This is a genomic window from Micromonospora sp. NPDC049107 (assembly GCF_040648595.1).
GTDB lineage: Bacteria > Actinomycetota > Actinomycetes > Mycobacteriales > Micromonosporaceae > Micromonospora.
The window spans coordinates 457,995-514,448 of sequence record NZ_JBEZEC010000003.1 but is presented as its reverse complement, the minus strand read 5'-3'; the positions used below and the strand labels follow the sequence as shown (position 1 = coordinate 514,448).

49 protein-coding genes and 2 pseudogenes (1 of these 51 cut by a window edge) are annotated in these 56,454 nt (G+C 72.5%); 24 read left to right on the top strand and 27 right to left on the bottom strand.

Translation table 11 applies throughout. The features are described from left to right. On the top strand, positions 1 to 692 hold the 3' portion of the coding sequence (locus tag AB0B55_RS10600) for an amino acid ABC transporter permease (RefSeq protein ID WP_357120191.1). Its footprint begins 82 nt before the window's first position; the window shows 692 of its 774 coding nt (coding positions 83-774); its start codon lies off the left edge, out of view; it ends in the stop codon at positions 690 to 692. Beyond that, a complete protein-coding gene (locus AB0B55_RS10595; RefSeq protein ID WP_357120194.1) occupies positions 689 to 1,423 on the top strand; it encodes an amino acid ABC transporter ATP-binding protein in 735 nt (244 codons plus the stop codon). Before AB0B55_RS10600 ends, AB0B55_RS10595 begins: the two co-directional genes overlap by 4 nt. Before the next feature lie 9 nt (positions 1,424 to 1,432). Here the strand turns inward: AB0B55_RS10595 and AB0B55_RS10590 are convergent, their stop codons facing one another. From AB0B55_RS10590 to AB0B55_RS10580, 3 genes are all read right to left on the bottom strand, one after another. Then, the gene (locus AB0B55_RS10590) at positions 1,433 to 2,728 is read right to left on the bottom strand and encodes a hypothetical protein (RefSeq protein WP_357171532.1); all 1,296 of its coding nucleotides are present in this window, start codon (positions 2,726 to 2,728) and stop codon (positions 1,433 to 1,435) included. Positions 2,729 to 2,860: 132 nt separating this feature from the next. Continuing rightward, positions 2,861 to 4,435 carry a Na+/H+ antiporter gene (locus AB0B55_RS10585; RefSeq protein ID WP_357120200.1) on the bottom strand — a complete coding sequence of 525 codons (1,575 nt, stop codon included), beginning with the start codon at positions 4,433 to 4,435 and terminating at the stop codon, positions 2,861 to 2,863. A gap of 115 nt (positions 4,436 to 4,550) precedes the next feature. Beyond that, positions 4,551 to 7,964, bottom strand: a complete 3,414-nt coding sequence (locus AB0B55_RS10580) for a BTAD domain-containing putative transcriptional regulator (protein WP_357171531.1) — start codon at positions 7,962 to 7,964, stop codon at positions 4,551 to 4,553. Positions 7,965 to 8,089: 125 nt separating this feature from the next. Here AB0B55_RS10580 and AB0B55_RS10575 point away from each other — a divergent pair, with 125 nt between their 5' ends. The 3 genes from AB0B55_RS10575 (at position 8,090) to AB0B55_RS10565 (ending at position 10,075) form a co-directional block, all read left to right on the top strand. Next, complete coding sequence (locus tag AB0B55_RS10575) at positions 8,090 to 8,980, top strand: alpha/beta hydrolase (RefSeq protein ID WP_357171530.1); 891 nt, start codon at positions 8,090 to 8,092, stop codon at positions 8,978 to 8,980. 259 nt (positions 8,981 to 9,239) lie between these two features. Further along, on the top strand, positions 9,240 to 9,689 hold the full coding sequence (locus AB0B55_RS10570; RefSeq protein WP_357120209.1) for a hypothetical protein: 450 nt from the start codon (positions 9,240 to 9,242) through the stop codon (positions 9,687 to 9,689). After that, positions 9,686 to 10,075 (top strand): hypothetical protein, encoded by a 390-nt coding sequence (locus AB0B55_RS10565; RefSeq protein WP_357120212.1) that lies wholly within the window; start codon positions 9,686 to 9,688, stop codon positions 10,073 to 10,075. The genes AB0B55_RS10570 and AB0B55_RS10565 overlap by 4 nt, the downstream gene beginning before the upstream one ends. 12 nt (positions 10,076 to 10,087) lie before the next feature. Here the strand turns inward: AB0B55_RS10565 and AB0B55_RS10560 are convergent, their stop codons facing one another. The 3 genes from AB0B55_RS10560 to AB0B55_RS10550 form a co-directional block, all read right to left on the bottom strand. Further along, positions 10,088 to 12,211 carry a hypothetical protein gene (locus tag AB0B55_RS10560; RefSeq protein ID WP_357171529.1) on the bottom strand — a complete coding sequence of 708 codons (2,124 nt, stop codon included), beginning with the start codon at positions 12,209 to 12,211 and terminating at the stop codon, positions 10,088 to 10,090. A gap of 49 nt (positions 12,212 to 12,260) precedes the next feature. Continuing rightward, positions 12,261 to 13,463 (bottom strand): low temperature requirement protein A, encoded by a 1,203-nt coding sequence (locus AB0B55_RS10555; RefSeq protein ID WP_357120217.1) that lies wholly within the window; start codon positions 13,461 to 13,463, stop codon positions 12,261 to 12,263. Between the two features lie 74 nt (positions 13,464 to 13,537). Continuing rightward, positions 13,538 to 14,458: an SDR family NAD(P)-dependent oxidoreductase gene (locus AB0B55_RS10550; protein ID WP_357120220.1), complete on the bottom strand. Its 921-nt coding sequence runs from the start codon at positions 14,456 to 14,458 to the stop codon at positions 13,538 to 13,540. Between the two features lie 138 nt (positions 14,459 to 14,596). Here AB0B55_RS10550 and AB0B55_RS10545 point away from each other — a divergent pair, with 138 nt between their 5' ends. Continuing rightward, positions 14,597 to 15,418, top strand: a complete 822-nt coding sequence (locus AB0B55_RS10545; RefSeq protein ID WP_357171591.1) for a helix-turn-helix transcriptional regulator — start codon at positions 14,597 to 14,599, stop codon at positions 15,416 to 15,418. Between the two features lie 67 nt (positions 15,419 to 15,485). Here the strand turns inward: AB0B55_RS10545 and AB0B55_RS10540 are convergent, their stop codons facing one another. From AB0B55_RS10540 to AB0B55_RS10530, 3 genes are all read right to left on the bottom strand, one after another. Beyond that, positions 15,486 to 16,250: a TetR/AcrR family transcriptional regulator gene (locus AB0B55_RS10540; protein ID WP_357171528.1), complete on the bottom strand. Its 765-nt coding sequence runs from the start codon at positions 16,248 to 16,250 to the stop codon at positions 15,486 to 15,488. Positions 16,251 to 16,341: 91 nt separating this feature from the next. Then, complete coding sequence (locus AB0B55_RS10535) at positions 16,342 to 17,976, bottom strand: MFS transporter (protein ID WP_357120225.1); 1,635 nt, start codon at positions 17,974 to 17,976, stop codon at positions 16,342 to 16,344. Further along, complete coding sequence (locus AB0B55_RS10530) at positions 17,970 to 18,665, bottom strand: SDR family NAD(P)-dependent oxidoreductase (protein WP_357120228.1); 696 nt, start codon at positions 18,663 to 18,665, stop codon at positions 17,970 to 17,972. The genes AB0B55_RS10535 and AB0B55_RS10530 overlap by 7 nt, the downstream gene beginning before the upstream one ends. Before the next feature lie 152 nt (positions 18,666 to 18,817). Here AB0B55_RS10530 and AB0B55_RS10525 point away from each other — a divergent pair, with 152 nt between their 5' ends. The 3 genes from AB0B55_RS10525 to AB0B55_RS10515 all read left to right on the top strand — a co-directional run bounded on the left by AB0B55_RS10525 (position 18,818) and on the right by AB0B55_RS10515 (position 21,913). Further along, entirely contained in the window at positions 18,818 to 20,113 is a 1,296-nt protein-coding gene (locus AB0B55_RS10525) for a histidine kinase (protein WP_357171527.1), read from the top strand. Beyond that, on the top strand, positions 20,101 to 20,766 hold the full coding sequence (locus AB0B55_RS10520) for a response regulator transcription factor (RefSeq protein WP_357171526.1): 666 nt from the start codon (positions 20,101 to 20,103) through the stop codon (positions 20,764 to 20,766). Before AB0B55_RS10525 ends, AB0B55_RS10520 begins: the two co-directional genes overlap by 13 nt. An 85-nt stretch (positions 20,767 to 20,851) precedes the next feature. Continuing rightward, the gene (locus tag AB0B55_RS10515) at positions 20,852 to 21,913 is read left to right on the top strand and encodes a Gfo/Idh/MocA family oxidoreductase (RefSeq protein WP_357171525.1); all 1,062 of its coding nucleotides are present in this window, start codon (positions 20,852 to 20,854) and stop codon (positions 21,911 to 21,913) included. A 36-nt stretch (positions 21,914 to 21,949) separates the two neighbouring features. Here the strand turns inward: AB0B55_RS10515 and AB0B55_RS10510 are convergent, their stop codons facing one another. Both AB0B55_RS10510 and AB0B55_RS10505 read right to left on the bottom strand, forming a co-directional pair. Then, positions 21,950 to 22,159: a hypothetical protein gene (locus AB0B55_RS10510; RefSeq protein WP_357120240.1), complete on the bottom strand. Its 210-nt coding sequence runs from the start codon at positions 22,157 to 22,159 to the stop codon at positions 21,950 to 21,952. Between the two features lie 259 nt (positions 22,160 to 22,418). Then, positions 22,419 to 22,649 carry a winged helix-turn-helix domain-containing protein gene (locus tag AB0B55_RS10505; protein ID WP_357120243.1) on the bottom strand — a complete coding sequence of 77 codons (231 nt, stop codon included), beginning with the start codon at positions 22,647 to 22,649 and terminating at the stop codon, positions 22,419 to 22,421. 226 nt (positions 22,650 to 22,875) lie between these two features. On the opposite strand from AB0B55_RS10505, the gene AB0B55_RS10500 reads away from it, so the two are divergent. Then, the gene (locus AB0B55_RS10500) at positions 22,876 to 23,079 is read left to right on the top strand and encodes a hypothetical protein (protein WP_357171524.1); all 204 of its coding nucleotides are present in this window, start codon (positions 22,876 to 22,878) and stop codon (positions 23,077 to 23,079) included. Positions 23,080 to 23,164: 85 nt separating this feature from the next. Here the strand turns inward: AB0B55_RS10500 and AB0B55_RS10495 are convergent, their stop codons facing one another. Both AB0B55_RS10495 and AB0B55_RS10490 read right to left on the bottom strand, forming a co-directional pair. Further along, the gene (locus AB0B55_RS10495; RefSeq protein ID WP_355050387.1) at positions 23,165 to 23,386 is read right to left on the bottom strand and encodes a hypothetical protein; all 222 of its coding nucleotides are present in this window, start codon (positions 23,384 to 23,386) and stop codon (positions 23,165 to 23,167) included. Between the two features lie 156 nt (positions 23,387 to 23,542). Further along, on the bottom strand, positions 23,543 to 24,613 hold the full coding sequence (locus AB0B55_RS10490; RefSeq protein ID WP_357120251.1) for a hypothetical protein: 1,071 nt from the start codon (positions 24,611 to 24,613) through the stop codon (positions 23,543 to 23,545). A 4-nt stretch (positions 24,614 to 24,617) separates the two neighbouring features. On the opposite strand from AB0B55_RS10490, the gene AB0B55_RS10485 reads away from it, so the two are divergent. Beyond that, positions 24,618 to 25,604, top strand: coding sequence for a hypothetical protein (locus tag AB0B55_RS10485; protein WP_357171523.1), 987 nt, complete (start codon positions 24,618 to 24,620; stop codon positions 25,602 to 25,604). 11 nt (positions 25,605 to 25,615) lie between these two features. Here the strand turns inward: AB0B55_RS10485 and AB0B55_RS10480 are convergent, their stop codons facing one another. Both AB0B55_RS10480 and AB0B55_RS10475 read right to left on the bottom strand, forming a co-directional pair. Then, the gene (locus tag AB0B55_RS10480) at positions 25,616 to 28,282 is read right to left on the bottom strand and encodes a LuxR C-terminal-related transcriptional regulator (RefSeq protein ID WP_357171522.1); all 2,667 of its coding nucleotides are present in this window, start codon (positions 28,280 to 28,282) and stop codon (positions 25,616 to 25,618) included. A gap of 86 nt (positions 28,283 to 28,368) precedes the next feature. Then, the gene (locus tag AB0B55_RS10475) at positions 28,369 to 29,460 is read right to left on the bottom strand and encodes an NYN domain-containing protein (RefSeq protein ID WP_357120262.1); all 1,092 of its coding nucleotides are present in this window, start codon (positions 29,458 to 29,460) and stop codon (positions 28,369 to 28,371) included. A 221-nt stretch (positions 29,461 to 29,681) separates the two neighbouring features. Between AB0B55_RS10475 and AB0B55_RS10470 the strand changes: the two genes are divergently transcribed. Next, a complete protein-coding gene (locus AB0B55_RS10470) occupies positions 29,682 to 31,721 on the top strand; it encodes a glycosyl hydrolase family 28-related protein (protein WP_357171521.1) in 2,040 nt (679 codons plus the stop codon). A 41-nt stretch (positions 31,722 to 31,762) separates the two neighbouring features. Here AB0B55_RS10470 and AB0B55_RS10465 read toward each other — a convergent pair whose 3' ends face one another. Genes AB0B55_RS10465 through AB0B55_RS10450 form a run of 4 tightly spaced genes read right to left on the bottom strand, consistent with a single transcriptional unit; the run spans position 31,763 to position 35,741 of the window. Then, the gene (locus tag AB0B55_RS10465) at positions 31,763 to 32,392 is read right to left on the bottom strand and encodes a hypothetical protein (protein ID WP_357171520.1); all 630 of its coding nucleotides are present in this window, start codon (positions 32,390 to 32,392) and stop codon (positions 31,763 to 31,765) included. Positions 32,393 to 32,407: 15 nt separating this feature from the next. After that, entirely contained in the window at positions 32,408 to 33,499 is a 1,092-nt protein-coding gene (locus AB0B55_RS10460; RefSeq protein ID WP_357171519.1) for a cellulose binding domain-containing protein, read from the bottom strand. 48 nt (positions 33,500 to 33,547) lie between these two features. Then, entirely contained in the window at positions 33,548 to 34,594 is a 1,047-nt protein-coding gene (locus AB0B55_RS10455) for a nitronate monooxygenase (RefSeq protein WP_357171518.1), read from the bottom strand. Between the two features lie 34 nt (positions 34,595 to 34,628). Then, the gene (locus AB0B55_RS10450; RefSeq protein WP_357171517.1) at positions 34,629 to 35,741 is read right to left on the bottom strand and encodes a hypothetical protein; all 1,113 of its coding nucleotides are present in this window, start codon (positions 35,739 to 35,741) and stop codon (positions 34,629 to 34,631) included. Positions 35,742 to 36,018: 277 nt separating this feature from the next. Here AB0B55_RS10450 and AB0B55_RS10445 point away from each other — a divergent pair, with 277 nt between their 5' ends. The 7 genes and pseudogenes from AB0B55_RS10445 to AB0B55_RS10415 all read left to right on the top strand — a co-directional run bounded on the left by AB0B55_RS10445 (position 36,019) and on the right by AB0B55_RS10415 (position 43,690). Next, the gene (locus tag AB0B55_RS10445; protein ID WP_357120799.1) at positions 36,019 to 36,486 is read left to right on the top strand and encodes a hypothetical protein; all 468 of its coding nucleotides are present in this window, start codon (positions 36,019 to 36,021) and stop codon (positions 36,484 to 36,486) included. Then, positions 36,486 to 37,877, top strand: coding sequence for a hypothetical protein (locus AB0B55_RS10440; protein ID WP_357171516.1), 1,392 nt, complete (start codon positions 36,486 to 36,488; stop codon positions 37,875 to 37,877). Before AB0B55_RS10445 ends, AB0B55_RS10440 begins: the two co-directional genes overlap by 1 nt. After that, positions 37,874 to 38,110 (top strand): annotated as a pseudogene (locus AB0B55_RS10435) (VWA containing CoxE family protein); the annotation flags it as partial. The gene AB0B55_RS10440 and the pseudogene AB0B55_RS10435, both read left to right, overlap by 4 nt. A 231-nt stretch (positions 38,111 to 38,341) precedes the next feature. Beyond that, positions 38,342 to 39,403 (top strand): annotated as a pseudogene (locus AB0B55_RS10430) (VWA domain-containing protein); the annotation flags it as partial. Between the two features lie 14 nt (positions 39,404 to 39,417). After that, positions 39,418 to 40,530 (top strand): AAA family ATPase, encoded by a 1,113-nt coding sequence (locus tag AB0B55_RS10425; protein ID WP_357171515.1) that lies wholly within the window; start codon positions 39,418 to 39,420, stop codon positions 40,528 to 40,530. Beyond that, a complete protein-coding gene (locus tag AB0B55_RS10420) occupies positions 40,527 to 43,352 on the top strand; it encodes a hypothetical protein (RefSeq protein ID WP_357171514.1) in 2,826 nt (941 codons plus the stop codon). The genes AB0B55_RS10425 and AB0B55_RS10420 overlap by 4 nt, the downstream gene beginning before the upstream one ends. Before the next feature lie 65 nt (positions 43,353 to 43,417). After that, the gene (locus AB0B55_RS10415; RefSeq protein ID WP_357120288.1) at positions 43,418 to 43,690 is read left to right on the top strand and encodes a hypothetical protein; all 273 of its coding nucleotides are present in this window, start codon (positions 43,418 to 43,420) and stop codon (positions 43,688 to 43,690) included. A gap of 397 nt (positions 43,691 to 44,087) precedes the next feature. Here AB0B55_RS10415 and AB0B55_RS10410 read toward each other — a convergent pair whose 3' ends face one another. Continuing rightward, positions 44,088 to 44,348: a hypothetical protein gene (locus tag AB0B55_RS10410; protein WP_357171513.1), complete on the bottom strand. Its 261-nt coding sequence runs from the start codon at positions 44,346 to 44,348 to the stop codon at positions 44,088 to 44,090. Positions 44,349 to 44,519: 171 nt separating this feature from the next. Here AB0B55_RS10410 and AB0B55_RS10405 point away from each other — a divergent pair, with 171 nt between their 5' ends. Next, complete coding sequence (locus tag AB0B55_RS10405) at positions 44,520 to 44,729, top strand: hypothetical protein (protein ID WP_357171512.1); 210 nt, start codon at positions 44,520 to 44,522, stop codon at positions 44,727 to 44,729. 35 nt (positions 44,730 to 44,764) lie between these two features. Here the strand turns inward: AB0B55_RS10405 and AB0B55_RS10400 are convergent, their stop codons facing one another. Beyond that, positions 44,765 to 46,033: an Nramp family divalent metal transporter gene (locus AB0B55_RS10400; protein WP_357171511.1), complete on the bottom strand. Its 1,269-nt coding sequence runs from the start codon at positions 46,031 to 46,033 to the stop codon at positions 44,765 to 44,767. A 179-nt stretch (positions 46,034 to 46,212) separates the two neighbouring features. On the opposite strand from AB0B55_RS10400, the gene AB0B55_RS10395 reads away from it, so the two are divergent. The 3 genes from AB0B55_RS10395 to AB0B55_RS10385 are packed head-to-tail and all read left to right on the top strand — an operon-like array spanning position 46,213 to position 48,517. After that, entirely contained in the window at positions 46,213 to 46,620 is a 408-nt protein-coding gene (locus AB0B55_RS10395; protein WP_355050404.1) for a GntR family transcriptional regulator, read from the top strand. Positions 46,621 to 46,640: 20 nt separating this feature from the next. Then, on the top strand, positions 46,641 to 47,531 hold the full coding sequence (locus tag AB0B55_RS10390) for an ABC transporter ATP-binding protein (RefSeq protein WP_357120301.1): 891 nt from the start codon (positions 46,641 to 46,643) through the stop codon (positions 47,529 to 47,531). Then, positions 47,528 to 48,517, top strand: a complete 990-nt coding sequence (locus AB0B55_RS10385) for a transporter (RefSeq protein ID WP_357171510.1) — start codon at positions 47,528 to 47,530, stop codon at positions 48,515 to 48,517. The genes AB0B55_RS10390 and AB0B55_RS10385 overlap by 4 nt, the downstream gene beginning before the upstream one ends. A gap of 57 nt (positions 48,518 to 48,574) precedes the next feature. Here the strand turns inward: AB0B55_RS10385 and AB0B55_RS10380 are convergent, their stop codons facing one another. Together AB0B55_RS10380 and AB0B55_RS10375 are read right to left on the bottom strand one after the other, a co-directional pair. After that, positions 48,575 to 49,402, bottom strand: coding sequence for an ABC transporter permease (locus AB0B55_RS10380; RefSeq protein ID WP_357120307.1), 828 nt, complete (start codon positions 49,400 to 49,402; stop codon positions 48,575 to 48,577). Continuing rightward, a complete protein-coding gene (locus AB0B55_RS10375) occupies positions 49,399 to 50,364 on the bottom strand; it encodes an ATP-binding cassette domain-containing protein (protein WP_357120310.1) in 966 nt (321 codons plus the stop codon). Before AB0B55_RS10375 ends, AB0B55_RS10380 begins: the two co-directional genes overlap by 4 nt. A gap of 92 nt (positions 50,365 to 50,456) precedes the next feature. On the opposite strand from AB0B55_RS10375, the gene AB0B55_RS10370 reads away from it, so the two are divergent. Continuing rightward, the gene (locus AB0B55_RS10370) at positions 50,457 to 50,795 is read left to right on the top strand and encodes a hypothetical protein (protein WP_357120313.1); all 339 of its coding nucleotides are present in this window, start codon (positions 50,457 to 50,459) and stop codon (positions 50,793 to 50,795) included. Here the strand turns inward: AB0B55_RS10370 and AB0B55_RS10365 are convergent. The 4 genes from AB0B55_RS10365 to mmsA all read right to left on the bottom strand — a co-directional run bounded on the left by AB0B55_RS10365 (position 50,792) and on the right by mmsA (position 56,167). Further along, the gene (locus tag AB0B55_RS10365; RefSeq protein ID WP_357171590.1) at positions 50,792 to 51,997 is read right to left on the bottom strand and encodes an ROK family transcriptional regulator; all 1,206 of its coding nucleotides are present in this window, start codon (positions 51,995 to 51,997) and stop codon (positions 50,792 to 50,794) included. The two genes, AB0B55_RS10370 and AB0B55_RS10365, sit on opposite strands and share 4 nt — an antisense overlap. Positions 51,998 to 52,166: 169 nt before the next feature. Continuing rightward, positions 52,167 to 53,273 carry a sugar-binding protein gene (locus tag AB0B55_RS10360; RefSeq protein ID WP_357120316.1) on the bottom strand — a complete coding sequence of 369 codons (1,107 nt, stop codon included), beginning with the start codon at positions 53,271 to 53,273 and terminating at the stop codon, positions 52,167 to 52,169. Between the two features lie 51 nt (positions 53,274 to 53,324). Then, on the bottom strand, positions 53,325 to 54,623 hold the full coding sequence (gene mmsB / locus AB0B55_RS10355; RefSeq protein ID WP_357120319.1) for a multiple monosaccharide ABC transporter permease: 1,299 nt from the start codon (positions 54,621 to 54,623) through the stop codon (positions 53,325 to 53,327). Further along, positions 54,620 to 56,167 carry a multiple monosaccharide ABC transporter ATP-binding protein gene (mmsA, locus tag AB0B55_RS10350; protein WP_357120323.1) on the bottom strand — a complete coding sequence of 516 codons (1,548 nt, stop codon included), beginning with the start codon at positions 56,165 to 56,167 and terminating at the stop codon, positions 54,620 to 54,622. Before mmsA ends, mmsB begins: the two co-directional genes overlap by 4 nt. Positions 56,168 to 56,454 lie beyond the last annotated feature (287 nt).

Sequence of the window (56,454 nt, the reverse complement as noted above, 5' to 3'; positions counted from 1 at the left end):
GGCTGCCCAACACGCTGATCCTGGCGGTCTCCGCCGCCCTGCTCGGCACGGTGCTGGGTCTGCTGCTGGCCGTGGCCGGCATCTCCCGCAGTCGGTGGCTACGCTGGCCGGCGCGCGTCTACACGGACGTGTTCCGAGGGCTGCCGGCCGCGGCGACGATCCTGCTGATCGGCGTCGGGTTGGCGCCGCTGGGCATGCGGGTCTGGGGACCGGAACCGTACCCGCTGGGCATCCTCGCGCTGTCGCTGATCGCCGCCGCGTACATCGGGGAGATCTTCCGCTCCGGCATCCAGTCGGTGGAGGCCGCCCAACTTGAGGGCGCCCGGGCGCTCGGCTTCTCCTGGGCCGACGCGATGCGGCTGGTGATCATCCCGCAGGGCATCCGGCGGGTGCTGCCCGCCTGGGTCAACCAGCTCATCGCGCTGATCAAGGACTCCAGTCTGGTGTACTTCCTCGGCCTGGTGGCCAGCCAGCGCGAGCTGTTCCGGATCGGGCAGGACTACGCGGCCACCACCGGGAACGAATCCGCGCTGCTGCTGGCGGGCCTGTTCTACCTGGCGTTGACCGTCCCGCTGACCCACCTCGTCAACTGGATCGACCGGCGGCTGCGCCACGGCCGCCCGGCCACCGCGCCGGACGACGAGGACGACGACACGGCGCTGCCCGCCACGACGCAGGGAGACCGGCGATGACCACGACCTCGGTGAGCGTGCAGGCGCGCGACGTCCACCTGGCCTTCGGGCCGAACCGCGTGCTGCGCGGCGTCGACCTGACCGTGCCCCGCGGCGCGACGGCCTGCGTGATCGGACCGTCCGGTTCGGGCAAGTCCACCCTGCTGCGTACGCTCAACCGCCTCATCGAACCCGACCGCGGCGACGTGCTGCTGGACGGACGCAGCGTGCTGCGGGACGACCCGGACGCGCTACGCCAGCGGGTCGGCATGGTGTTCCAGCAGTTCAACCTCTTTCCGCACCTGAGCGTGCTGCGCAACGTCACGCTGGCGCTGCGCCGACTGCGCAAGCTCGGCCAGGACGAGGCGGTCCAGGTCGCCCGCGCGCAGTTGGAGCTGGTGGGGCTCGCCGGCAAGGCCGACGCCCGGCCCGCGCAGCTCTCCGGCGGTCAGCAGCAGCGGGTGGCGATCGCCCGGGCGCTGGCGCTGCGACCCGAGGTGATGCTCTTCGACGAGGCCACCTCGGCGCTCGACCCGGAGCTGGTCAAGGGGGTCCTCGGGGTGATGGCCGACCTGTCCGCCGCCGGAATGACCATGGTGGTGGTCACCCACGAGATGGGCTTCGCCCGGCAGGTCGCCGACACCGTGGCCTTCATGGACCGGGGCGTGGTGCTGGAGGCCGGCCCGCCGGAGCGGATCTTCGAGGGGGCCGAGCATCCCCGGCTGCGAAGCTTCCTCGCCCAGGTGCTCTGAGGAGACCGCTCAGCCAGCCTGGTGGCGCAGGTGCGCGGCGAACGCCTGCAGGTCGCCGAGCAGTTCCAGGATGGCGTTGCGGTAGGCCACCGACGCCCACAGGTGCAGCTCCTCGTCGTCCAGCCCGCCGAACGCGAGCGACAACGCCTTGCGGCGACGTCGGTCGAGCACCTTGTGCGGGCGCGCGAGCAGGTCACCCTCGCGCCGCAACGCCTGGAGGTAGGCGGCCACCGCCTCCTGGTAGTGCCGCCCGGCGACCCGTTCCAGCAGGGTGAACTCGAAGACGTTCAACGCCGCCTCGGAATCCCAGTACGCGCTGTCGCGCACCGGCGCGCTCGCCACGTGCCGGCCCATGGCGTGCCGGGCCTCGTAGAGCAGCAGCACACCCCGGCCGGTAGTGCTCAGCGGCCGGCGCGGCGTCGGCAGCCGCAGCGTCCGCACCGGCGCGGCGGCGGTCAGGTCCACCGCACCTGCGTACGTCGGCAGGCGCTGCGTCGTCGACGCCGGCTCGGGCAGCAGGCAGGCCAGCTCCTGGTAGGGCACCGGGCCGCCGGAGGGCAGGGCGCGTACGGTCGCCTCGTGCAGCTCGCCGAGCGGCCGGTCGTCCGGGGGGCGCCCCGGCGGCAGCGTGAGCACGAGGCCGTTGGCGCCGGGCACGGGCACAGCCAGCACGCAGGAGTTACGCAGGAACGCCCAGGTCGCCGCCGCTTCGCGGATACCACTCGCAACGGCCTGCGCGTCCGCCCGCCAGTCCTGGGCGATCCGTAGCCGCCGCGCCAGGTCGGCGGTGGCCGCGCCGTCGTGCGGATACAGCTCCCGTACGGCCCGGGGCAGCGACCCGGGGCGCAGCGCCAACGGGTCACCGGTGGGCGCGGGCACGGCGTGCCTCGGGCAGTCGGCGTCGGAGTGCGGGTCACCGTCGACCGCGTGGCAGTCGCCCAGCCAGCTCGCCCCGGGTGGTCCTGGCGGACGGGCGAACGCCAGGTGGGGCAACCGTCCGGTACGCAGGACCGTCTCGTACTGCGGCCGGGCGCGACCGGCCCGCAGCCCGTCCAGCGGCAGCACGGGGGCGAGGGTCACCACGGCGGCGAGGACGACGCAGTGCGGGCAGGCGTCGCGGACGCGGTAGCGCCGGAGGTGGTCCACGCCGGGCTGTTCCCACTGGACGCCGACGACGGCACCCTCCTGCGCCATCAGGTAGAGAAACTGGGTGGCGACACGCTCGCGGGTGACCGAGGCCAGCTCGTCGAGGAACTGCCGCTCGGTGACCACCCGCGGCTCGGCCGCGCTCGCCCCGCTGGTCATGGACACCCCCACCCGGACCGAACGCATCGACGATCGCCGAATGGCTTTCACCGTACCCGCCGACGAGCGGCCCGAATGCCCCGTACCCGGCCGAGCCCATGTCACCAATCCGTCACGGGATACCGCCGCTGGTCACTCGTTCGGGTTGCGGCCCAGCAGTCGGATCTCCTCGTTGTCCAACGCCGACTGGAGCTCCTGGAGCACCAGGTCGTCGATCTCCCGGTTGTCGCGCAGCCGCGTCAGCTCCCGTCGCTTGTGGGCGAGGACGCCGAGACGCAGCCGGAGCTCCAGCTTGCGCTCCTGAGCGGTCCGACCACCGGTCTCGTTGAGGTCGGCCAGGTGTCGCTGGTACTCGGCGCGCAGCCGGCGTACGGCCTCCTCCTCGGCCCCCACCTTCTCGGCGACTCCGGGCAGGGCGTCCAGGCCGGCCTGGGTGGCACGGCGGCGGGCGTGTCGGGTCTCGTCGACGCGCTCGGGGTCGCCGGACAGGCCCGCCCAGCGCACCACCAGCGGCAGCGTGGTGCCCTGCACCAGCATGATCAGGACGATCACCAGCGCCGTGACGAAGATGATCAGATCCCGCTCGACCACCGGACGACCGGAGACCGTCATCGTCGGCACGGCCAGCGCGGCGGCGAGCGACACGGCGCCCCGGAAACCGGACCAGCCCGCGACCGTGCCGACCCGCCAACTCGGTGTCGTGCGCTCCTGCTCCGCCATCCGAAGACGCCGCAGCCGCACCGACTGCGACGTCAGGTAGACGAAGCCCAACCGAGTGAGCACCACGGCGAGCGTCACCGCGAGCACGATCAGCACGGCCCTCGGGGGCGAGGTGCTGACGATGCCGCGCACGGCGCGGGGAATCTGGGTGCCGAGCAGCACGAACAGGCCGCCGTTGATCAGGAAGGTGGACAGGTCCCAGAACGCGTACGCCAGCACCCGGGAGCGGGCGCGGATGACCCGTGGGCCGGCGTACGCGAGCACCAGACCGGCGACCACGACGGCCAGCACACCACTGGCGTGCACCGCGCTGGCGAGCAGGAAGGCGGCGAACGGCGTCAGGACGCTCAGCGCGCCCTCGCGCAGCGGATCGTCGAGCCGCTTGCGGATCAACACCACGATGACGCCCACCAGCAGACCGGCGACCACCCCGCCGAGGCTGGCCCCGACGAACTCCTCGCCGATGCCCAGCGCCCCCGGTTCCCCGCGCTGGGTGAGCAGGCCCACGGTCACCGCGAAGATCACCAGGGCGGTTCCGTCGTTGATCAGGCTCTCGGCGTGCAGGGTGGTGAGGAGCTTGCGGGGCAGCCGCTTGGCCAGACCGGTGACCGCGGCGGCATCGGTCGGCGCGAGGACCGCGCCGAGCACCCAGGCGGCGGCGGGGTTCACGCCGAACGCCTGGGCGGTCAGGGAGACGGTGATCATGGTGAGGACCACGAGCACGACGGCGAGCAGCCCGATCACCGGCAGGTTGGCCCGGATCTCCCGCAGGCTGATGGTCAGGCTCTCCCGGTAGAGGATCGCCGGCAGGAAGATCAGCAGTACCAGGTCCGGTTCCAGGACCAGGTCGGACAGCGGCGGCGCGAGCCCGAGCAGCACTCCGAACGCGATGAGCAGCACCGGCGGCGCGACCCGGTAGCGGCCGCCGAGGGTGGTGCCGATCAGGACGGTGACGCCCAGCACCACGATCAGCACGAGCCCCTGCACGGCGTACCCCCTAGATCCCCGATTGGCGGCGCAGGCCGGTGGTTCCATCTGACCGCACACCGGTTGCCGGTTCCACCGGAACCGGCAAGTCGCCGGCTGCCGAGCGCGGCAGTGCTCAGGTCGGGTCGACTGCGCGGACGCGCGCGGTGAGCAGGCGGGCGGTGCGGCGGTGCGTGCCGGCCTCCTCGTCGTGGCCGAGCGCGGCGGCGAGATCGGCCAGGTGCCCGGCGACCGGTCCGGCGGTGAGCACGCCGCTGCCGGCGGCCAGTTCGGCGGCGGCCGGCCGGAGCGCGGCGGCGGCGCGCTCGATGGCGGGCCGGTCGTCCAGGGCGAGCGCAGCCCGGGCGACGAGGCACAGTCGCACCTCGCGCAGCAGGTCGTGTGGCCCGTCCGGGACGGCCCGCAACGCCGACACGGCGGCGCCGCGGTCACCGGAGTGGGCGAGCAGCAGCGGTCGGACCCACGGCTCGTGCGGGCCCCAGTCCAGCCCCGCCCAGTCCTCGTCGCCGAGACCGTCCACCGGCCGCCCGTCGGCGGGTACCAACCGATCATCCGCCGGGTAGTCGACGGCGTCGGCCAGGCGCAGGCCGAGCAGCGCGAGCGGCAGCAGCCCCTGGGCCAGGCCCGGCATGCCGTCGGTCGGCAGCCGCTCGGCGGCGCTCCGGTACGCGGTCACCGCCGCGCCCCGGTCACCGACCCACGCCCGACGCAGCGCGGCGTACCAGCCGGTGAAGACACCGACGAGCGGCAGCTCGTACCGCTGCGCCAGGCGGTCGGCGGCGCGCGCGTGCTCGTCCGCGCCGGTCCGGTCGGCCCGCGCGCAGCACGCCTGGAGCAGGATGAGGTGGCCCAGCACCTCGAAGGTCACCAGGTGCCGCCGGGCGGCGAGGTCGACCAGCTCGGCGCCGATCCGGGCCCGGACATCGGCCAGCCCGACGCGGTCGAAGGCGTGCATGAAGCGCGCGTTCAGCGCGAAGGCCAGCAGCCCGGGGTCGTCGAGGGTCCGGGCGATCCGTTCGGCCTCGACGGCGGCGCGGCGGCCACGGTCATCGGTGACGCCCCGCAGTTCCAGCGCGAGGGTGCTCAGCAGCCGACTGCGGTGCGCCGATCCGGACGGGCCGAGGCCGGTCAGGGCGTGCTCGGCGGCGCGGACGATCCGCTCGGAGAGCGGGTCGTCGTCGTTGCGGGTCCAGATGGCGGGCACGTCGAAACCGGCCAGCACCTGGGCGGTCAGTCGGGCGTCACCGAGCGCCTCGGCGTCGGCGATCGCCTCGGCACGGTGACGCCGCGCCTCGGCCAGCCGACCCGTCACCGCCAGCGAGCGCCCGAGGCCGAGCAGAGCCGTCAGCCGTTCGCGCCGCTCGGTCCCCCCGGCCCGGTCGTACGCCTCGACGACCTGCGCCCACAGCCGGGTGGCCTCGTGCGGGTTGCCGCCACGTTCGGCCCGTTCGGCGGCGGTACGGGCGTAGTCGGCGGCCCGGCGGACGGCCGTCGGCCCCCCGGCGGACAGCAGGTGGTGGGCGAGCGTGGCGGGGTCGACGGGCTGGTGCCGCTGCAACGCCTCGGCCACGGCGGCGTGCCAGGCGGCGCGGCGCGGCGCGGACAGGTCGGCGTAGAGCGTGTCGCGGACCAGGATGTGGGTGAACCGTAGCCGCCCGTCGGACGCCTGCTCGGTCAGGAAGCCGGCCTGCAACGCGCGGTCGACGGCGTCCAGCAGCACCGCCGGGTCGTCGGTCAACGCGCCGAGCACGGCGGGGTCGACGTCCCGGCCGAGCACCGCCGCCTGCCGCAGCACGGTACGGGTTGGTGGGGGCAGCTGCGCGAGGCGGTGCCGGATGACGTCGCGCACCCCGGGCGGTACCGCCTCCAGCGCCGCGCCGCCCGCAACGGCGTAGAGCTGGACCAGCTCCCGGACGAAGAACGGGTTACCCGCGCTGCGGCGGTGGATCAGCGCGACGGCGGGCGGGGTCAGTTCCGTGCCGGCGACGGCGCGGGCCAGTTCGCCGGTGGCTTCCAGGGACAGGCCTGCGAGGTACTCCCGCACGGGTTCGAGCCCGGCGGCGCGGGCCAGGGCGGCGGTCAACCCCCCGGTGATCTCGGTGGCCCGGTACGTGCCCAGGACCAGCACCGGGCCGGTGGCGGGTTGCGGCCCGGCGAGCAGTGCGGTGAGCAGGTCCAACGTGTCACCGTCGGCCCGGTGCAGGTCGTCCAGGACCAGCAGCAGCGGGCCCCGGTCGGCAGCGGCGGAGAGCACCGACGCCACCGCGCGGTGTCGGCGGAACCGGGCCACGGCGGGATCATCGACGCTGTCGGCGTCCGCCGCCCCGCCGTCGGACGACACACCGCCCGCAGACGACGACACGCCGCCCGGCGCGGACGACACGCCGCCCGGAGTGGACGACACGCCGCCCGGAGTGGACGGCTCGTCCGAGCCGGTGAGCGCTTCGACGATCTGGGTCCACGGCCAGGCGGCCGGGGCGCCCTCGTACTCGGGGCTGCGGCCCCACGCCGTGGTCCAGCCCTCGGCGGCCAACTCTCGCGTCAGCGCCTCGGCCAGGGCCGTCTTGCCGGCGCCCGGGTCGCCGCTGAGCAGAGCGAGCGTGGGCCGCCCGGAACGGGTGGCGGCCTCGGCGGCACGCCGCAGCCGCTTCCGCTCCGCGTCCCGCCCGACGAACGGCCGTGGTGACGCCGATCCGCCGTCGGGGACGGCTCCGGCCCGGTCCGCAACGGCCACCGTGGGGGTGACGATGAGGTGTGGAGCCTGCGCGAGGATGTCGGCCTCCAGCCGGCGCAACTCGGGGCCCGGGTCCACCCCCAGCTCCGCCACCAGGACGGCGCGGGCCTCGCGCAGGGCGGCCAGCGCCTCGCCCTGTCGGCCGGCGCGGTACCGGGCCAGGGCGAGCAGCCGCCAGGCGTCCTCGCGCAGCGGATGGGCGGCGAGGTGGCCGGGCAGGTCGGCGGCGGCCTCGTCCGGCCGACCGAGCGCGAGCAGCGCCTCGGCCCGCCGTTCCACGGCGAGCATCCGCAGCTCGTCCAGCCGGTTGACCTCCGCCACGGCCCAGCCCTCGCCCACGCAGTCCGCGTACGCGGGCCCACGCCACAGCCCGAGCGCCGCGTCCAGCGCCGCGAGGGCCGGCGCGGGCAGCTCCGCCGTCAGGAACCGACCGGCCTCGCCGACCGCCGCCTCGAAACGGTCGGCGTCCACCGCGTCCGGGGTGGTCCGCAGCGCGTACCCCGAGGGCTCGGTGACCAGGAGGCCAGATGGCTGCCGGGGCGGCCGGTCGGGCTCCAACGCCCGGCGGAGGTCGGCGACGAACGTCCGGATCGCGCCCACCGCGCGCTCCGGCGGAACCTCCCACAGGTCGTCGACGAGACGTTCCACCGGCACCACCCGGCCACCGGCGATGAGCAACCGGGCCAGCACCAGGCGCTGCCGGTGCCCCCGCAGCGGAACCGGGCCGGTCCCGGCGACGGCGGTCACCGGCCCGAGCACGCCGAACGTCACCGGTGCCGTCGGCTGCCTGGTCATGGCCTCAATCTAGCCCGCACTGATCCGACACTGACCGTCCGCTGATCACCCCCGGGCAGGCTCGATGACGTACGCCGACGACGGGCATCCCCCCGCGCCGGACCGCTCACCAGGAAGGCTCACCCGTGCAGCCGAGGATCAACGGATTCGACTACCAGCGCGTCACCGTCGCCGACGGCGTGACGCTCAGCGCCGCCGTGGGCGGCTCCGGGCCACCGATCGTGCTGTTGCACGGCTTCCCGCAGACCCACCTCATGTGGCGGCACGTCGCGGCCGACCTCGCCGCCGACCACACCGTCATCTGCCCGGACCTGCGCGGCTACGGCGAGAGCGACAAGCCCGTGGACGGCGACGGCACCGCGTACTCGAAGCGGACCATGGCCGCCGACGTCGTGGCGCTGGCCCACGCGCTCGGCCATGACCGCTTCGCCCTGGCCGGGCACGACCGGGGCGCTCTCGTGGCGTTCCGCGCCGGCCTCGACCACCCGGCGGCGATCAGCCGGCTCACCCTGCTCGACGTGCTACCCACCCTGGACATGTGGGATGTGCTGCACGGGGTCGACGCCTCCGTCGCCTTCCACCTCTACCTGATGGCGCAGCCGCCCGGCCTGCCCGAGAAGCTGATCGCTGGCAGCCCGGACGCGTTCTTCGGCCACTTCCTCGACGTCTGGACCCGGGACCCGGACGCGCTGCCGGCCGACGTACGCGCCGAATACCTGCGCGCGTCGCGCGAGGCGGTGACCTCGATCGTCGCCGACTACCGGGCGTCCGCGGCGATCGACGTCGCGCACGACGAGGCCGACCGGGCGGGCGGCAACCGGCTGCGGATGCCGGTGACCGTGCTTCAGCAGGACTGGGGGGCCGCTCTCGGCTACGACGCGGCAGCCGTGTGGCGGGCCTGGGCGCCGGACCTCTCGCACCAGACCGTCACCTGCGGGCACTTCATGGCCGAGGAGGCGCCGGCCGTCGTGGTGGGGGCGCTACGCGGCCACGGGGAGTTGGATATCCGACACTGAATGTAACGAGCGGTCGAGGGGTGGCCGGGTTGCCGCAGACCGCCCGGCCACCCACCCCCGAATGCTCTGACCTGCGGAAATACGACGTTACACCAGGTGGACGCAAACCGGTCGGCGGTGATACACAGGCAGATATCGGCGACCAACGACGGCACGTCGGTCATCTCCTCGACCATCGTCTCTCCACCACCGCCGGTCCCGGACCAAGCCGCCCTCTCTGGTGGCCGGCAGGCGGCAGGGTCTTCGCCAGGGAGTTGCCGTGAGGTATCTGCGTAGCCGGTTCCACCAGCAGCCGTACGAGGTCGCTGTCCTGGGCATGGCGCCCGTCTGCGGCCTCCTCATGGTGCTCCTCGACGTGCGGCCGGCCTCCGTCCAGACGTCCATGCCCACGCCGCTGCAGGTCGCCTGGGAGATCGGTCTGATCACGGCGGGTGTCTGTGGGCTGCTGGGCCTGTCGTGGCCGGGCCGGCTCTCCACCGGGCTCGGCATGGAACTCGCGGCGATCCTGGTGCTCGGCACGATCACCGGCATGTACGCAGTGGCCCTGGTCGCCCTCTGGAGCCAGCAGTCCCTGGTCGCCTCGTCGTTCATCGTCGCGGTGACGGTCGGATCGCTGTGGCGGGCCTGGCAACTCGCCGTCGACCTACGCCGTCTCGTCCGTGCATGTGAATGTGTGAGCTACGAAGAACTACAGGGAAGTGCACCATGAACACCTCCCCCGCGCCAACCGCGCCGCACTGGGTGCAGGTGGCGCTCAGCGTGCTCGGCATCCTCGGCGGCTCGACCGGCCTGGCCGCGATCGCCACCGTGCTGGTCCAGCGAGGCAAGTTCAAAGCCGATGCCGCCGACACCCTCACCGAGGCCGCCCTCACCCTGGTGCAGCCGCTCCAGACCCGGATCACCGAACTGGAGGGCGAGGCGCTGCACGCCCGCACCGAGCTGGGGACGCTGCGCGAGCAGGTCAACCAGTTGCAGTTCGTCGTCCGCGTGCTGAACCGCACGTTGGACCGGTGGCGGGCGGCGATCCGCGCGCCGGACGCCACGCTGCGCCGGGTGCGCGCGGTGGTGGCGGAGTCCGACCGGATCCCCGAGTGACGCGCGCACTGTTCACTCCGCGTCGGCGCCGCGGAGCCGGCCGACGAGGTCACGTACGACCGCCCGGAACGCCGGGTCGGACTCGCCCGGGTGGTGCCCGCGCAGCGGCGGAGGCCGGCGCTCGCCGGGTGCCGGCAGCAGGCCGTCCGGATCCCGCAGCCGCCGGTCGACGCGACCGGCGGGGTCGGTGGGGTCCGGCGAAGGATCGCCGGGTCGGTGCGCGGCGAAGATCCAGCCGCCGACCGGATCGGTGTCCCGCCACAGGTTGACCCACCGCCATCCGACCCGCTCCCCCACCTGACGCAGCGTCCTGTCGTCGAGGTAGGCGGGGAAGAGCCGGGCGTAGAGGCGGTCCAGTGGGGAGCCGTAGGTCAGCAGCGCGACCCGTCGCCGCGCGGCCGGCGGCAGCCGCAGCACCGCGAGCGCCAGCAGCGCCGAACCGTGACTGTGCCCGCACAGCAGCACTCCGGCGTGCCGCTCGGCCAGGTGGCCGATCCGGTCGGCCGACTCCGGTACCGCCCGGTCGGCGTAGCTCGGCGGCGCGAACGGGTGGGCGGCCCGGGGCCAGAAGGTGCCCAGGTCCCACAGGATCCCGACGTGCCGGCGGAACCACGCCGTCCGGTACGCGAACAGGCCGCCGGACAGCAGCGCCAGAGCCACTGCGGCGACGAGGTAGGTGCCTCCCGCCAGGCCCATCCCGACCACACCGGCCGGTAGGCCGAGAACCCGCCACGCCAGCTCGTCCGGTTCGCGTCCGAACTGCCCGAGCAGACTCGTGGCCAGCCCGATCAGGGCGAGCAACGCGTAGGTGCCGGCCAGCAGGCCCAGCCACTCGGTGAACCGCGCACGGGCCACGGCCTTGGTGACCTGTCGCAACCGCACGGTCGCCCCCGGCGGCGGCGCGGGAAAGTCGCGGGTGGTGATCGTCGCCGCCGAGCGGCGGCGACGCCGACGCGACAGGAGGGTCAGCACCACACCCAACAGCACTGCCGCGTCGACGTGCAGGAAGAAGGCCAGCACCGTCCAGCGGTACGGCAACGGCGGCCCGCCGTCACCGCGATATCCGCCGAGCAGCACCCCGCTCTGGTAGACCAGGCCGGAGGCGAGAGCGCCAGCCAGGCCGACCGCGATGGCCGCGATAACCGCGGCGCCCGCGCCTCCCGGCAGCGCCCGGCGACCGCGAGCGCGACCCCGTCGCCCCAACACCAGTGCACTGAGCAACACCAGCAAGGCCATCTGGCCGAACAGCGTGCCGCCCGCGATCCCGCCGTAGCCGGGGAGTCCGCCCGACGCCGGCCAGCCCCGCCCGTCGCCCACGACGACGACGAGGGTCGCCACGGTCAGGGCGGCCGCCGCCACGGCGGTGGCGCGGGCGGTCACGGTCGCCGTCCGCGCGGTCGCGGCCCGGTCGATCAGGCCGGGGACGGCGAGCAGACCGACGCAGGCCACCAGGACCGCCGCGGTGGACGCCAGCAACAGGTTCGTCCCGACCGTCGCGCCGCCGGCCCGCCGGGCCGTGAGCAGCAGCAGATCGAGTACGCCGAGCGCGGCGGCGACGTGGATCGCCCGCAACCGCTCCACCAGCGGCTCCACGGCCCAGAGCGGGCTGCCGGACAGTCGGCGACGGCGGGTCCCGAGCAGTCGCAGCAGCCCCACGGCGGCGATCGGCAGCAACGCCAACACCGCCAGCCGCTGCCCGACGTGTCGGTCGTCCAGCCCGAACAGCGTGTCGAAGGGCGCCCGGCAGGGTGTCGCGCCGAGACAACGCCAGGCGAGCAGGTCGAGGGCGACCCCGGCGATGGACACCACGTACACCAGGGTGAGGTTGAGCGCGAGGAGCCGGCTGAGGACGGTGACTCCGGCGGCGCGCTCGCCGGTGGGTCGCATCCACGCCGCCGCGTTACTGAGCATGAACGGCAGCAGCAGGACCATGGAGATCGTCCGGGCCACCGTGTCCGAGGGCAGATCACCCCAGCGGTACGCCTCGAGCGTCAACCCGTCGGGGGCGTCGCGGCCCGGCCCATCCGGCCGGTAGAAGCCGCCACGATCGTCGCCCGCGACCTGGCGGGCCGACGCCGAGCCCAGAACGACCGAGGGTTCCGCCCCCGACACGCCGTGCACGCGCAACTCCACCACGTCGGCGGATCGTGGTGGGGCATCCCGTCGCGGTGCTGACATCGGCGGGTTACCCGGGCCGCCGGGGATCGGGCCTGCCGTCCCGCCTGCTGCTGGCGGCGGAGCGCCGGAGGCCGGGCGTCCCGTCGATCAGGACGATCAGCACCAGCACCCCGGCGACGACGGCGCTGTTGGCGACGTGCGGAAGCCGCTGGGTCGCGAACCCGAACCCGATGATCGCCGGCACGCCCACCAGGCGTGCCCAGGGCCGGCTGCCGTCGACCGCCCACGCGAGCAGGATCCGGGCGGTCAGGAACAGCGCCGGGCCGACGATGCCGAGGGCCAGTTGCGCCGTCTCCTCGGTGCGGGGGTTCTCGATCGTCATCTCCATGGCCACCGAGGTGGCCAGGACGCCGGCGATCATGAGCAGGTGCAGGTAGCCGGCGAGCAGCGCCAGCTTGCTGCCGGGCGGACCGGCCGCCATGATGCTCGCGCCCAGCCGCGAGCCGGCCGGCACCAGGTAGAGCCGGGCGAGGGCCACCGCGGTGACGAACGCCAGGGCGAAGGCCAGCGTGCTCTCGACGTGCAGGCCGGCGTCGCTGTAGGCGATGCCGGCGAACAGGATCAGCTCGCCCAACGCGATGATGAAGATCTGCTGGTACCGCTCGGAGAGGTGCTCACCGTTGACCTGGAGGTCCGGCCACGAGCTGCGCCCGAGCCACGGAAACGGCCAACGCAGCCGGGCCAGGGAGTACTCCAGCACCAGGGCGAGGGTCCAGAGCACCTCCCGGGCCGGCGCGACGGCCGCGCCCACCAACCACATCGCACCGGAGATCGCGAACCAGATCGCCACCCGCAGGCTCCGCAGTTGCAGCGGGTGCCCGCGCAGCGCCGGGATCAGCAGGGCGCCCCGGCCGACGTGGATCGCCACGTAGGCGCTGGCGAACAGCGCGGCGTGCGAGCCGAACGCGGTGGGCACGGCCGCGGCCATCAGCAGGCCGCCGAACATCACCCAGAGCAGGAGTACGACGATCAGCGGCGCCCGGGGGTCGAACCAGTCCGCCGACCACGCGGTCACGAACCACACCCACCAGATCGCCGCCAGCATCACCATGACCTGGAAGCCACCGTTGACGCTGGGGTCGTCGACCACCGCCCGGGACAGCCGGGTCAACGCGAAGATGAAGGCCAGGTCGAAGAAGAGCTCCAGGAACGAGGTCCGCCGGGGGTCCTCCCGCTTCTGGAGCAGCCGCCCGGGAAGCCCGTTCGCCATCGCCCCCCTTCCCGGACGTCACCCGCCGACCCAGTCGTACCATCCGCAGGGCCCCGCTCGGGCGGGTTCCGGGGTCAGCGGGCGATCAGGTCCGCCGCCACGTTCCAGAGGCGCTCGGCGTTGCCCGGGTCGAGGGCGTACGCCGCCACACCGGTGTAGTCGGCGGGTCGCTCGGTCCGGACCGGGGCCTCGGCGCAGTCCTCGAAGTAGCGACCGCCGACGCCGTCGAGCAGCGGGGACGCGGCGAGCAGCACCGAGGTGGCGGCACCCTGCTGCGGGGTCTTCTGCCGCTCCTTCGGGGTACGCAGCCCGCCGGTGTGCTTCTGCAGCCCGGTCGCGATCGCGCCCGGGTTCAAGGCGTTGGCGTGGATGCCCTCGGCGGCCCAGCGACGGTCGGCCTCGACGGCGAGCAGGGCCTCGGCGCTCTTGGACTGCCCGTACGCCAGGAGCGGGTCGTACGGCCGGAACGCGAAGTGCAGGTCGTCGAAGATCACCGGGGAGAAGAGGTTGCCGCTGGAGCTGACCGACACGACCCGGGCGCCACCGGCGGCGGCGAGGGCGTCGTGCAGGCCGACGGTCAGCGCGTAGTGCCCCACGAAGTTGGTGGCGAACTGCATCTCCCAGCCCTCGGTGGTGCGCTCCAACTCGGGCAGCGCCATGATCCCGGCATTGTTGATCAGAATGTGCAGCGGCCCCTCCCAGCCGGCGACGAACCGGCGTACCGAGTCCTGGTTGGCCACATCCAGCTCGCGGACCGTGACCCGGTCCGCGCCGACGCTGGCCGCGATGTTCCTTGCGGCCTCCTCGCCGGCCGGGACGCGACGCACCGCGAGCACCACCTCGGCGCCGGCGGCGGCCAGGGAGCGGGCGGTCTCGATGCCGATGCCGGCCGCGCCGCCGGTGATGACGGCCCGCTTGCCGGTCAGGTCAACTCCGGCCAGCACCTCGTCGGCGGTCGAGGCGAAACCGAACGGCGTCGTGATGAGCTTGGTCATCTTTGTCCCATCTCTCTCGGAATCCGTATGCGACCCACTGTCACCCGGCCGGACGGCGATATCCGGGTTACCGGTTTTCCTGGTAGTGGCAGGACCAGGCTGGGCGGCGGCGGGCGCTCCTACGATGGGCTGGTGAGCATGGCCGGCCCGCTGGGCGAGTACCTGCGTGCCCGGCGCGAGCTGGTCGGGCCGGGTGACGTCGGTCTGCCGGCACATGGTCGCCGACGGGTGCCGGGGCTGCGACGCGAGGAGGTGGCCCTGCTCGCCGGCATCAGCGCCGACTACTACCTGCGGTTGGAGCAGGGCCGGGACCGCAACCCGTCGGCCCAGGTGCTCGAAGCGCTGGCCCGGGCGCTGCTGTTGGACACGGAGGCCACCGCGCACCTGCGCCGCCTCGGTGGGCACGCCCCGCCCGAGCGCCCGGCACGACGCCCGGAGCGGGTACCGGTGGGCATCCGGCAGTTGGTGGGTTCCTGGGCGCAAACGCCGGCCTTCGTGCACGGCCGACACCTGGACGTCCTCTTCGCCAACCCGATGGCGACCGCGCTGACACCGATCTACCGGGTCGGGGTGAACCTGCTGCGCGAGGTCTTCCTGGGCCCGCGCGTGCCGGCGCTCTACCCGGCCCCGGAGGCGGTCGCCGCCAGCGCGGTGGCGGGCCTGCGCGCGCAGGTGGGAGCGGAGGTGGACGATCCACGGCTCACCGAGCTGGTCGACGAGTTGACGGCCGGCAGCGAGTTGTTCCGGCGGCTGTGGGCGCGCCACGACGTCACCGCCCGCGCGGGCGGCGGGTTGCGCGTGTTCCGCCATCCGCAGGTGGGCGAGTTGGAGCTGCGCTACGAGAAGCTGACGATCAGCGGCACGACCCAGTCGCTGGTCGTCTACCACGCCGAGCCGGGCAGCCCGTCCGCCCGCTCCCTCGCCCGGCTCGGCAACGCCGTCCCCGCGCTGGACGGCTAGGGCCTGTTTCATAAGAACTGGTCGGCCTGCGGCGGGCCCGGGCTCGACCGCCCTTATGAAACAGGCCCTAGTCGGCCGCCCGCTCGGCGACCACCACCGAGATGCCGTCGAGGACGCGTTGCAGGCCGAACTCGAAGGCGTACTCCGGGCCGTAGGCGGCGCCGTGCTGCTGGCCGGCCGCCGTGCCGACCCGCGACGCGGTCGGGTAGCTGTCGGGGTTCAGGAACGTTTCCAGCCAGGGCGCGTGCGACTGCCACCACTGGCCGTCGGTCATGCCGGTCTCCCGTTCCAGGTCGACCACCTCGGAGGCGGCGCGCGCGGAACTCTTCACGTGCCCGAGCACGAGGGTGAGCACGGCGTCCATCTCGACGTCGGAGAGCCCGATGTCGGCGACCGCGCCGAGTTCGTGGTCGTACTTGGCCACCAGGTGCGGCCCGAGCACCGGGCGGGTGGTCTCGGCCCGCACCATCCACCGGTGCCGCTGGTAGAGCGCCAGGTTGTCCCGGGCGATCCGTTCCAGCCGGGCCCGCCAGTCCCCCTCGGCGGCGGAACGCGGCATCTCGCCGTACGCGGTGTCGATCATGACGTCGACGAGTTCGGCCTTGCCCGGCACGTATGTGTAGACCGACATGGTGCCCACCCCCAGCGCCTCGGCGACCCGACGCATGGTCACCGCGTCGAGCCCCTCGGCGTCGGCGATGTCGATGGCGGCCCGGACGATCCGGTCGACGGTGAGCCCCTGCCCGGCGCCGCGGCTGGTCGGTTCCCGGGTGCGCCAGAGGATCGCCAGGCTGCGGGCCGGGTCCGCGGTCGGCTTGCGCTCAGTCGCCATGGTCCGGCCATCCTAACAACGCGGGCGTACGCGGTACGGTGCCGGCGCGGTCCACAGGTGGCGGCCCGTCGGCACCGACGGGTACGACGCGTCAAACCTCTTCGCGGGCGTCGGACAGCCGCGGTCCGGCGGCGGCCGGCACGAGGTGGCGTACCTGCGGGATGCCATCGGTCAGCTCCCGGGCCCGCGCCTCGGCCTCGCGGTCCGCGCCGGTCAACCGACCGCCGTGCTGGCGCAGGTGCTCGTCCCACGACGGCACCAGGTACACCTCGACGAACCGGCCGGTCGTCTCGGCCGGCCGGAACAGCCCCCAGCGCATCGCGCCGGTGCGCTGCCGGGCTGCGCGTACCACGTTCATCGCCGCGAGGAACGGTCCCTCCCGCTCCGGCCGGACGGTGTACCGCACCGTCACCAGCACCGGCCCCACCCACGGGTCCGGCTCGTGTTCCAGGTGCAGTTGCGGCCAGTAGGCCGCCGGTTCCCGGTTCACCGACCGCAGGTCCGGCAGCGGCCAGATCCGGCTGGTCACCGTTCCGACGAACATCAACGCCGCCGCCGTGAGGTAGGCGGGGAGCAGCCCGCCCATCTCGGCCACCAGACCCCACAGCAGCGCGCCCACGGCCTGCCCGCCGGCGAAACACACCTGGTAGACGGCCAGGCCCCGGGCCCGTACCCAGCTGGGCAGGAAGAGCTGCATCTCGGCGTTGATGTTGGCCAGCACCGTCACCCAGGCCATCCCCGCCGGCAGCAGGGCCACGAGCACCAGTGGCACCACCCGCACGGTGCCAACGACCGCCAGCGCGGCGGTGAACAGCGCGCCGGAGATGAGCAGGAGCTGGTTGGCCGAAAGCCGGGTACGGATCAGGGCCAGCAGCACGCCGCCCGCGATGGCGCCCACCCCGAGCGCGCCCAGGAGCAGCCCGTACCCGCCGGAACCCAGCCCGAGCCGCCGGGCCGCCACCAGCGGCAGCAGCGCCCACAGCGCGCTGGCCGGGATCACGAAGACCAACGCGCGGCGCAGCAGCCGGCGCACGGTCGGCGAGTGGCGTACGTAGCGGCTCCCGGCGCGCAGCGCGGCGGTGAACCGCTCGGGCACCTCGACGGCGCGGGCGTTGCCGGGCCGCCAGCGCCACAGCGCGTACGCGAAGATGGCGAACGCCAGCGCGTTCAGCCCGAACACCGGGGCGACGCCGGTCCGGGAGATCAGCACGCCGGCCACCGCCGGTCCCACCGCCCGCGCCACGTTCACACTGATCGAGCCCAGCGCGGACGCCGAGCGCAGTTGTTCCTGCGGCACCAACTCCGGGATCACCGCCGACCAGGCCGGCAGGGTGAGCGCCTGCCCGACGCCGAACGCGAAGGTCAGGGTGAGCAGCAGGGCCGGTGGCATCCGATCGGTCAGGGTGAGCAGGGCCAACGCCACCGCCACCGCGACCAGGAACAGCTGTACGGCGATCAGCAGGTGGCGGCGGTCGAAACTGTCGGCCAGCACACCGGCGGGCAGCGCCAGCAGCAGCACCGGCAGGAGGCTGGCGGTCTGCACCAGGGCGACCAGCGTGGCGGCGTTGGCGTGGTGGATCAGCAGCCACTGCGCGCCGACGGTCTGCATCCAGGTGCCGACGTTGGCGGCGAGCAGGGCCAGCCACAGGTTGCGGTAGACGGCGCCGCGCAGGGGCGCCCACGCGGAGGCCGGACGGTCCCCCGCCCCGGGCCCCGCCGTCACCACCGTCCGTCCGCGCGGAGCACGCGCTCACCGGAGACGTAGAGGTCGTCGGGTCGCAGCAGCAGCAGTCGGACGACCTCGGTGGCGACCTGCTCGGGCAGGGCGTAGATCTCGTCGAGGAACTCGGCCCCGACGCGCTCCTGGAGGCGGGTCGGCATCGGCCCGGGATGCAACTGCATCACCTTGACCCGGTTGCTGTGCTGGGCCTCGGCCAGCGAGTCGACGAGGCTGCTGCCGTAGCTCTTGGTCGCCCGGTAGACCGGTATGCCGGGCCTGGGCGCCGCCAGCGCCATCGCCCCGACGTACACGATGTTGCCGTAGCCCTGCCGGTTCAGGTGCGCCAACGCCTCCCGCAACAGGAACGTGGTGCCCAGCACGTTGATCTCCACGGCCCGCCGGATGTGCTCCACGGACAGGTCGTCCAGATCACCGCCCGCCCACATCGACGCGCACGCCGCAACCCCGTCGACGGTGCCGTAGCGCCCCACCACCTCGGCGAAGGCGTCCCGGACCTGCTCGTAGGAGGAGACGTCGCAGACCGCGCCGTCGCACCCCAGCTCGTCGGTCGTCGCGGCGACCTCGGCCGGCACGTTGCCGAACACCACGACGCGGTACTCGTCGAGCAGCAGCCGGGCCACCGCGAGGCCCAGCCCGCTGGTTCCGCCGACCACCACGAACGTTCTGGCACCCATGTCGCTCCCGCCGTCGCCACCACAGGTCACACGTCGCGCGTCCTTCCCGTTTCCCGACGTCGCACACCCCGGCGCCGGTAGTGCTGGGCATACCCCGCAAAGGGGATCTGGACGGCTGGGGCCGCCCCTGGTCGGCGATTAGCGTCAGCGGCATGACCTCGGAACACCCCCGTCACCTCGCCGCCGCCCTGCGAAGGCGCGACTGGCTGATCTCCGCCTGGCCCTGGCGCGCGCTGGCCTACCTGGTCACCACCGTGCCGATCGCCGGTGTGCTCACCGTCGGGCTGCTCATCATCGGCGCGCCCCTACTGGCCGCCGCCAACGCGCTGCGACAGCACGGTCGGCCGCCGGAGATACCGCTGATGCTGTTCCTGGCGGTCGGCAGCCTCACGATGGTGGCCCTCGCGCCGCTCGCGAGCGTCCCGGTCGCCGCCGTCGAACGCTGGCGACTCGGCCTCGTGGACGGCCGCCCGCTGCCCACGTCGCGGTGGCCGGGCCTGGTGGCCCGCTACCGCAGCGCGGCCGGCTGGCGGGAGGTGGCGTACCTGTTCTGGCTGGGCGGTGTGGTGCCGGTCGCGTACTGGACGTTCCTGGTGTTGGTGCTGCTGGACCTCGGGATGGTCACCAGCCCCTGGGTGGTCGGCGAGGCCGATCCGGTGGTGATCTGGCGCCCGATCGAGAGCGCCGGCGAAGCCGTCCCGTACGCGATCGTGGGTGTGCTGCTCGTCCCGGTGCTCTGCTACGCGGCGGGACTGCTCGCCGCCGCCCAGGCCACGGTCGCCCGGTGGGCGCTGGCCAGCCCCGCCGACGCCGCCGCGCTGCGCGAGGTCGCCCGTTCCCGGACCCGGCTGGTCGGCGCGTACGAGGCGGAACGACGGCGCATCGAACGGGACCTGCACGACGGCGCGCAGCCCCGGCTGACCAGCCTCACCCTCCAACTGGGCCTGGCCCGGCTGGACGTACCCGAGGACTCCCCCGCCGCCCGGCCCCTCGCCGTGGCGCACGACCAGGCGCGGGGACTGATGGTGATGTTGCGGCAGTTGGTGCACGGCATCCGGCCGCAGAGCCTCACCGATCTCGGCCTCGCCGACGCCGTCCGCGAGGTGGCCGACGCCTCTCCCGTCGCGGTCACGGTGCACGCCGACGTCGACGTCGACGGTGAGTTGCCCGAGATCGTCGAGACCACCGCGTACTTCGTGGTGTCCGAGGCGTTGGGCAACGTGGCCCGGCACGCCGGGGCGACCCGCGCCGACGTACGCCTGACCCGGACCGGCGGCGACCTCGTCGTCGAGGTGTCCGACGACGGGCGCGGCGGCGCCGACCCCGCCCGGGGCACCGGCCTGACCGGCCTCGCCGACCGGGTCGCCGCCGCCGACGGCCGGTTGCTGCTGGCCAGCCCTCCCGGCGGGCCCACCCTGGTCCGGGTGGAGCTGCCATGTCGCCGGTGACCCGGGTGGTGCTCGCCGAGGACGAGGTGCTGCTGCGCGAGGGGCTGGTCGCGCTCCTGACCCGCTTCGAGTTCGCGGTGTGCGCGGCCGTCGGCTCCGCGCCGGAACTGCTGGAGGCGGCCCGCACGCACCAGCCGGATCTCGTGCTGACCGACATCCGGATGCCACCGGGTCGGCGTGACGACGGGCTACGCGCCGCCGTCGCGCTGCGCGCCGAGCGGCCCGGCCTGCCCGTGGTGGTGCTCAGCCAGTTCGTGCAGACCGGGTACGCGGCGGCGCTGCTGGACAGCGGCGACGGCCAGCGGGTCGGCTACCTGCTCAAGGACCGGGTGGCCGAGGTCACCGAGTTCGTCGACACGCTGCGCCGCGTCACCGACGGCGGCACCGCCATCGACCCGGACGTGGTGCGGCAACTGCTGCACCGGCCCCGCGACCCGCTCGCCGCGCTCTCCGCCCGCGAACGGGAGGTGCTGGCGCTGCTGGCCGAGGGCCGCTCCAACGCGTCCATCGCCGCCCGGCTGCACGTCACCGAGGCCGCCATCGGCAAGCACGTCGGCAACATCCTGCTGAAGCTCGACCTGCCGCCCAGCGACGACACGAACCGCCGGGTGCTCGCCGTGCTCACCTATCTGCGCGCCGACCCGGTGGGCTGACCAGCGCCGGGCGATGATCGGAGCGTAGATTCGATCGGCGGTACCGCCGCCGAACCGGGCGCGGGCCAGGAGAAAGGGGTACGGCATGGCGGAGGCGCTGCGGGTCGGTCTGCTGGGGTACGGGCTGGCGGGTCGGGTCTTCCACGCTCCGCTGATCGCCGCGACACCCGGTCTGCGGCTGGACGCCATCGTGACGCGCGATCCGCAGCGGCGCGAGCAGGCCCAGAAGCACTTCCCCGACGCCCGCCTGGTGGACGACGCCGACGAGCTGTGGCGTACCCCCGAAGCTCTGGACCTGGTCGTGGTCGCGACGCCGAACCGGCAGCACGTGCCGATGGCGCGGGCGGCCCTCGCCGCCGGCCTGCCGGTCGTCGTCGACAAGCCCCTGGCCCCCACCGCCGCCGACGCCCGGGCGCTCGTCGAGGAGGCCGAGCGGCGCGGAGTGCCGCTGACGGTGTTCCAGAACCGCCGCTGGGACGGCGACTTCCTGACCGCCCGCGCGCTCGTGGAGAGCGGCGAGCTGGGTCGGGTGCTGCGGTTCGAGTCCCGGTTCGAGCGGTTCCGCCCCACGATCAAGCCGGGTTGGCGAGAGCTGGCCGGGGTGGACGAGGCCGGGGGCGCCCTGTTCGACCTGGGCGCGCACCTCGTCGATCAGGCCGTGCAGCTCTTCGGCACCGTAGAGCGGGTCTACGCCGAGGTCGACCGCCGCCGCGCGGGCGCCGAGGTCGACGACGACGCGTTCGTGGCGTTGACCCACACCAACGGCGTGCGTTCGCACCTGTGGATGGGGGCGATCACCGCGCAGCTCGGCCCCCGCCTGCGGGTGCTCGGCGACCGCGCCGGCTACACGACCTACGGGCTGGACGTGCAGGAGGCCGCGCTGCACGACGGCGGCCGACCGGACCAGCCGGGCTGGGGCGAGGTCCCACCGGAGCGGTACGGCCTGCTCGGCGTCGACGGTGACCTGCGCCCGACACCGACGCTGCCCGGGGCGTACCAGAGCTTCTACGCCGAGGTGGCGGCGGCGCTGCGCGACGGCACCCCGCTGCCGGTGGACCCGCGCGACTCGGCCGCCACGGTCGAGCTGATCGAGCTGGCGCACCGGTCGGCGGCCGAGGGCGTGGTGCTTCCGGTCCCGACGTCCTGAGCGTTACTTCGTCTCCTGCTCGGAGGGGGCCTTCTCCTACTCGGAGGAGGCCTCGTCCCGCTCGGAGCGGGCAATTTCCTGCTCGGAGAGAGCTTCGTCCCGCTCGGAGAGGGCATCGTCCGGCACGCGGGCGTCGTCGTCGGTCAGCGCGTCGCCCGACGGGGTGACGAGGTCGGCGAGACGGCGTTCGGCCTCCCGTACCTCCTCGTCGAGCCGAGGGTTGTCCTCGTCGGGACCCTGCGACATGAGCGACCTCCATCGCGCGCGGACCGCCCCTGCCTACCCCGCCTGCGGCGGGGAATGCGCCCACGGGACCTGGCCGCGCCCGGGGTTGATCCACTCCACTTCCACGATGTCGCGGTATCCCGGCCTCGGGATGCCCCCGGATCGGCGAAGTCGAGTTGATCGAGCGCTCTCGGCTTGATCACTTGATGCTCACCAGTTCCAGGAAGCCTCTCCGAACTGGTGAGCATCAAGTGATCAAGGAAGACGAAGGGCGCGCCGATCAGGTGGGCGACTTCTCCGCGACCCACAGGCCGCGACCCTGAAGACCTATGACCAGACCACGAGTCTGTAGGACGATGACCGCCCTCTGGACCGTGGTCACGCTGACGTCATAGAGGGCGGAGAGTTCGTTGTACGTGGGCAGCCGCTCACCCGGCGCGTACTCCCCACTTGCGATGCGTGCGGCGAGATCCTCGGCCACCTCGCGGTATCCGCCAGTCGGTATGGGCATGTGAAGGTTCCTTCGTTCGGCACCTTCCATCGGATCACGCCGATCACACCCCTTCAAGACCAACATTGCCTTAGGTACTAAAGGTCTCTAAGGTCAAGCGAAGGTGGTCGGTTCCTTCGTTCGGCAAACGGTGGAGCCTGACCCCGGCACCCGCTCAGGGGATTGGCGCGATCGGTTCGCCAACCTCTGGGCGGGACTCATCGTGATATCGCGAAAGGTGCCGAACATGCCGATCGACGAACCCGTGTCCAGGGTCACCGAGCTTTTCACCGCCAAACGCGTGCTCGACGCGCACTGGACGGATGCGCTCGACTCACCGTGGCGGGCAGGTGGGTGCCTGGAATGCAGAGGGCGGGACGACTGTCCTCAGCTTGAGTGGGCATCGGCCCTCGCGGCAGAGGTTGCCGCGATCATGATTCAGAAGGGGTGACCTCGGGGCGCGAAAAGGGGGTGGGGTCGAGCACCGGGTGGGCCGGGGGGCGCGGGGGGCGTTGCCGGCCCGACCCGGTGCCGGATCAGCGCTGCTTCAGCTCGCGCCAGGATGGGTGCGTACCGCGCCAGGCGTCGGCGAGGATGGTCGCCGAGGCCCGGCTGGGGCACTGCTGCACCCGCTCACGGCCCGACGCCCCACCGATCTGGGCGCGAACCTCCCAACCTTGCCCGTCAGTACGGATGTACACGTCCCGGCGCCCGCGCGGGGTCGTGTCACCGTTCCACCAGTGTTCCTCCACCTTCATTCGCCGACCGTATAGCAATTTTCGCGCCGGGGGTACGGCGCAGGTGGGCAGATACGGGGTCGATAGCCGCAATCCGGGCGCAGATCCACCTGTGTGTCGACGGGGAGGAACCGCAACGGCGGCTCCTCCCCGTCTGAGCGATGACTCAGGAGCGACTCAGATGCCGTTCAGCACACTGGCCAGGGTGTTGGCCAGCTTGTCCTGACCCGAGGGGCTGGGATGTGGCGACCCTCCCTCGGCGGTGATCTGAATGTCACCCGGCGTGAACGGTGGTGGAAGCGCCACCCGTACGGCCGGGTCGAACGGGACTCCCATCTGGATGGCCCAGTTGAGGTCGCTGATCACGCCCCGCACGGTGCCCACCCAGAGCGGGTCGATCAGCGGCGACAGCATCGACACCGGTTGCGGCGGTACGTAGGTCAGCAGAGCCGCCGGCAGGTACGCCTTGAGCTGCATCCAGCCGTACTGCCCGATGTCGATGTTGGCCGGTGTGATGTCGTAGTAGAGCATCCACACCACCTTGTCGGCGCCGGCCGCCAACAGGGAGTTGACGATGAAGGTGGCATCGGCGCTGACACCGGCGTACTGGCTCGGGCCGTCGTAGCGGGGCACCTGGACGTTGATGTAGTAGTCCTCACCGACCGGCAGGTCGAGCCAGAAGTTGCAGCCGCCGCCGTTGGTGACGATGCCGGCCTTGCCACCCTGGGCCGCCCACTCGAAGCGGAACACGCCGTACGGGTCCAGGGTTTCCGCCGCGAACTCGTAACCCCGGCACTTCGCCAGCCGGGTCAGCACCGTCGTCCAGTTGGTGTTGTTCACGCCGCCGGTCGTGACGTGGTACGCGTCGTGCTTGTCGCTCTTCGCCTTGGCGATGCGGGCCGTGGCGAGACCGAGCGGACTGGCCACCCGGGCCCACGGGTTGCCGCACGAGTCGGGGCCGGCCCGGCCGGCGATGATGTCGCCGGTGCCGTACCCGGTCCGGGCGTAGTTGTCGTAGTCGACGATGCTGCCGTTCATGTCGTAGTAGCGCCGGGCGTAGCTGTAGACGCCGTTGTTGCCGGGCATGCCCCGATCGTCGAACGAGGTGTTCGGGCAGCCGGGACCCATGAACCCAAAGCCGAACTGGTGGTGCGACGAGCTGATCGAGTCGCCGGTGACGGTGAGGACGGTGTCGTCTTCGACGGTCTGCACCTCGCGGCAGCGGATGCGGTCCTTGTTGGCGTCCACGAGGGTGGGGTTGCCGTTGACCTGCGGGCAGCCGGTCGGCGGCGGCGGTGGCGGCGACCCCGGCCCGCCGGTGGGCCAGGGCGGCCCGTCGGTGGGGTCGGTCGGGTTGCTGGGTGACGACGACCCACTGGGCGAAGCGCTGCTCGACGGTGAGGAACTGCCCGACGGCGACGCGCTGCCCGACGGCGACGCACTGCCGGACGGCGACGCACTGCCGGACGGCGAGGAACTGCCCGACGGCGACGAGCTACCCGACGGCGACGCACTCCCCGAGGGAGACGCGCTGCCCGACGGCGACGAACTGCCCGACGGCGACGAGCTACCCGACGGCGACGCACTCCCCGAGGGAGACGCACTCCCCGACGGTGACGCGCTGACCGACGGAGACGCGCTGCCCGAGGGGCAGGGCGTACCGCTGGGCGACGAGGTGGGCGACGAGGTGGGCGAACCGCTGGGCGAGGCCGGCGATGTCGGCGCTGTGGCGGTCGCGGCGGGGGCGCGCTGGGCGACCGCCTGGGCCGTCACCGGCGGTCGGGTCTGCCGGGTCGGCGAGGCCGAGGCCGACGCCGACGCCGACGCCGAACCGGTCGGGGTCGGGCAGTCGTCGGCTGCCGCCCGGTTCTGGGTACGGATCTGCGCGAGCCGCGCCTCGACCTCCGCCGGGAGCTTCCCGCCCGGCTTGACGCACGGGTCGAGCAGCCAGGTCGTACCCTCCAACTCGCGGGTGCAGGGCGCCGCGTCGTACGACTCGGACGCGGGGGCGGCGCTCGCTGGGGTGGGTGAGGCGCCCCCGGCGGTCGGGGCCACCACCGCGGTGAGCGTGGCCACCGCCAGCGCCATCCCGGCGGCGAAGAGAACGTTCTGGAACGACCTCGTGGGTCGTGCTCCTGGTGGTCCGCTTGGATCCAACTGGCTCATTGCCGTCCTCCAGGGACTGAGTGCACCGGTAGGTTGTTACCGCACGGTAGGGACGCGCGCGGTAACCCGGTAGATCAGTCGGCCTTACCTACTGTCGAGCGGGGATCGCTCGCGGTGACCCTCTGGCGTACGCCCGACCGTCTCGTGACCGAGCACGACGGCCAGCTCCCGGCGGTTGCGGACGCCCAGTTTGGTGAAGACCCGGGCCAGGTTGTTGTTCACGGTGTTGACCGACAGTCCGAGCCGGTCAGCGATGCTGCGGCTGGACAGGGCGACCGCGAGCAGCGCGACGTCCCGCTCGCGGCGGGTCAACGTCGCCTGCTCGACGCCCGGGGCGGTCGCGGCGAGCAGCGGTGTCCGTACGCCCCGGCAGGCCTCGGCCAGCGTCGCGGCCCGCTGCGCCACCGCCAGTCGAGGTCGACCCCGTCGGGCGTACGCCTGGGCGGCGACGCCGACCGCCTCGGCGGCGAGCAGCGTGTGCCCGCGGGCGACGAGGTCGTCGGCGGCTGCCTCCAGGGCCGGCCCGTCGTCGTGGAGCAGACCGTCGACCGCGTTGGCGAGGGTCGACGCCAAGCCGCCGAGCTGGTCGGCGAGGGTACGCAGCCGGTCCCGGACCGGCTCCGGGGCGCCGAGGCGCGCGCACTCGTAGAGCGCCACCGCCTCGATGGTGGGCTGCTCGCTGCCCCGGGCCAGGTCGGCCGCGTGCCGGGCGGTACGGATCGCCGCGGTGAGGTCCCCCTCGGCGACCTGCACCCAGGCGCGGTTCAGCTCCACCCAGGAGTGGAAGATCCGGTTGGCGGTCCGCTCCCGGGCGTCCGCGGCGGCCAGCCAGCGCCGCGCGCCGGACAGGTCGCCGGCCAGGGCCCGTACGCCGGCCAGCTCGGCCCAGTACGTCCGTACCAGGTGGTACTGGTCGTTCTCCTCGACCAGGGCGATGGCCTCGCGCAGGTCTGCCTCGGCGGCGTCGAGCTGCCCCTGCGCCTTGCCGATGATCCCCCGGAACCCGGCCCACACGGCCACCATCCCCCGCGCGTCGCTGGCGACCGCCGCGCGGTAGCCCTCGTCGGCCAGCTCGACGGCCTCGGCCAGCTCACCGGCGGCGTACCGGGCGTAGCAGAGCCCCAGCCCGACCTGGGCCTCGTTCCAGGGCAGGTGTTCGGGCGCGGCGGCGAGCACGGCCCGGCCCCGCCGCGCCAGCTCCGCCGCGAGCCCGAGCCGGCCGAGCATGCCCGCCGCCGAGGCCGCGCCCATGGTCGCCCAGCTCGCCGCGCGTACGCCGGTGTCGGCGCGGGCGAGCACGGCCTGACCGACCGCCAACGCCGCCTCGCACCGGCCGTCGTAGAACAGCACCCACGACCGGGTGGCCTCGGCCAGGTCGTGGCCGGGCGAGCCCTCCGGCACCATTCGCAGCGTCTCGTGCGCCTCGTCGATCCGGTCCAGACCCCAGTAGAGCAGCCCGGCCCGGGTGATCGCCCAGATGGCGAGCCGCTTGCTGCCCGGCGGCGGGGCCGGCGGGAGCATGTCGAACGCCTCCTGGCTGCGCGCCTGGTACTGCAGCACCCGGGCCAGCAGCCACTGTGCCTCCCAACCCGGCCCGGCGTCGTACGCCGTGCGGGCCAGCCGCTCGGCCAGGTCGATGTCGAACCGGTCGATCGCCTGTCGGGCGGCGGCCAACGCGATACCCGGGTGCCGGACGCTGCCGGAGCGCAGCTGCCAGACACCGGCGACCAGCGCGTCGTCGCGGCGGCGCAGCGGCATGCTCGCCAACACGTCGGCGAGCTGCCCGAACACGGTCCGGGAACGGCTGGCGGGCATGCTGGCGCGCAGCGCCTCGCCGTAGAGCGGGTGGGCCATCCGCAGGGCCGTACGCGCGCCGGAGCGTTCCGCGACCACCATGCCGCTGCGCTCGGCCGCCTCGATGGCGGTCGGGTCGACGAACCGTTCCAGCAGGGCCAGGGAGAGTGGTTCGCCGCAGGCGACCACCTCCAGCACCTGCCGGGCCGCCGGTTCGAGGGCGCGCAGCCGGGCGCTGACCAGCTCGGCGAGCCGGGGGCTGCCGGAGGCGGTGCCGCGCCAGCGCCAGACGCCCCGCACCTCGTGCAGGCCGCCGGTCTCCATCGCGTCGGCGAGCAGCTCCCGCAGCAGCAGCGGGTTGCCGTCGGCGAGCTGCCGTAGCCGACGCCGGCTGAGCGCGTCGAGCGGACCCGGCGCGGCCTCGTCGAGCAGATGGTCCACGGCGGTGGACGGCAGCGGACGCACCTCCAGGCGCCGACCGGAACCGGTCCACAGTGAGGTGAGGGCGTCGGAGAGGGGTTCGCCCGCGCGGACCGTCGCCACCGCCACCGCCAGACCGTGCACGGCGAGCTGGTGCAGCAGCCCGGCGGACGGTTCGTCGAGCAGGTGCGCGTCGTCGATCCCGATCATGACCGTGCGTCCGGCGCTGCGCCGGGCGAAGTCGCGTTCCACGGTGACGACCAGCCCCATCGGGTCGGCGTGCGGCCGGGTCGGCGCGGGGATGAGGTGCGAGACCGCGCCGAACGGGATCGAGCGGGCGGCGCCGGTCGCCGACACCCAGTGGCACTCCACACCGCTGTCAGCGGCGCGCGCCAACGCCTCCCGCAGCAACCGCGTCTTGCCCACGCCGGCGTCGCCCACCAGCACCAGGCCGGGCACCCGCGCCGCCACGACGTCCTCGATGGTCTTCAGCTCGACGTCGCGGCCGACGAGTGTCCATTCCCCACGTCCCGGCATGACGACCCTCACCTCGCCCTCGGGGCAGCCCTGCCGTCCACCCTATGGGCAGTCCCGACACTTCCGCTCGACAGCGGTCGATGCGGTCAGGACGAGCTGGTGAGCAGGTAGTCGTCCGCCTCCGGGCTCCACCGCAGGTCGACCGCGCCGCTGGTGGCGGCGGCCTTGCAGAACTGCAGGAAGCTGCGGTAGCCGAGCTTCTTCTCGCTGAAGTCGGGCCGCACCCGGCGGAGCTGGTTCTTCAGGCCGGAGAGCGCCACCGGGTTGCCGGCGCTGCCCAGGTCGCCCACCACGCCCCGGAGCAGGCCGAACGCCACCTCCCGGTCGCCGTGCTCAGGCAGGGACACCTCCGGGTCACCCTTGGCGGGCCCCTCGGCCAGGTCGACCACGTTGTGCTCGGCGAGGTGGCGCAGCAGCTCGCCGAAGGTACGGAAGCCGTAGTCGGACTCGCTGAAGGTCGGGTCCTTGCGCAGCAGGGTGCGCTTGAGCCGGGAGGCGGTCACCTCGCCGCTCGCGCTGCCCTGCAGACCGGCCACCGTCTGGGCGACCTGCACGGCGAGCGTGTCGACGTCCCGGCCGGGCTCCTCCCCCACCGGCGGCTCCTCCACCTCCGGCTCCCGCTGCTGCTCCGGCCCGGTCGGCCGCTGGTCGGGGCCGGTCTGCCGGACCGGCCGGGCATGCCGGGCGCGGACGGGCGGGATGTCCACGCCCTCCAGCCGGTCGTAGTACAGGAACTCGTCGCAGGCCGGTGGCAGCAGCGCCGACGTGGACCCCTCCACCCCGACGCCGATGACCCGCTTGTTGAGCTCACGGAGCTTGTGGACGAGCGGCGTGAAGTCGCTGTCGCCGCTACAGATGACGAAGGTGGAGATGTAGTCGCGTTCGAACGCCAACTCGATCGCGTCGACGGCCATCTTGATGTCGGCGGCGTTCTTGCGGGACGCCCCCATCCGCTGCGGGATCTCGATCAGCTCCACGTGGGACCGGGTGAGCATCCGGCGGTCCTCGTCGAAGTACGACCAGTCGGCGTACGCCCGGCGCACCACGACCCGCCCGCGCTCGGCCAACGCGTCGGCGATCGGCCGGAAGTCGAAGGCCCCGCCGCCACGATGGTCGCGGGCCCCCAACGCCAGGTTCTCGTAGTCGAGGAAGAGGGCGATCCGATCTTCGTGCTCCACGCGGCCCAGCGTACGCCCGCTCCGGCTCAGCGGGACGCAGGCGAGGCGCGACACCGCCGCCGTCCTTTCGTCCAATTCTTGCGGCTTTACAGTCGTCTCTTTTCGTTCGTTGATTGATGTCTTGCAGGAGACTGCGGGGTGCTGCATCATGACGCTCAATGTCGGGCGTCCAGGGGAACGCCGGGCGGACCTCCACCACCACCCACCCAGGAGGGTCACCGATGTCTCGCAGCATCCTGCCGGCGCGCCGACGCCCGGGCCGCCGCCCGGTCGCCACCGCCGTCGCGCTCGCGACCGGCCTCGCCGTGCTGGTCGCCGGACCCACCGTCGCCGCGGCCGGCTCGGCCACGTCACCCGGCACGCAGCCGGTCGTCACCCGGGCGGCACTCGATCCGGCGCTGGTCGCCGGGCGCGGGGCCGACGTCGACTTCGTCGAACAGGAGGCCGAGAACGCCCGCACCAACGGCGAGATCATCGGCCCCGACCGGTCCGCCTACACCCTGCCCGCCGAGGCGTCCGGCCGCCGGGCCGTCCGACTCACCCCGGGCGAGTACGTCGAGTTCGTCCTGCCCAGCGCCGCCAACGGGATCACCGTGCGGTACAGCATCCCGGACGCGCCGTCCGGCGGCGGGATGACCGCGCCGCTGACGGTCGCCGTCAACGGCAAGCACGTGCGCACCATGACGCTGACCTCGCAGTACTCGTGGCTCTACAACCAGTACCCGTTCACCAACGACCCGCAGGCCGGCCTGCTGCACCCGGACTGGTGGATCACCGAGTGCCAGTGCGTGCCGTCGGCCACCACGCCGTACCCGAGCATCACCACGCCGTTCCGGCCCACCCACTTCTACGACGAGCAGCGACTGCTGCTCGGGCGCACCTACCGGGCCGGTGACAAGGTCCGGCTCACCGCGCCGACCGGCACCGCCGCCGCCTGGACGGTCATCGACCTGCTCGACTCCGAACTGGTCGCGCCGCCGCGGGTACGGCTGCTCGCGGCGAACGTCCTCGCGTTCGGCGCCGACCCGACCGGCCGACGGGACTCCGCCGACGCGATCGACAAGGCCATCGCCTTCGCCCGCCGCACCCACCTGAAGGTGTACATCCCGCCGGGCACGTACCAGGTCAACCGGCACATCATCGTCGACGACGTGACGATCGAGGGCGCCGGCAACTGGCACACCATCATCAAGGGCCGCGAGGTCGCCCTGTCGACCCCCGCGCCGGACGGCTCGGTGCACACCGGCGTCGGGTTCTACGGCCGCGACGCCGCCGACGGCGGCAGCCGCAACGTGCACCTGTCCGGCTTCGCCATCGAGGGCGACGTCCGCGAGCGCATCGACACCGATCAGGTCAACGCCATCGGTGGCGCGATGAGTGACTCCACCATTGACGGGCTGCACCTGCGGCACACCAAGGTCGGCGTGTGGTTCGACGGGCCGATGCGCAACGTCCGGATCACCAACACCATCATCGTCGACCAGATCGCCGACGCGCTCAATTTCCACACCGGCGTGACCGACTCTCTCGTCGCGCACACCTTCGTCCGCAACACCGGCGACGACGGCCTGGCGATGTGGTCGGAGAAGACCGCCAACGCCCGCAACACGTTCGACCACAACACCGTGCAGTCTCCGACGCTGGCCAACGGCATCGCCATCTACGGCGGCACCGACACGACCGTCTCGCACAACCTCGTCGCCGACCCGGTCCGCGAGGGCAGCGGCCTGCACGCCGGCGCCCGCTTCGGCGCGGAGCCGTTCGCCGGGTACCTGCGGTTCACCGGCAACACCACGGCCCGTGCCGGCACGTACGAGCTGAACTGGAACATCGGGCTCGGCGCCATCTGGATGTTCGCGCTGGACCGCAGCATCGACGCGGCCATCGAGGTCACCGGCGACGCGTACCTGGACAGCACCTACAACGCGATCATGCTGGTCAGCGACTGGCCGGTGAAGGACCTCTACTCGATCACCAACGTGCGCTTCCGCGACGTCCGGGTCGACGGCACGGGCACCTCGGTGGTCAGCGCCCGTACGGCCGGCTCTGCCTCGTTCGCCAACGTGGACGCCCGCAACGTGGGCGCGGTCGGCGTCAACAACTGCGGGTCGTTCCACTTCACCCCGGCCGGCTCGGAGTTCACGCTGACCGACCTGGGTGGCAACGACGGCGGCTGGCTCGCGCCGTGGCTGCTGCCCAACACGATCACCTGCGACGACCGGCCGCCGGTCGCACCGCCGCCGCCTCCGGCACAGTGGTGAACGCGGTGGGCGGCCCGGTCGACCGGGCCGCCCACCGCCGTCTAACGCGTGCGGACGTACGCCAGCGGCACGGTCGTCGGCTGGCCGTCCCAGGAACCGCGCAGGGTGACGCCCCGAACCTCGCCCGCCCCGGCGACCGGCCGGCGGACGACGACCAGCTCCACCGTGTCGGTGACGATGACGGTGTCGTCCCCGTCGACGACCCGCCGGACCGCGCCGACCTCCGGCACGTCCCCGCCGCCGTCGACGTCGATCGTCATCGCCGGCGCTCGCACCTCGCGCCGACCGTCGACCTCGAAGTACTGCTCCGCCTGGCCGGCGCCGCTCAGGACGGCGTGGGTCAGCGCCGCCGCGTACACCGGGTCGGCGCAGGCGTCGTACACCCAGCGGCGGCCGAGCGCCGAATGATCGGTGGTACCGACCAGCCACTCGTCGGCGTCGTCGAGCGGCGCGGCGCGGTAGGTCAGTGGAACCTGGTGGACCGGCCCGTCGGCGGCGGCGACCAGGATCGTCTCCACGCCGACCTCACCGGCCGGGTCGTCGAAGCGGTACGCCCCCCTACTCACCACCTCGACGCCGGCCGGTCCCCGGTACCAGGGTCGGTCGGGCAGCCAGGTCGTCAGCAGTTCGAGCTTCGTGGGGCGCAGTGTCGCCCGGTGCAGCAGTGCCATGCGTCCGGAGCCTAGTCAGAACCCCGCGCACGGGTTGCCGCCCACGGTGCACCCCTCCGGCTCCCGGGCCTTGGGTCGGCTGTCGCGGACGTCGAAGCGGATCGTCCGCGACCCGCCGGCCGGCAGGGCCGCGCCGGTGAGGGTGAGCGCCTGCCCGTCCCGGGACGAGTCCGCCCCGTCGACGTCGTCCACGCTGCTGCCCTCGGCCAGGGTCACCACCACGACCCACTGCTCGACGGGCGCGGGCCCCGGATTGTCCACCACCACCTCCCCGGTGTAGCCGAACAGCCGACTGGAGGCGGTGTCGTACCGCGCGACCAGCGGGGGCGGGGGCGGCGGCCCGGTGGGAGTGGAAGTGGGCGACGGCTTCGCCGACGCGGTACGCGTCGGACGGGCGCTGGTCGGCGTCGCGGTGCGCGACGGGCGTGCGGAGGCCGTGGCCCTGGGTTGTGTGGTCGGCGTCGCCGCCACGACGCTCGGCTGCGGTGGCGTCGGGGTCGGCGACGAGGTGGGCGCGGTCACCGGGTTCGACTCGTCCGGCAGCGTCAGCCACGTTATTGCCCCGGCCGCCAGCAGCACCCCGACGAGCCCGACGACGACCGTCCGCCGCCGACGCCGGGCCGGACCGGTCGCCGCCGCGATCACCGGCAGTTCGGTGGTCATCCCGGCCTCGCCTCGGCGCAGGTCGACCTGCTGGAACGCGAGCCAGTCCAGAATGGCCGGCAGACGCACGGTGAGAGCCTGACGCAGTTGCTGGTCGCGGGCGTCGCGCTGCTCGTCCGACCAGGCGCCGTGGGTCGGCACCTCCCGCACGGCCAGCCGACTGCCCTCTCGGGTGGCGGTGACGGTGCAGGTCAGCTCGGTGAGCCGGCCGGCCTCGTCGCAGCGCAACGCGAGCAGCTCCGGCACCTGCCGCTCGGTCACCTCGACCTCGACGTCGGCGTCGAAGCCGGGCAGGTCGGCCGTGTGCAGCCGCAGCCGGTCCGGTACTCCCTCCACCATGTCCGCCTCGGCGAACCAGCGGCCGAGCAACTCCCGATCCGTCAGTGCGAGCCAGACCCGGTCGGACGGGTGGGACAGGTCGACGTGCGCGCCGATCTCGATCACGGCGAGACTCTAACGGGTGGCCAGGAGACTCCGGGGTCGGAGGCCGGCTCAGCCCCAGCGACCCGCCCGCTCGACGGCCTCCGTCAGCGCCACCCGGGCGGCGGTGCTCAGCTCGACGACCAACTCGGCCGCCGGCACGTCCCGGGCGAGAGGGTGCGCCTGCCCGGCCCACAGGTTCGCCACCGAGGCGTCGCCGTCGCGTCGGGCGGCGGCGAGCAGCGGACGGGTCAGGTGCAGCACCTGCGGGTAGCCGACCGGCGCCTGCGCGTCGTGCGTCCGCAGGAAGTCGTTGACCACGCCACGGGCCCGCTTGCCGGTGTAAGCCCGGGTCAGCGCGGTCGGGGCGACGCTGGCCACCGCCGCGCGGTGCAACGGCGAGCTGCCCGCCTCCGGGCAGCGCAGGAACGCCGTACCGACCTGCGCCGCGACCGCCCCGGCGGCCAGCGCCGCCGCCAGCGCGGGGCCGTCGGCGATCCCGCCCGCCGCCACCAGCGGACGGTCACCTCCGGCGACCAGCCGGAGCAGCGGCAGCAGCGCGTAGTCGTCGTCGTCCGGCAGACCGCCGCGGTGCCCGCCGGCCTCGGTGCCCTGCACGATGACGGCGTCGACGCCCAGGTCGGCGGCGGCGGTGGCGGCGTCCGGTCGGGTGACCGTCGCCCACACCTCGGTGCCGCGCTCCCGCAACGCCGTCACTGCGGCGCGGTCGGGCAGTCCGAACGCGAAGGACACCACCGGCACCGGGTCCGCGAGGAGCGCGGCCAGCTTTTCGGGGTACGCGTCGTCCCCGCCCGCCGGATCGCCGAGCGTCACCCCGAACTGCTCGGCCTGCGGCGCGAGCCGCCGCGCGTACGCCGAGACGGCGGCCTCGTCGACCCGACCGTCACCGGGGAGGAAGACGTTGACCCCGAACGGCCGGTCGGTACGGGCGCGCACCGCGGCGATGTCGGCGACCAGCCGGCCGGTGTCGATCATGCCGGCGGCCAGGAACCCGAGTCCACCGGCGGCGGAGACCGCCGACACGAGATCCGGCGTGGACGGGCCGCCGGCCATCGGGGCGGCGACGATCGGGTGGCGTAGCGCGGACAGCACGGACATCCACCCATCCTCCCGTACCGCGCCGGTCTGCCCCTCAACGTCGGTCGGTGTGCCGCCGCCACAGCAGTCCGGCCACGGCGAGCAGCGCCAGCAGCGTCCCGGCGCCGGCCGCCAGCGACCACACCTGGCCGCCGCCGATACCGGCCGTCTGCGCCGCCGGGCTGGCCGCGGCGGGCGACGGCGGGGCCGCCGTGGTCGACTCCGCGGGATGAGCGGCGGGGGCCACCGTCGCGGGGTACCGCAGGATCGTCGGGCGGCTGCCGGCCGGCTGGTCGGCGGACTCGGAGACGGTGAGCAGCGACCGGCCGTCCCGGCTGTAGGTGATCGACTCGCCCTGCGGCTCGTCCGGCAGCGGCGTGATCCGCGGGGTACCGCCGGTCAGCGCGCCGACCAGGTCGTCGCCGGCCACGTCGTACTCGAACGCGTCGGCGTAGCTGCGTAGCACCACCCGGCGGCCGTCCGGCGCGCTCGCCGCGCCGGTCACGACGCTCCGGCCGAGAAACGAGTACGGATTGCTGGTAGTTGTCGACGGCAGGACCACCTTGCCCACGGAGGCCAGCGGCGTGGTGGCGCCCGGCTTCAGCGCGGTGGTCGGGGCGTACAGGACGACGGTGCCGCTGCCACCCTTGGTGATGATCAGCGGACGGCCGGACGCGTCGATCAGCAGCGCCTCCGCGTCGTGCGGATTGTCCGGATACGTCATCCGGTGGAGCACCGGCCGGTCCGCGCCCGGCGCGAGCCGCCACAGCGCGATCGTCTCGCGGTTGCGGTCGTTGTCACCGATGTCGGCCACCCAGAGGGTGCCGTCCCGGCCGACGGCCAGGTCCTCGGTGTCCCGGGGCCGGGTGGGGTAGCTGACGGTCCGCGCCACCGCGCAATTCTTGTCGAGGAAGAAGATCCGTCGGCGGGCCTCGTCGTCGGCGCCGTCGTTGACTACCACGTACCCCTCGTCGGTGGTGACCATCCCGGACAGCTCGTTGAGCCGCTCGTCGCGGATCTCGCAGACCGGGTCGCCCGCATTCGCGGCACCGGCCGCCGCCGGAGTCGCCGGTACGGCCACGGCCAGCGACGCCGCGCCCGCGACGAGAGTCGCCACCGCCGTCGTGCGGACGCGCCGCCCCCGGGTCACCCAGCCGCGTACCCGCATCGTCCGCCTCCTCGTCGCGGCCGGTGGCCCGGCCGTCCCGCCCATCCTGGCCGATCGGGGACGGCGACGGCGACCAAGCGCGCGGACCCGACGGCATCCGCGCTCCGGGCCGCGCCGCCGTGCCCGCACCGCACCCGGCTCTGTCGTACCCGTGGTCCATGATCGTGTCGTCGCAGCGCCGCCGACGCCGGCCGCGCGCGCACCACCCTGCATTCTTCTCAACGTGGGAGGCCGTGACGTGACGAACGCCGACGAAGCCGACTGGCGGCGGCGCAGCGTGGTGGCGGTACTGCCGCCCGCCCGCTCCCGCAAACTGGCGAAGGTGCCCTTCGTCGAGCTGGCCGACGGACGTCTGCAGGGCGTGGTCTCCAGCGGGTCGGACGTCGAGCGGGTCTACGTCTCGTCGGTCGCGGCCGGCACCCACGCCTACCAGTGCAGCACCAACAACAACCGACCGTGCGGGGGCTTGCGCGCCACCCCGTGCAAGCATCTGCACGCGCTCGCGGACGAGGCGCTCCTCCAGTACGGCGTCGACCGCGTCGCCCGCTACCTGCGGGTCGACGTCGGCGACGGGGTGGCCAGCGGAGCGGAGCTGCTGGCCCGGCTGGACGGTCAGCCCGAGCCGGCGTCGGCGGCGGTGGTGTTCAGTCGCTTCCTGCGCCACCTCGCCTACCTTGAGGTTCCCGTCAGCACGGCCCCGCTGCCCGAGCTGCACTGGTTCCCGGCGACCCGGGCCGCCCGCTGATGCGCGGCGCCCAGGTCGCGCCCCTGCGTACGGCCCCGGCCGGGTTGACCGACGCGCTCGATGTGGTGGCCGGCTTCGACGACGCCCTCATCGACGGTTTCGGCCGGGTCGGCGAGCGGGGCGCCTCCGCACTGGCCGCGTTCGCCGACGCGCTCACCGGCACGCCACTGGGTGGCCCGGCGGCCGTCGCGGTGGACGCGGTCGTCGCCGGGTCGGTCGCCCCGCAGCACCTCGCCGCGCTCGCCGGAGCGCGCTCGGCGCTGCTCGGCGCGGCACACGACGCCCTGCTCAGGCAGCTCGACGAGACACTCGGCCGCACGCGGTCGTCGTGGACGACACCGACCAGCGTGCCTCCCGAGGCGCCGGCCGCGCTCGCCGGCGCGCGGGCGTGGTGGCACGAGGTGGCGCTCACCGGCTGGCGGGGCGTCGACCACGAGCTGCTCTCCGTGGCCGCCGGGGTGGTCGAGACCAGCCTCCTCGTGCCGGAGCTACGACGCGTCGCGGTGCTGCTCGACGGGCTCGCCGCCGAGCTGCGGGCCTGCGTTCCGGTCGCCACCATGGCGCGGGTGCCGGCACGCCGGTGGGCCGATCTCTGGGCTCGCGGGGTCCTGCTCGCCGAGGGCACGCCACCGCCCGAGGCGACGCCCTCGGTCTCCGGGCGGCTGTTGCCGCTCGGTGTGGACGTGCACAGTCACGACACCGCGGTGCAGATCCAACTGCACGCCATCCTGGAGCCGGCGGACGGCGGCCCGGCGCGGCTGGTCCGCACGGCGGTCACCGCGGCGAAGGTCGACACCATCGTCGGTCCGGCGATCTGGCGGCTGTTGTCGCACCATCCGGCGCTGCTCACCGCGCTGGCCGACAAGCGGGCGTTGACCGTGACCGACCTGCCGCTGCGCGGCGGCGACCTGGGCTGGGTCGACGACCGGGTCCGGCTCGACGAGCCCGCCGACCCGTTCGCCACTGCCCGGGTCCTGTTACCCGCGGCGACCACGGCCGCGACCGACCCCCTGGATCGACACCCGGCGGGCATCGCCGAGCCCGTCCTCGTGGAAGGGCCCGTGATCCGGGACGAGGCCGGCGCCCTCGCCGTCGAGGTGGACGGCGAACGGATACCGCTGGCCGTCGACAGGTTGCCGGCCGCCGGTCCGCTGACCGTCGACCTGGTCGCCACCGCGTCCGCCAGCCTGGGGCTCCTGCGCTGGGACGACGACCGGTGGCAGCTCCAGCCGTTGGCGGTGCTGGGCACGGTGAAGCGGCGAACGGTGCCGGCGCACAACGGCGACTGGGCGTGCGGCGTCACCGATCCGAAGATCGCCAAGGAGGAGGCGCGGGCGGGCGACGCCGTGGCCGTGCTGCGCGAACGCGCGGGACGGTTGCTGCGCCGATGACCACGCCGATCCCCACCGGCGGGTTCGCCGACGCCAACCGCCGTCAGGTTCTCTACTGGCGGCTCTTGTCCCGCCTCTTCGACCGCGACGAGCAGCCCAGCCTGGAGTCGGCGAGCGTCGCCGTGGTCGACGACCTCGGGCTGCCCGCCGCCCTGCTGAATCCGGCCGTCTCGGTGGACACCATCGTCCAGCGCTTCCCGACGCTCGCGGCCGAGCTGCGCGGCCTGCTCACCCCCACCGACGCCGAGCCCGACGCCACCGGACCCGACGCCACCGGACCGGACGCCATCGGGCCTCGGGCCGTTGGGTCGGACAGCGGGCGGGACGACGCTGAACCGGACGACGCTGAACCGGACGACGCTGAACCGCACGACGCTGAACCGGACGACGCTGAACCGGACGACGCTGAACCGCACGACGCTGCGCCGCACGACGACGGGCCGCGCGCGGATTCGGCCTATCTGCCCGGTGCCGCCGAGGTACGCCGCGCCGCGCTCGTGTCGAAGGTGCTGCTGAACGTGTTCGCCACCGGCTCCGGCCCGGTCAGCGCGACCCAGCTGGCGCGGTGGCAGTCCGATGCCGGCTGGTTCGAGCAGGCACTCGGCTGCGAGCCCGGCGAGCTGCGCCGTCAGAGCGGCGGGCTGGGCGGCACCCTCGCCGGGCTGGAGGGTGACCTGGTCCGACGGATGCACCTGCGGGAGGTGCTTGCCGACCCCGCGCTGGCCAGTCAGCTGACCCCGAGCATGTCGCTGATCGAGCAGTTGCTACGGGACAAGGCCAACCTGTCCGGACTGGCGCTGGCGAACGCCAAGGCGTTGATCCGGCGCTTCGTCGACGAGGTCGCCGAGGTGCTCCGGACGCAGGTGCAACAGACGAGTGTCGGCGCGCTCGACAGGTCGGTGCCGCCCAAGCGGGTGTTCCGCAACCTGGATCTCGACCGGACCATCTGGCAGAACCTGACCAACTGGAGTCCGGACGACGAGCGGCTCTACGTCGACCGGCTCTACTACCGGCACACCGCACGGCGCACCACTCCGTCCCGGCTCATCGTGGTGGTCGACCAGTCCGGCTCGATGGTCGACGCGATGGTCAACTGCACGATCCTCGCCTCGATCTTCGCCGGCCTGCCGAAGGTGGACGTGCACCTGATCGCGTACGACACCCGGGCACTAGACCTCACCCCGTGGGTGCACGACCCGTTCGAGGTGTTGCTGCGTACGCAGCTCGGTGGCGGCACCGACGGCACGGCGGCGCTGACGCTGGCGCGGCCGAAGATCGCCGAGCCGAAGAACACGGTGCTGGTGTGGATCTCCGACTTCTACGAGGTCAACCACCAGGCGGTCTTCGACGGCCTGCAGGCCGTCCACCGCTCCGGCGCCAAGGTCATTCCGGTGGGCTCGGTCAGCAGCTCGGGCCAACAGAGCGTCAACCCCTGGTTCCGGCAACGCCTGAAGGACCAGGGCACCCCGGTCATCTCCGGCCACATCCGCAAGCTCGTCAGCGAGCTGAAGAACTTCCTCACTTAGGAGAGCACCCCCTCATGTCCGAGATGTTGCGCGCCCCCGCCGAGGTCACGTACGCCGACGAGCTGGATTTCCTCGAGTCGGTCGACACCGGTCCGAAGCCGTTCTCGTGGCGCCTGAGCCCGCGCATGGTCCGGCTGTTCATCCTCGGGTCGGAGCGGGCTGACGGCCTGTCCCGGGAGATCCCGCAGAAGTGGTTCGGCGACCGCAGTTTCGTCGAACGCGCCATCGTCACCCTCGCCTCGGACCGGGGCCTGCTGCTGATCGGTGACCCCGGCACCGGCAAGAGCTGGCTGGCCGAGTTGCTGGCCGCGGCCATCTGCCGCAACTCGACCCTGGTCGTGCAGGGCACCGCCGGCACGACGGAGGACCACATCAAGTACTCGTGGAACGTGTCCATGGTGATCGCCAAGGGCCAGTCCCGGGAGTCGATGATCCCGTCGCCGATCATGACGGCGATGGAGCGTGGCGTGGTCGGTCGCTTCGAGGAGTTGACCCGCTCCACCAGCGACGTACAGGACGCGCTGATCTCGATCCTGTCCGAGAAGTACGTCGCGATCCCCGAGCTGGACCAGGACAACATCGTCTTCGCCCAACCCGGTTTCTCGATCATCGCAACGGCGAACAGCCGCGACCGGGGCGTCAACGACCTCTCCTCGGCGCTCAAGCGGCGGTTCAACTTCGTCCGGATCCCGGTGGTCACCAACAAGCGCAGCGAGGCCGAGATCGTGCGGTTCCGCACCGAGGAGTTGCTGCGCCGGCACCGCATCGAGCTGGACGTGCCGCCCACCCTGCTGGACATCCTGTTGCAGAGCTTCGCCGACCTGCGCGCCGGCGCCGCGGCGGCGACGAGCGACGAGGAGAAGCTGGAGTCGGCACTGTCGACCGCCGAGCAGATCGGCGTGCTGGAGGACGCGATCCTGCACAGCCAGTTCTTCGGCGACCGTACGCTGCGCGCGGCGACGCTCGCCGGGTCGTTGGTCGGATCGCTGGCCCGGCGCAGCCCGGAAGACCTGGCAATCCTCAACAAGTACCTGCACGGCGTGGTCGAGCCACGGGCCCGCAAGGACGACGACGGCTGGGCGGGCTTCCTGGACGGCGGCCGTCAGGCGATCGCGTCCCTCTCGTGACCGCGTCGACAGTCGCCGGCACGTTCGGCGCGCTCCGCGAGCAGCTCACCGACGCGGCGACCGCGTTCGCGGGCTCCTCCGACGCGCTCGGCGCGATCCTCGCCGGGATGGTCGACGATGTCGACCGGGCGCTCGGCGAGCCGCTGGAGATCTTCCCTGTCTGCCACCACTCGCCGGCCTCCGCACTGGCCATGGTGCGCCGGCTGCGCGCCAAACAGCCCCGGGTGATCTACCTGGAGCTGTGCGAGGATCTCCAGCCGCTGCTCGGCGAGTTGCGCAACTGCCGCCTGCCGGTGGCGGTGCAGGCGTTCGCGTCGGAGCTGTCCGGCTTTCCGGCCGACTGGGGGCCGCTCAGCGTCGTCGCGCCGATCACCGAGGCGTCGGCGGAATACCAGGCCATCGCGTACGCGCTGGAGACCCCCGGCGTGGAGCTGGTGCTGGTGGACCGCTCCTCCGACCACGTCTTCCAGTGGTCGCCGCGCGACCAGCCGACCGGCGCGAGCAGCGCGAACGGGCCGACCGCCACCGGTGCGGGATCGGGACTGCACGGCGACGCCGTCGGGGTGGAGATCGGCGACCTGCGACCACGGTTCGCGGAGCTGGAGGCGTACCTGCTGCACCACGGCAAGGTGCGGCACTGGTCGGAATGGTGGGACCAGTACGTGGAACGCCCGCTGGCCGACGCCGACCACGACACGTACCGGCAGGTGATGGTGCTGATCGGCAGCCTGTTCCGGCGGCTGCGCCCGGCCGACGCGGATCGGCTCGATCGCGACGAGGATCGCGAGCGGTACATGTGGACGCGGATGCGTCAGCACCTGGCCACCTCCGGCGTCGATCCGGCGCACTGCCTCTACGTCTGCGGCGCGTTCCACGCCGCCAGCCGGGTCGAGCAGTTCGGGCTGGGCTCCGGCGCGGACGATTTCGAGATCACCCCGCGCACCGACACCCGCTGGCGGTACGGGCTGATCCCGTCCAGCCACTCGGCGATCGAGGCACAGTTCGGGCTGGCGTCCGGCTCGGTCTCCATCGCCGCGGCGACCTGGGCCAAGGAGGTACGCCGCCACGGGCTGTCGCCGTACCAGCTCGGCGGCCAACGCACGACGGCCGTCCGGGGGCGACGCGGTCGGGTCACGACGGTCCCCTCCCCCGCCGGGCCGGTCGATGACCGACTCACCGGCTTCCTCGCCGCGCCACCGCGCCCGGACGGTCTGGACGAGGCGGAGCTGCGCGGCTGGTGTGTCGACATCGTCCGGTTGGCTCGCCGCAACGGATATCTGGCGAGCACCGCCGACGCCATCGCGGTCTTCGAGACGTCGGTCCTGCTGGCCGGGCTGCGCAACCGGGCCCGGCCCACCCCGTACGACTTCGCCGACGCCGCGGTCACCTGCATCGAGAAGGACGTGGTGCCCGGCCGGCGGGACGTCCGACGGCTCTGCGAGATCCTGCTGGGCGGCGACCGGATCGGTCAGGTCGGCTACGACGCTCTGCCGCCGCTGGCCCGCGACGTGTTCGATCGGCTGGAACCGCTCGGCCTGGCTCTGGAGAAGCGGACCGTCCAGCGGGCGCTGCTGGACCTGAACGCCGAGCCGGCGCTGGGCCGCTGCTCGGACCTGCTGTGGATCCTGCGGCATCTGCTGCCACCGGCCGCGGTCCGCCCGATCATGGGTGAGCGGCGGCTCGGTCAGCGCTCGGTCCAGGAGAGCTGGGACCTGGCGCTCGGTCACCATCAGCGGGCGTTGATCGAGCTCGGCTACGAGGGTGTGACCGTCGAGCAGGTCCTGGAGCAACGACTGCGCCGGGCGGTGCGCGGCCCGGACGCCACCGCCGCCAGCGCTCTGGCCGCGGTCGAGGACGCGATCCGGCTGCTCGACAGCCCACGTCTGGTCGACGAGCTGGGGGCGCGGGCGGTGGAGCTGCTCGCCACCGCGCGCACCGTCGACGACGCTCCCGACGTGTTGCGCCGCATCCGACGGTTGCTGGCGCATCACCGGGCCACCGCGCCGACCCTGCCGGCCTGGTGCGAGGCGTTCGTGACGACCGGGTACGCGCACTACTGCACCCTGCTGCCCACCGCGATCACCAGCGACGAGACCAACGTGCGGCAGGTCGGCGCGATGCTCGGCTTCCTGTTCTCGATGGAGGGTCTGGCACTGTCGTTGGGCTGCGACCGCTCCCAGCTGGAACTGGCCGTCGCGCAGTCACACCCGACCGCGCCGGCGAAGGTGGCGCTGCTCTGGGCGGGCCGACACCAGCTCGGCCTGCTGTCGGTGGCCGATCTGCGGGCCCGGTGTGCCGAGCTGCTGGCCAACCCGCTGGTGGTGCCGGCCTTCCCGCAGTACCTGGCCGGATTCGTGCACGCGCTGGAACCGGTGCCCGGTCTCGCGCCGTTCGTCGTCGAGACGATCTCCACGGCCTTCGCCCGGCTGCCCGATCCGGTGCTGCTGCCCTGGTTGCCGACCCTGATCACGACACTGCGGGAGCAGGGTCCGGAGCTGGTTCCGCTCCTGATCCGTGAGGCCGGACGCACCTTCCCGGAGGCGCTGCCGGAGCTGGATTCCTGGGTGCCGCCGTGGGTCGCGGCCCCACCTGTCGGGCGGGCGGACGACCAACGCGCCGTGGCCGCGCCGCGGCGGCGGGTCGGTGTCCTCCTCGCCGCGCATCCCGAGGTGGTCGACGCGATCTCCGGTCTGCTCGGGTACGACGGCGGGTGGCCGCCGGCCGACGACGCTCCCGCCGAGCAGGGTGCGGTGGCGGGGCTGCTGGCGAGGCATCCCGAGACGGTCGAGGCCGTGGCCGCGCGGGTGGTGCGCCAGGCGTGAGCGCGACGGCGGCGGGTAGGCAGCGGCCCGGCGTCATGGCGACTTCCGCCGGGTAGGAGGCTTTGATGAGCACGTACCGGGACGAACAGGGCGACCAGTTCCCTCCTCCGGAGGCGGACGCCGCCGAGCAGCGGCAGGACGCGTTCGACGTGGGGCCGCCGGACCGGGTCTCCGGCGACGTGGACCCGGAGGCGTCCGAGGCCGACCTGGCCGAGCAGGGCGCGCTACCGGCCGGCGCCCTGGAGGAGGTGACGTCCCTGCCGGCCGACGCCAACCCGGCGGACGCCCTCGAACAGCGTCAGGAGATCCCCGCGCGGGACGAGGGCCGCCGCACCTGAGCGCCCATGCCGGATACGGCGGTGCCCCCGCCCTACCGGCGGGGGGCCCGTCGCTTAGAACCAGTGGAGGTGACTGTTGTCGGCGGTGCCTGTCGAGCTGCCCCACAGGTGGGGCGGCACAGCACACGACCGGAGCCGCGGTGTCGGTGGGCGGTCAAGGCCTGCTTGACCCAGCCCAAGAACCGGCCGTAGTGCTGCACCGGGTCGGGTGCGGTCCGGTACAGGTCGGTCAGATCCCGGCTCGCCTCAGTCAGGCAGTCGGCCATGTCCACCCCGAGCAGCTTCGGCTCGTCCGAGTAGTCGGCCACGAGTTCGACTTTCGCGTGCTCGCACGGCCAGGGGAGCACACAGGACGCGCAGAACCAGAACGGCCGGACCGGGGCGTGCCGCTGGCCGCTCACTGCTGAACCCCCTGGTAGCGGACCGGCGACCATCGGTCAGACCAGCGTAGGGTCGACGACTGGCTGTGAATGATCGCGTTGACGGTTCCGAAGATGACGCCAGGTGCTCGTTGGACCCGCTCGAGGTCTTCGGTCACTCGCGCGATGGCGGTCAGCCGGCCACGGGCGTCGAAGAGTTCTCGCCGGACATCCAGGAGTGACGCCTCGAGCTGGCTCACCCACTCGCGTAGCCGCTCTACCTCTTGTTCCTGTTCCACTCCAGCCTCCAGGGGTGGTTTCGGACGGGACACCCGTCGCCGCCGGGCTCCGCCTTGCGCGGCGACGGGCGTAGACAGATCCCATCCCGGACGCTACCCCCCTGTCAATCCTGGCGCGCCTATCTGAGCGCATTCATGTTGACCCGTCACGGCCGGTCTACCTTCGTTCGCATGGCAGATGGACCGGGCGAACTCGTCGCGGCGGGCGAGGTCCTGGCGATGCTCGGGGTGGGCCGCTCACGGTTCCGCCAGATCCAGCAGTCGCCACACTTCCCGGCTCCGTACGCCCGACTGTCGGTTGGTTCGATCTGGCTCAAGGCTGATGTGGAGAAGTACATCGCCGAACACCGACGCCCCCGCTTGGTAGACGAGGACGAGTAGCCCCGTCCGCCTTCCCGGCACTGACACCGGCTGGCTCAGCCGGCGACGACCTGCCACAGCAGGAAGGCGTTGAGCGCGACGACCAGGACGGCGACTCCGGATGCGGCGACCGTGGTCAGTGGGTGGTTGACGAGGTTGCCCATGAGGTCCCGGCGACGGGTGAAGGCGACCACCGGGATCAGCGCGAACGGGATGCCGAAGCTGAGGATGACCTGCGACAGCACGAGGGCGCGGGTGGGGTCGAGGCCGATGGCGAGCACTACCACGGCGGGTGCCAGGGTGACCAGGCGGCGCAGCAGCAGCGGAACCCGGCGGCGCAGGAAGCCCTGCATGATCACCTCACCCGCGTAGGTGCCGACGCTCGTGGAGGCGAGCCCGGAGACCAGCAGGGCGACGGCGAACCCGAAGGCGGCGGCCGTGCCGATGCTCTCGCCCAGGCCGGCGTGCACCCCCTCCAGGCTGTCGGCGCCCACCGGGCCGCCGCCCCGGAAGCTGGCCGCCGCGATCAGCAGCATGGCGAGGTTGACCGCGCCGGCCGCCGTCAGGGCGAGCAGCACGTCGGTGCGTTGGCCCCGGAAGAGGGTACGGCGTTCGGCGTCGTCGGTCGCGGGGATGCGGTCGCGGGTCAGCGCGGAGTGCACGTAGATGACGTGCGGCATGACCGTCGCCCCGAGGATGCCGGCGGCCAGCAGGACGCTGTCGGTGCCCTGGAGGCGGGGCACGAGGCCGGCCATGGCCGAGCCCGGGTCGGAGCCGGCGGCGAGCAGGTTGGCCGCGAACGCCAGGACGATGACGCCGAGCAGCACGGCGACGGCGATCTCGAAGGCGCGGAACCCGCGCGAGCGCAGGGCGAGCACGACGAACGCGGCCGCGCCGATGATCAGCCCGCCGGGTAGCAACGGGATGCCGAAGAGGAGGTAGAGGGCGACCGCTCCCCCGATGACCTCGGCCAGGTCGGTGGCCATCGCCACCAGCTCGGCCTGCACCCACATGATCCGGTTGAGCGGGCGGGGCAGGCGCTCGCGGCACAGCTCGGGCAGGCTGCGGCCGGTGGCCAGGCCCAGCTTGGCGGTGAGTGTCTGCACCAGCATGGCCATCAGGTTGGCCACCACCACGACCCAGACCAGCAGGTACCCGTAGCGGGCGCCGGCCGCCGAGTTGGTGGCGAAGTTGCCCGGGTCGACGTACGCCACGGCGGCGACGAACGCCGGGCCGAGCAGGATCAGCCGTCCCCGTACCCGGCCCCGGGCGCGGGCGATCTGTAGCGGCGTCGCCGTCGTCGCCCGGAGGTCGTTGGTGACCATCGAGCACCTCCCCATCGAGTACGGATCGCGTGCCTGTTCCCTTCCCGGGCGGCTGACCCGTCGGTGCCAGTCGGTGGCCCACGGGTGCCACGGCCCCTTCGCGCTTGACAGGCGTCGCCGACCCGACCAAGCTGTCTCATAGTCCTACTGTCGTAGGACAACAGGAAGGATCATCACGAGTGATCGAGTTCGTGCTCGACAGCCGGTCGAAGGTGAACACCTACATGCAGCTCGTGCAGCAGGTGAAGCAGGCGCTGCGCGTCGGTCTGCTCGCACCCGGCGATCAGCTGCCGAAGGTTCGGGACGTCGCCCAGTCACTGGCGATCAACCCGAACACGGTGCTGAAGGCGTACCGGGAGTTGGAGATCGAGGGTCTGGTCGGCGGCCGGCCCGGGGTGGGCACGTTCGTCCAGCGCACCCTGGCCGGCGCGTCCCTGCCCAACCAGGCCGAGCTGCGTGACGACCTCGTGGCGTGGTTGCAGCGGGCGCGGGCCGCCGGCCTCACGGCCGAGGACGTCGTCGCCCTGGTGGAGACCACGCTGCGCGCCACCCTCACCGACGACGCCCCACAGAAGGAACCCGCGTGAGCGGTACGAGAGGACAGAGGATGGAGATGGTCTTGGAGGCCGACCGGCTGGGCAAGCGGTACGGCAGAACGTGGGCGCTACGGGACTGTTCGCTGCACCTTCCGGCCGGCCGGATCGCCGCGCTGGTCGGGCCCAACGGCGCGGGCAAGAGCACGTTGCTGCACCTGGCGGTCGGGCTACTCAAGCCCGACGAGGGCGTGGTGCGGGTGTTCGGCAGGTCGCCGTACGGCGACACGGAAGGGCTGGCCGACATCGGGTTCGTCGCCCAGGACACGCCGCTGTACCGGGACTTCACCGCTGCCGAACTGGTCGTCGCCGGCGGCAAGCTGAACCGGCGATGGGACGCGGCACTGGCCCGGACCCGGTTGGCGCAGCTCGGGATACCGCCCGACAAGCCGGTCGGCAAACTGTCCGGCGGGCAACGGGCCCAGGTGGCGCTCGCTCTCGCACTGGCCAAACAACCCCGGCTGCTGCTGCTCGACGAGCCGGTGGCCAGCCTCGATCCGCTGGCCCGTCGGGAGTTCCTCCAGTCGCTGATGGGCAGCGTGGCGGATTCCGGCACCACCGTTCTGCTCTCCTCGCACCTGCTGGCCGACCTGGAGCGCGTCTGCGACTACCTGATCGTGCTCAACGCGGCCCAGGTGCAGCTCACCGGCTCGGTCGACGACCTGGTTGCCGGGCACCGGCAGCTCGTCGGCCCGCGGCACGACGGCGGTCCGATCGGGGGCGTGGCGCACGTGGTCCGGGCCAGCCACACCGACCGGCAGTCCACGCTGCTGGTACGCACCGACGGTCCCGTCACCGACCCGGCCTGGACGGTCCGCGACGTCAGCCTGGAGGACGTCGTCCTGGCCTACCTGGCCGACGGCGTCACGCAGACCAGTCACAGCGAGTGGGGGGTGGCGGCATGATCTGGCTGACCTGGCGGCAACACCGCAAGCAGGCGTTCTACACCCTCCTGGGGTTCCTGGTGCTCGCCGCGGTGCTGGTGCCGATCGGCCTCTCGATGCGGAGCACCTTCGCCGACCTCGACCTGGCCACATGCGTGCGTCAGCTCGACGACCCGAACGTGGCGGCGGCGACCCGGGAGGCCTGCGACGCGGGGTTCCACCGCTTCAGTAACCAGTACGGCAGCCTGAACCTGGTGGCCGTCCTGCTGATCACCCTGCCGGTGCTGGTCGGCCTGTTCTGGGGCGCGCCGCTGGTCGCCCGCGAGGTGGAGCAGGGCACCCACCGGTTCGTCTGGACCCAGGGTGTCGGCCGGACCCACTGGGCCCTGGTGAAGTTCGGGCTGGTGGGCGCGGGCGTCCTGGCCCTCGCGACGGCCTACGGGCTGGGTATGTCCTGGTGGGTCGACCCGCTCACCGACGCCGCGTACGAGGGCCGGCTCGGCATGATCGTCTTCGACCTCCAGGGCACCGTCCCGATCGGCTACACACTCTTCGCCGTGGCGCTGGGTATCTTCGCCGGCACCGTGTGGAAGCGGATGCTGCCCGCCATGGGCATCACCCTCGCCGGGTTCATCGGCGTGCGGGCGGCGGTGGAGATCCTGGCCCGACCGCACTACCAGCCCGCCAAAACCCAGACCTTCCCGATCGAGGGGGGTGGGATTCCGGAGGGCGACCGGGGCAACTGGGTTCTCGCCGTGGGAATCCGCGACGCCGACGGGACGATGGTCGCGGAGAACACCCGCATCCAGTGCCCGCCGGGCGGCAAGGGCCCGGACGGCCGAGTCTGCGGTGCCGACCTGGGTCTCGGGCCGGGCGCGTACAACTGGGAGATGTACCAGCCGGCCGACCGGTTCTGGCTGTTCCAGAGCATCGAGACGGGCATCTTCGTGGCCCTCGCCGCGCTCCTGCTCTACCTCGCGGTGCGTCGGGTCCGCCGGATCGCGTAACCGGGCGGGTGATCGCCGGAGCCACGGGGGCCCGGCGATCACCCGTCCCTGCCGGCCTCAGCGGCCCAGCCGCCGGTAGCGGGCGACCGAGAGCGGCAGGAACACGGCAACCAGCGCGATCGGCCAGGCCACCGCCAACCAGAGGTAGTGCCGCGCGGCCCACGAGTCGCCACCCCAGCCCGGGTTGCCGAACAGCTCCCGGGCGGCGCCGACGGTCGCCGACAGCGGGTTCCAGGCGGCCACCGCGCCGAGCCAGGCCGGCATGGTGGACGGCGCGACGAACGCGTTGGAGAGGAAGCCGAGCGGAAACTCCAGGGTCTGCACCGCGACCACGGCCGTCTGTCCCCGGGCGACCAGGCCGAGGAAGATGCCGACCCAGACCAGGGCGAAGCGCAGCAGCAGGATCAGTCCCGCCGCGCCCAGCGCGGCGCCGACGCCGCCGTGTGCCCGCCAGCCGACGGCGAGGCCGGTGGCCAGCAGCACCGCGAGGGTGACCAGCGCGAAGAGCAGGTCGGTCACCGCGCGGGCGACGAGCGGGGCGAGTGGTGCGACCGGCATCGAACGGAGCCGGTCGGTGACCCCACGCTCCAGGTCGTCGGCGACGGCGATCGTGGTGAGGCTGATGCCGAACACCATCGTCATCACGAACATGCCGGGCATCAGGAACTCCCGGTAGCTGCCCCCGTCGGGGACCTGCATCGCCCCGCCGAACAGGTAGGCGAAGATCAGCACGATCAGGATGTTGAAACCGAGCGAGGCGACCAGCGGCCCGGGGTCACGTCGCCACCGGGCCAGGCCACGCCAGACCAGGGCACCGCTGTCTGTCAGGGCAGCGGGCCGGCCGGGCGTCAGGTCCACGGTCGCGGGCGGGTGTGTGGCGCTCACGCGGTCACCTCCACGGTGGCCCGACCACCCGTGACGTGCAGGAAGACGTCGTCGAGGGTGGGTCGCCGCAGGGCGATGTCGACCACCGTGACCTGCGCGGCGTCGAGCGCCCGCAGCACCTCGACGAGCGCGCCGGCCCGGTGCCCCACGCCGGCGCTGACCGCGCGCCGGTCCACGTCGACAGTCGGTTCGTCGGCGACCACCCGACGCATCTGCGCGACGGCGATCGCGAGGTCGGCGGGCTCCCCCACGACCACCTCGATCCGGTCGCCGCCGAGCTGCGTCTTCAGCTCGTCGGGGGTGCCTTCGGCGACGATGCGCCCGGCCTCGACCACCGAGATCCGGTCGGCGAGCTGGTCCGCCTCGTCCAGGTGCTGGGTGGTGAGCAGGACGGTGGTGCCCGCGCGGACCAGCCCGCGGATCGACTCCCACACCTCGCTCCGGCCGCGCGGGTCCAGCCCGGTGGTGGGTTCGTCGAGGAACAGCACGGCGGGGGCGAGGACCATGCCGGCGGCCAGGTCCAACCGGCGACGCATGCCCCCGGAGTACGTGCTGACCGGCTGCTCGCCGACGTCGGCCAGGCCGAACCGCTCCAACAGCTCGACCGCCCGCTGCCGGGCCCGGCGACGGCCCAGGTGGAACAGCAGGCCGAAGAGCACGAGGTTCTGCCGGCCACTGAGCGCCTCGTCCAGCGCGGGATGCTGCCCCACCAGGCCGATCCGGTAGCGCACCTGGTCGGGCTGGCGGGTCACGTCGAACCCGGCGACCTCGGCGTGCCCCTCGTCCGGGCGCAGCAGCGTGGACAGGATCCGTACCGACGTGGTCTTGCCGGCCCCGTTGGGACCGAGCAGGCCACACACCGTCCCGCTGGCCACCTCAAGGTCGAACCCGTCCAGGGCCAACCGGTCCCCGTACCGCTTCCGCAGCCCTCGCACCACTATCGCCGCGCCGCTCGTCGTCACACCCGTCCCCTTCCCACAGCCGGACACCGAAGGTCTACCGTACACGGTACGGTAGACCGTACGGGATTGGTGGGTCGACTAGCGTCCCCGGCATGACGATCTCGTTGGACGGCCGGCGGTTCGCCGCGGTGACGGACGTGGTGGCCGGTGAGGTGGGCACCGAGACGGTCTTCACCTACCACGAGCGGGCGGGCGAGGTCTGGGCCGAGTACGCCGGTGGGTCCATCCGACGCGGCTGTCTCGTGGGCACCCGCGACGGCGACCGGTTGGACTTTCGCTACGTCCAACTCAATGCCGAGGGCCAGACGTCCACCGGCCACTGCGTCTCGCAGGTGCGGGTCCGGGCCGACGACCGCCTGGAGCTGCACGAGTCCTGGGCCTGGGAGTCCCGGCCGGGCAACGGCACCAGCGTGGTGCGGGAGATCGCCTAGATCGGGTCGACGGAACTTGACTGGCCGGCGACGCCGACGTTGAGCGGATCGGCCAGCAGCTTGTCGAAGGCCAGCTCGGCGGCCCCGATCAGGACGGCGTCCCGGCCGAGAGCCGCAGCCCGCAACCGCAGGTGCTCACGGGAGGCCGGCAGCGGCATGGCGTCCAGCCGCCGCCGCACCGTGTCCGCCCCGGCGATGAAGATGTCGCGCAGCGAGCCACCGAACACCACGGCGTCCGGGTTGACCACGTTGACCAGGTTGGCGACGCCGAACCCGAGCCAGTCGGCGACCCGCTCGACGGCGGCGCGGGCGGTCGCGTCGCCGTCCGCCGCCGCGCGCAGCACGTCGGCCACAGCGGTCCGGTCGTCGGGGTCGAGGCCGGCGTGCCGCAGCAGCGCGGCCTCGGAGATCTCGGTTTCCCAGCAACCACGGGAGCCGCAGCCGCACGGCAGTCCGTTCGGGTTGACCACCATGTGGCCGACCTTGCCGCTGTGGCCCCGGTGGCCGATCATCAGTCGGCCACCGACCACGATGCCGGCGCTGATGCCGAGGTCGCCGTGCAGGTAGATGAGGTCGTCGATACCGGGGGCCACACCCCGGATGTGCTCGGCCAGGCCCGCGATGTCGGCCAGATCTCCGGCCACGAATCCTGGGCAGTCGGTCAGCTCGGCCTCGAGGGCTGCGCTCAGGCCCTCCTCGACGCCGACGATGCGCAGGCCGCCGTCGGCGTCGCGGGTGGTGTCGGTGACGGCGACCGCGCCGCCGACCAGCAGCGCGTCGGAGGCGACGCCGCGCTCCATCCCGCGCACGAGGTCGGCCAGGGGGCGGACGGCGTCGACGGCCGACATTCCACCGGGACGGGGTGCCTCCCGCAGGTCGAGGATGCGACCGCCGAGGCCGATCCGCGCCGCCCGCAGTCGGTCCGCGTCGATGCTGAGCGCGTGCGCGTAGACCCGGTCGGAGCGAGGGCTGACCACGAGGGAGGGGCGGCCGGCGCGGCGGGTCGTGGCCGGCGCCTCCTCGGTGACCAGACCGCTGGCGGTCAGGTCGGCGGCGAGGGCGCCGATGGTGCTGCGGTTCAGGCCGAGACGGCTGGTCAGCTCGGCCCGCGACGTCGGCCCGTGCAGGTGCACGTAGCGCAGCACGGCGCCGAGGTTCTGCCGTCGGATCTCCTCCTGGCTCGCGCCGGGGACCGGGGGCAGTGGGGTGTCGGCGGTACGACCGGCGCCGGCTGGCCTGGACCGCACGGGTGTCGCCACGGTCAGACCTCCTTCACGGATCGGTGCCGGGTGAACGATGGGGCGCGGACGACGATGGGCCCCGGAAGAGGAGATCCGGGACCCATCGGCGTTGCTGCTTACCGTGTGCTGATTACTTGGTGAGCGGCGCGAGCTTCGGGTCGTTGGCGTACGCCTCGACCACGTTCGCCTTGGTGACGGCGACCGGCGGGAGCAGGAACGTGTCGACGACCTTGCTGCCGTTGTTGTAGGACTTGGTGTCGTTCACCTGCGGGGTGTTACCGGCCTGGAGAGCCTTGACCATGTTGATGGTCTCCTTCACCAGGTTGCGGGTGTCCTTGTTGATCGTCATGTACTGCTCGCCCTTGACGATCGACTTGACCGACTCGACCTCGGAGTCCTGACCGGTGACGATCGGGGTCGGCTTGCCAGCGCCCTTGACCGAGGTCAGGATCGCGCGGGCCAGGGTGTCGTTCGGGGAGAGGACGCCGTCCAGCTCCTTGTTGCCGTAGGTCGAGGTCAGCAGCTGGTCCATGCGGGCCTGCGCACCCTCGGCCTTCCAGCCCTGGATGGCGGTCTGCTTGACGTCCTTCTGACCCGAGGCGACGACGACGTTGCCCTTGTCGATCTCCGGCTTGAGCACGTCCATCGCGCCGTTGAAGAAGACACCGGCGTTGTTGTCGTCCGGCGAACCGGAGAACAGCTCGATGTTGTACGGGCCGTTCGGCTTCTTGGCCTTCATGCCGTCCAGCAGGGCCTGGCCCTGGAGCTGGCCGACCTTGAAGTTGTCGAACGCGACGTAGTAGTCGAGGTCCGGCGTGTTGGTGATGAGCCGGTCGTACGCGATCACCTTGGCGCCGGCGGCGTGCGCCGCGGCGACCTGGGTCGCCAGCTGCGCGGCGTCGGTCGCGCCGATGACGATGACCTTGGCGCCCTTGGTGGTCATGGCGGTGATCTGGGCCTGCTGGTCGGCGACCGTGGTCGACGCGCCGGCGTACTGCACGTCAGCCTGGAAACCGGCCTCCTTGAGACCGTTGGTGAACAGGTCACCGGCGAGGACCCAGTTCTCCGAGGTCTTGGCCGGCAGGGCCACGCCGATCAGCGAGTTCGCCGCGAAGCCCTTGGCGTCGCCGCCACCCGAGCTACCGGAGTCGCCGTCGCGGCCGGAGCCGCAGCCGGCCAGGGCCAGCATGGCGGCGGCGCTGATGGCCACCACCGACGAGCCGAAGATTTTACGCATGGTGAGGACTTGCCTTTCTGGATGTGAGACGGGTGGAGAGGTCGGTGGCCGTCAGCCGGACACCGCTGCCTTGGCGGGCTCGCGCTCCGCGTCCGGCGGTGAGGCGGGTGGTGCGGAGTCCTCGCGGCGGAACGGCCGCATCAGGCTCCCGATGATGGAGAAGCGCCCCTGGCTCTTGTTGTAGACGTCGATCGCGACGGCCAGCAGCAGGACCAGGCCCTTGATGATCTGGACCTTGTCGGTGCCCACGCCCTCGAGCTGGAGGCCGTTGTTGAGCACGGCCATCACCAGACCACCGACGATGGAGCCGCTGATGGTGCCGATACCGCCGGCGACGGCCGCGCCACCGATGAAGACAGCGGCGATGGCGTCCAGCTCCCAGCCGTTACCGTCCTGCGGCCCGGAGGCCTGCGAACGGGCCACGAAGATCATGCCGGCCAGCGCGGCCAGGACGGACATGTTCATCATGACGAAGAAGTTGACCCGCTTGAGCTTCACGCCGGACAGCTCGGCCGCCCGGGAGTTGCCGCCCACCGCGTAGATGTGCCGGCCGCCGGCCGTGTTGCGGGTGTAGAAGGAGTACGCGATGACCAGCGCCACGAGGATGATGCCCGAGATCGGGAAGCTGGTGCCGACGCGACCACTGGCGAAGCGCAGCGCCGCGAAGGCGATCACTCCGACCATGACGGCCATCCGCAGGATCGAGATCCACAGGGGCGCCGGGTCGGCGTCCATCGCCCGTCGGGTGTTGCGGGCCCGGATCTCGCGCCACACCACCGCCACAGCGGCGGCCAGACCGAGCAGCAGCGTCGCGTTGTTGTAGCCGGTGTTCGGGCCGAACTCGGGCAGGAAGCCCGAGCCGATCTCCCGGAAGCCCTCCGGCACCGGGATGCTCTGGGCGTTGCCGATGAACTGGTTGCCACCGCGGAAGAGCAGCATTCCCGCCAGGGTGACGATGAACGCCGGCACCCCGATGTAGGCCACCCAGAAGCCCTGCCAGGCGCCGATCACCGCGCCGATGGCGAGGCCGAACACGATGGCGGCGGGCCAGGGCAGATTCCACTCGGTCATCGACTTGGCGACCAGGATGCCGGTGAATGCCGCGACCGAGCCGACCGAGAGGTCGATGTGCCCGGCGACGATCACCATGAGCATGCCGATGGCCAGGATCAGGATGTACGAGTTCTGCTGGAACAGCGCGATCAGGTTGTCCGACCGCAGCGTCAGCCCATTGGTCCAGATCTGGAAGATCAGGACGATCGCCACCAGGGTGAAGATCATCCCGAACTGGCGGGCGTTGGAGGTCGTGCCTCCAAACAGGTTCTTCTGAAGGTCTCTGATACGGCTCATCGGGTGGCCAACTTCTTCGTCGAGGTCATCTGCTTCATGAGGGTTTCCGGGTTCGCGTCCGCCCGGGCGATCTCGCCCGTGATGGCGCCTTCGAAGACGGTGTAGATGCGGTCGCAGAGCCCGATCAGCTCAGGCAGCTCCGAGGAGATGACGACAACGCCCTTCCCCTGGTCGGCGAGCCGCTGGATGATGCCGTAGATCTCGTACTTCGCGCCCACGTCGATGCCGCGGGTCGGCTCGTCGAGGATCAGCAGGTCCGGGTCGCTGAACATCCACTTGGCCAGGACGACCTTCTGCTGGTTGCCGCCCGAGAGCTTGGAGACGCCCTCGTCGACCGTCGGGGCCTTGGTCCGCAACTCCTTGCGGTACGCCTCGGCCGCCTGGTACTCCTCGACCTCGCTCAGGACGCCGTGGTGCGAGATCTTGGACAGCTTGGCGGCCACCGTCGACGTCTTGATGTCGTCGAGCAGGTTGAGGCCGAGCGCCTTACGGTCCTCGCTGACGTACGCGAGGCCGTGGTCGATGGCGTCCGCCACCGACTTCAGGACGATCTCCTTGCCGTCCTTGATGATCGTGCCCGACTCGTACACCCCGTAGGAGCGGCCGAAGACGCTCATCGCGAGTTCGGTGCGGCCCGCGCCCATCAGGCCGGCGAAGCCGACGATCTCGCCGCGGCGCACCACGAAGCTCTCGTTCTTGCAGACCTGGCGCTCGGCGGAGATCGGGTGCCGGACGTTCCAGTTGCGCACCTCGAAGAAGACGTCGCCGATCTTCGGGGTGTGGTCCGGGAACCGGCTGCTCAGCTCGCGGCCGACCATGCCCCGCACGATCCGGTCCTCGTCGACCCCGTCCGCCTTGACGTCGAGGGTCTCCACGGTCTTGCCGTCCCGGAGGATGGTGATCTGGTCGGCGATCGCCTCGATCTCGTTCAGCTTGTGCGAGATCATGATCGAGGTGATGCCGCGGGAGCGGAAGCCGCGCAGCAGGTCCAACAGGTGCCGGGAGTCGGCCTCGTTCAGCGCGGCGGTCGGCTCGTCCAGGATGAGCAGCTTCACGTCCTTGGCGAACGCCTTCGCGATCTCCACGAGCTGCTGCTTGCCGACGCCGATGTCCTTGACCAGGGTGTCCGGGTTCTCCTCCAGACCGACCCGGGCCATCAGGTCCAGCGCCATCCGGTTGGCGGCCTTCCAGTCGATCGCGCCCCGCTTGCGCGGTTCGTTACCGAGGAAGATGTTCTCGGCGATCGACATCCCGGGGATGAGCGCCAACTCCTGGTGGATGATGACGATGCCGGCGCCCTCGCTCGCCCGGATGTCGGAGAACTTGCTCTCCGACCCCTGGTAGACGATCTGGCCGTCGTAGCTGCCGTACGGGTAGACCCCGCTGAGCACCTTCATCAGCGTGGACTTGCCCGCACCGTTCTCGCCGCAGATGGCATGGATCTCGCCGGCGCGAACCACCAGGTTGACGTCGGAGAGGGCCTTGACTCCGGGGAACTCCTTGGTGATGGAACGCATCTCAAGGAGGATCGGCACGTCGCTCATCGCTCGTACCACCTCGCCAACGTCATCGGTTGCCTCCGGAAGGTTGAACCTTCACTTGGTTTTGTTGTTGACGGCAACGTATTGCGGTGAGCAGGCCATCCGCAAGGCGAGGCGGTGTTGAAAATGTAACAATCCGGCAATATAGACGAAGCAGAGTATTCGCCCGTCACGCCGGTCCCACGAGTCGCCGATGGCACCATGGACCGCTCCTGGCAACGTTGTCAAATCGGAGTCGACGACCCATCCGCGCCGATCACCGCAAGCAGGCTCGCCACCAGGCACAATCC

Coding starts and splice junctions, on each gene's coding strand:
- AB0B55_RS10595 (WP_357120194.1), top strand. CDS start 689: ATGACCACGACCTCGGTGAGCGTGCAGGCGCGCGACGTCCACCTGGCC.
- AB0B55_RS10590 (WP_357171532.1), bottom strand. CDS start 2,728: ATGACCAGCGGGGCGAGCGCGGCCGAGCCGCGGGTGGTCACCGAGCGG.
- AB0B55_RS10580 (WP_357171531.1), bottom strand. CDS start 7,964: ATGACCAGGCAGCCGACGGCACCGGTGACGTTCGGCGTGCTCGGGCCG.
- AB0B55_RS10565 (WP_357120212.1), top strand. CDS start 9,686: ATGAACACCTCCCCCGCGCCAACCGCGCCGCACTGGGTGCAGGTGGCG.
- AB0B55_RS10555 (WP_357120217.1), bottom strand. CDS start 13,463: ATGGCGAACGGGCTTCCCGGGCGGCTGCTCCAGAAGCGGGAGGACCCC.
- AB0B55_RS10550 (WP_357120220.1), bottom strand. CDS start 14,458: ATGACCAAGCTCATCACGACGCCGTTCGGTTTCGCCTCGACCGCCGAC.
- AB0B55_RS10545 (WP_357171591.1), top strand. CDS start 14,597: ATGGCCGGCCCGCTGGGCGAGTACCTGCGTGCCCGGCGCGAGCTGGTC.
- AB0B55_RS10540 (WP_357171528.1), bottom strand. CDS start 16,250: ATGGCGACTGAGCGCAAGCCGACCGCGGACCCGGCCCGCAGCCTGGCG.
- AB0B55_RS10530 (WP_357120228.1), bottom strand. CDS start 18,665: ATGGGTGCCAGAACGTTCGTGGTGGTCGGCGGAACCAGCGGGCTGGGC.
- AB0B55_RS10525 (WP_357171527.1), top strand. CDS start 18,818: ATGACCTCGGAACACCCCCGTCACCTCGCCGCCGCCCTGCGAAGGCGC.
- AB0B55_RS10520 (WP_357171526.1), top strand. CDS start 20,101: ATGTCGCCGGTGACCCGGGTGGTGCTCGCCGAGGACGAGGTGCTGCTG.
- AB0B55_RS10515 (WP_357171525.1), top strand. CDS start 20,852: ATGGCGGAGGCGCTGCGGGTCGGTCTGCTGGGGTACGGGCTGGCGGGT.
- AB0B55_RS10510 (WP_357120240.1), bottom strand. CDS start 22,159: ATGTCGCAGGGTCCCGACGAGGACAACCCTCGGCTCGACGAGGAGGTA.
- AB0B55_RS10505 (WP_357120243.1), bottom strand. CDS start 22,649: ATGCCCATACCGACTGGCGGATACCGCGAGGTGGCCGAGGATCTCGCC.
- AB0B55_RS10500 (WP_357171524.1), top strand. CDS start 22,876: ATGCCGATCGACGAACCCGTGTCCAGGGTCACCGAGCTTTTCACCGCC.
- AB0B55_RS10495 (WP_355050387.1), bottom strand. CDS start 23,386: ATGAAGGTGGAGGAACACTGGTGGAACGGTGACACGACCCCGCGCGGG.
- AB0B55_RS10480 (WP_357171522.1), bottom strand. CDS start 28,282: ATGCCGGGACGTGGGGAATGGACACTCGTCGGCCGCGACGTCGAGCTG.
- AB0B55_RS10470 (WP_357171521.1), top strand. CDS start 29,682: ATGTCTCGCAGCATCCTGCCGGCGCGCCGACGCCCGGGCCGCCGCCCG.
- AB0B55_RS10465 (WP_357171520.1), bottom strand. CDS start 32,392: ATGGCACTGCTGCACCGGGCGACACTGCGCCCCACGAAGCTCGAACTG.
- AB0B55_RS10455 (WP_357171518.1), bottom strand. CDS start 34,594: ATGTCCGTGCTGTCCGCGCTACGCCACCCGATCGTCGCCGCCCCGATG.
- AB0B55_RS10450 (WP_357171517.1), bottom strand. CDS start 35,741: ATGCGGGTACGCGGCTGGGTGACCCGGGGGCGGCGCGTCCGCACGACG.
- AB0B55_RS10440 (WP_357171516.1), top strand. CDS start 36,486: ATGCGCGGCGCCCAGGTCGCGCCCCTGCGTACGGCCCCGGCCGGGTTG.
- AB0B55_RS10425 (WP_357171515.1), top strand. CDS start 39,418: ATGTCCGAGATGTTGCGCGCCCCCGCCGAGGTCACGTACGCCGACGAG.
- AB0B55_RS10415 (WP_357120288.1), top strand. CDS start 43,418: ATGAGCACGTACCGGGACGAACAGGGCGACCAGTTCCCTCCTCCGGAG.
- AB0B55_RS10405 (WP_357171512.1), top strand. CDS start 44,520: ATGGCAGATGGACCGGGCGAACTCGTCGCGGCGGGCGAGGTCCTGGCG.
- AB0B55_RS10400 (WP_357171511.1), bottom strand. CDS start 46,033: ATGGTCACCAACGACCTCCGGGCGACGACGGCGACGCCGCTACAGATC.
- AB0B55_RS10390 (WP_357120301.1), top strand. CDS start 46,641: ATGGAGATGGTCTTGGAGGCCGACCGGCTGGGCAAGCGGTACGGCAGA.
- AB0B55_RS10385 (WP_357171510.1), top strand. CDS start 47,528: ATGATCTGGCTGACCTGGCGGCAACACCGCAAGCAGGCGTTCTACACC.
- AB0B55_RS10370 (WP_357120313.1), top strand. CDS start 50,457: ATGACGATCTCGTTGGACGGCCGGCGGTTCGCCGCGGTGACGGACGTG.
- AB0B55_RS10360 (WP_357120316.1), bottom strand. CDS start 53,273: ATGCGTAAAATCTTCGGCTCGTCGGTGGTGGCCATCAGCGCCGCCGCC.
- mmsB (WP_357120319.1), bottom strand. CDS start 54,623: ATGAGCCGTATCAGAGACCTTCAGAAGAACCTGTTTGGAGGCACGACC.
- mmsA (WP_357120323.1), bottom strand. CDS start 56,167: ATGAGCGACGTGCCGATCCTCCTTGAGATGCGTTCCATCACCAAGGAG.